Below are 55728 nucleotides of genomic sequence, written 5' to 3'. Positions count from 1 at the left end.
AGCGGCGAGATGGCGAAAAAGAAGGCGGCGAGAAGCGCCGAGGCAAGCTTATGCGACACGCGGATTCCCCAAAATAAATGAAATGCGCCGGCGGAATCGTGACCGCGCGAAGCACTGCGTCATGCCGGATCAGCGCTATTCGCTCTGATCATGTGTCGGAAGTTTGCCGATCAGGCGACCATCTCTTGGCATTTGCTGCAACGCAGATGTGATGGAACCCGGCGGTGGTCGGTGTCGCAAAAGCATGCGAGACTACCGTGGGAATTCGGGGGACATCACATGACAGATTTCGATCGGCGCCAGCTCGTGCTTGCAGGAGCTGCGATCGTGCTCGGCACACGGGCTGCGATCGCGCAGAACGGACCCGCCTTCGCCTATCGCGGCATCACGGTCGACACCAGCGCCGCGCAGAGCCAGCCGAACCTCAAGGAAGTTGTCGCGTCGCTGAAGCATCAGATCGATATCGTCGTCCAATGCGGCGCGAAGCCCGAGATCATGACCTTCTTCAAAAGCCAGCCGGTCTCGGTCAAGCCCGGACAGGGCGACGGCGGCGGACACTTCTCGTCCAAGGTCGAGGGCGTCACGGTTGACTCGGCCGTCGTTGCGCCGGAGAAGCCGGTGCTGCTGCACGAGCTGCTCCACGCCTATCATTTTCGCGTCCTGCCGGGCGCGTTGCAAAATCCGGATCTCGTGCGCTTCTACGGCATCGCCAGGCAGAACGAGCTCTATCCGCCCGATTCCTATGTGCTGAAGAACGTGCAGGAGTTCTTTGCGGTGACGGGAAGCCTCTATCTCTGGGGCAATGTCGACCGTCCCCCCAACAGCCGCGCCACGCTGCAGGAGAAGCAGCCGGTCTATTATCAATGGCTCGGTGATCTCTTCGGCGTGCGGAAGAAAGCTTAGTCGACGCGACCGATGCAAAACGCACAGCGCCGGGCAGGTAGGGGCTCTGCCTCACTGACTGCAGCCCACTAAACCTTGACCCGGCGTGCCGTTCGCGGTTTCCGCCGCTATGCGATAGTCCGAACGAGCTCCATCGCACTTAACGCGGCTGGATTTGCGGAGGTGGCGTCATAGACCTCCCCTTGCTCTTGAGATGGACGTTACGCGTCGCTTGTTTGCGACCATCAGCATGCTCCTCCCGTGACATAAAACTGTCAAGCGCGGATCATTGGCCTGAGGATCACATTTGCGGGGCGGTTCCGCGACCACTGACCACATCAGAGCGCGGAATAAATCCCTCTCGGCTGAGGTGAAGAAGGCGGCCAATGCCGGCAAATGCTTCGACACCGCGATGAAGGAAGTGAAGCTGCCAAAACACGAGAAGTGGGCGAATTACGAAGCGAGCCTGCCCGCCAATGTCGAACGCTTTTGCTACTGATGGGCCGGAGGTACTGAAGGTCACCGGCGCGATGGTGACGTCATGCTCCTGTTTTGCCCGACGGGTCAAATAGAATTCGCAAATTCAGAATATTATTTGCGCCAGCAGTCAAGCTATCTTCGGCTACTGTGCATGGGGTTGTTTTCGAGAAATCGTAGGGTGGGCAAAGGCGCTCTTGCGCCGTGCCCACCATCTCTCCCAGATGAAGATTGGTGGGCATGCTTACGCTTTGCCCACCCTACGAGGGCGGAGGTCGATCGCAGATCGCTGCGCCTTACCGCTTGCCCTTCCCCTCCCGCTCCAGCGCCTTGCGCACGTTGTCGAACTCCGCGAGCGAGGCCTTGTCGGCACGGGGAAAGCGCAGGTCAAGTTTTTCGAGCTCCGCCACGATCACGGAGCCGATCACCACGCGGGCGAACCATTTGTGGTCCGCGGGCACGACATACCATGGCGCATGCGACGTTGCCGTGTGGCGCACGATGTCCTGATAGACCGCCTGGTAGCGCGACCATAAGGCGCGCTCCTTGATATCGTCCATCGAGAACTTCCACTGCTTGGCCGGCTCCTCCAGCCGGCCGAGGAAGCGCTCGCGCTGCTCCTCCTTGGACACGTTGAGGAAGAATTTCAGCACCAATGTGCCGTTGCGGCAGAGATAGCGCTCGAAGGCGGAGATGTCCTCGAACCGCTCCTTCCAGATGTTCTTGGTGACGAGCCGCGGCGGCAGCTTCTCTTTGGCGAGGATCTCCGGGTGCACGCGCGTCACCAGGCATTCCTCGTAATGCGAGCGATTGAAGATGCCGATATGGCCGCGCTCCGGCAGCGCGACGACGTGGCGCCAGAGGAAATCGTGATCGAGCTCCTTGCTGCTCGGCGCCTTGAAGGCCGACACCTCACAGCCCTGCGGATTGATGCCCTCGAAGATCGCCTTGATCGCGCTGTCCTTGCCGCCGGCATCCATAGCCTGGAACACGATCAGCACCGACCAGCGATCCTGGGCGTAGAGCTTCTCCTGGAACGCGATCAGCCGTTTCTTGTTGGCGTCGAGAATCTCCTGCGCCGCCTCCTTGTCCAAATCGCCCTTCTCGTTGGTCTTGTAGTCTTTCAGGTGAAACTTGCCGGACCCGTCGTGCCGGAATGGCGTGATGTAGCGGTCAAGTTCCTGGGCGAGCGGTTTGGACGGCTTTTTGCTCATGAGCGCGGGGCACCTTGCGTTGCGACTTCAATCGGTCGAGCAGGCTACCAAGGATGCCTTTCGGAAGGAATATGATGAAAAGCACCAGCAGCACGCCGTAGACAAGGTTGTCCCAGCCGACCGCCCTGGTGCCGAAGCCGATGCGCAGGGTTTCCGCGAGCAGGATGGTGATGACGGCGCCGACAGTCGGACCGAGCGAGACGAACAGGCCGCCGACGATGGCCGCGAACACCATCTGCAGCGACACCGCGATGCCGGAGACAGTGTCGGGTGTGATGAACATCTGGTACTGGCAATAGATGGCGCCCGCCAGCGCCGTCATCACAGCGCTGATCAAGGTGATCTTCAGTTTTTCCGCGGTGACGTCGACGCCGGCGGCAGCAGCCGCGTCCTCGTCCTCCGAGATCGCCTCGAGCGCGTAGCGGCTCATGCTGCGATCGATCAAATGCCAGACGACGATGCCGCCGAGCCAGACCGTGAGCGCGACCAGATACCAGCTGGTCTTGTCGTCGAATTGCAGCGCCAGCAGCTTGCTGCCAGAGGCACGGTTTGGCGTGTAGCCGAGCGAGCCGCCGGTGTAGTCGCGCGTGGCCGTGATGACCTGGAGCACGATGCCGGAGAGCGCGAGCGTCACCAGCACGAAATAATGCCCGGTGATGCGGAAGCGGAAGCAGGGATAGCCAACGATCAGCGCCAGCGCACCGGCCGCGACCATGCCGACGGGAATGCCGATCCATGGCGAGAGGCCGAGATGATTCCACAACAGCGCGGTGACATAGGCACCGATCCCCATGAAGCCGCCATGGCCGAGCGAGACCAGGCCGAACCGCCCCATCATCGACCACGACGTGTAGGCGAACGACCAGATCAGGATCAGCACCAGAATGTGCAGATGATAGGGATCGCGATAGACGAAGGGCAGCGCGACCAGCGCGGCCAGTCCTATCCCCCACGCGACAAGCCGGCCCTGCCCCATCATCGGCGCCTCGCGAGCAGGCCCGCGGGCCGGATGAACATCATGACGATGAAGAAGGCGAAGGCGAGCACGTATCCCCATTCGAGATCGGAGAACAGGCCGCCGAGCGAGATGATCTCGGCGAACACGAACGCCGCGATGAAGCCGCCGATGAAGTTGCCGAGCCCGCCGAGCACGCAGATCAGGAAGGTGATCGGCCCGAAAGAGAGGCCGACGAAGGGGTGCACGTCATATTGCAGCACCAAGAGGCAGGCGGCGAGCCCCGCCAACCCGCCGCCGATCGCGGAGGTAATGAGATAGATGCGTTTGGTGTCGACGCCCATCAGCGCCATGATCTGGCGGTCCTGCGAGATGGCGCGGATCGCGGTTCCGGTGAAGGTGCGCGTCATGAACAGATAGACCGCGACCATGCCGACCAGCGCCGCCAGGAACGATAGAAGTCGCGCGTAACTGAAGTTCATGTCGCCGAAGGCAAGCACCGGCAGGCGGATGCCGAGGTTGCGGAAGTCGATGCCGAAGGCGACGGTGGCAAAGCTCTGCAGCACGAACAGCACGCCGCCGGTTGCGAGCAGCTGGTTGATCGGCGGCGCGGTCAAGAGCGGCGCGATCACGAGATAATGCAGCAACGCGCCGAGGACCGCGACCAGCAGGATGGTCAGCGGTGCTGCGATGAAATAGCTGATGCCGTAATACTGGACCATGAAATACATCGCATACATGCCGATCATCACGAGCTCGGCGTAGCAGATCCAGGTCACGTCGATGACGCCGAAGATCAGGTTGAGCCCGAGCGCCAGCAGCGCCAGCACGCCGCCGAGCAGGATGCCGTTGATCACGGCCTCCAGCAGATAAATGTCGAAAATGTCCAGGAATGCCTGCATATGCCCTGCCCGCCCTCACACCCCGAGATACGCCTCCTTGACCGTGGTGCTTAACAGCATCTCGGCCGAGGTGCCTGAGGCGCGGATCGTGCCGGCCTCGATCAGATAGGCCCGGTCGACCACGCGCAACACCTGCTGCACGTTCTGCTCGACGATCAGCACCGTCAGCCCGTTGGCGCGGATCCGTTTGACCAGCTCGAACACCTGCTGCACCACGACCGGCGCCAGCCCTGCCGAAGGCTCGTCGAGCAGCAGGAGTTTTGGATTGGACATCAGCGCGCGGCCGATCGCGCACATCTGCTGCTCGCCGCCGGACATGGTGCCGGCCATCTGGTGGCGGCGTTCCTTCAGGCGCGGAAACAGGTCGAACACGACCTCCAGCCGCTCGGCGTAGTGGGCGCGCGCCTCCTTCATGAAGGCACCCATCTTCAGATTGTCGTCGACCGAGAGTTGCGGAAACAGCCGCCGATTTTCCGGGACATGCGCAATCCCGAGGCTGACAATCTTGTGCGAGGGCGTCGCCACGACATCGACACTTTCCATTTCGATCGCGCCACGCGAGGGACGGATCAGGCCGGAGATGACGCGCATCAGCGTGGTCTTGCCCGCGCCGTTCGGGCCGATGACGCCCACAGCCTCGCCGGCCCTGACGTCGAGATTAACGTCGAACAGTGCCTGGAAGGTGCCATATCCGGCGTTGACGCCGCGAAGCTCCAGCATCATTGGCCTCCCGCGCGGCGGCGCGCTTCGGCGGCCGCGGCCTGCGTGGTCTCGGCATCGGTGCCGAGATAGACCTCGATGACGCGCGGATCGCCCGCAACCGCGCTCGGCAGCCCTTCCGAAATTTTTTCGCCGTGATCGAGCACCATGACTCGGTCGACGACGCGCATCAGCACGCCCATGATGTGCTCGACCCAGATGATGGTGATGCCGAGCTCGTCGCGGATGTTGCGCAGCATGTCGGCCGCCTGGTCCATCTCGGCCTCGTCGAGGCCGCCGAGGCTCTCGTCAGCCAGCAGCAGCTTCGGCGCGGTCGCGAGCGCTTTCGCGAGTTCGAGTTTCTTCAATCCGGCCGCGCCGAGGCCGTCGACGCTGGCGTGGCGATCGGTCGGCAAGCCCACCATCGCAAGCGAGCGCTCGGCCGCCTCCTCGGCCTTGATGCGACTGTGGCGGCCCTGGCCGTAGAAGCCGGCGAGCGCGACGTTTTCGAAAATAGACAGGCGGCGAAACGGCCTCGGGATCTGGAAGGTGCGGCCGATGCCGCGGTTGATGATCCGGTGCGGCGCCAGCCCCGCGATCTCCGAGCCGTCGAACAGGATCGATCCGGAGCTCGGCGCCAGCGTGCCCGAGAGCATGTTGAAGATCGTGCTCTTGCCCGAGCCGTTGGGGCCGATCAGGCCGAGAATCTCGCCCTGATCGACTCTGAACGATACGTTGTTGACGGCGCTGAAGCCGCCAAACCGCTTCACCAGTCCGCTGACCTCCAGCACCGCCTCCGCTCCGCTGCTACTGATTGCTGTAGGTGGTGCCCTTCGGCAGCGGCAGCACGGCTTCGCGCTGCGCCTGGCTCTTGGGCCACACCACCGAGGACTTGTCATCGATGTACTGGATCACGACCGGGAACGAGCGCTCGTTCTGACCCGCCATCGGCGTGCCCTCGCCATAGAACTTGACCCCGAAGCCGAGCATGGTGCCGCCCTCGGGGATGTCGGTATCGAGCGCTGCCTTGCGCAGCGCCTCGGGATCGACCCCGCCATACTTTTTGATCGCACGCGGCAGGACATCATCCATGAACACGTAGGTGTTGGACGCGCCGATGCCGACATGAGCGGAGCGGATGGCAACGCCCGGCCTGATCTTGTCGAACTCCTCGCCGACCATCTTGATGACGGGCGCAAGCTTCGGGTTCATGGTCTTTGGGTTGGCAAGCCAGATCGAGATCGGATCGGTGTTGAAGATGTAGCTCGCGTCGGCGCCCATCCCTTCCTTCAGCTTCTCGTAGACGCCGTAGCCGGCGCCATGGCCGACCAGGGCTGCAAACTTCAAGCCATGCTCGCGCGCCTGCCGCAGCAACAGCGTGATATCAGGGTTGTAGCCGGTGTGAAAAATGACATCGGGCTTGGCGCGCTTCAGCTTGGTCACCAGCGCGGAGAGGTCCGGCGCGGTCGCCGAATAACCCTCCTTCAGCACGATGTTGAAGCCGGCCTTCTTCGCCCCGGCCTCGTTGCCCTTGGAGACGTCGACGCCATAGGAGCCGTCCTCGTGGATGATGGCGACGCGGAGGTCCTTCGGTTCCTTGCCCAGCTTCGCCTGGGCATTCTGCGCAATGAAATCCATCGTCATCGCACCGAACTGATCGCCGCTGGCCTGCGGGCGGAACACGTATTTGTAGTTCTTGTCGGCGAACACCGCGGACGAGATGCAGGTCGTCATCCACATGAACTTCCTGAGCTGCTCGACACGGGCGGCAACCGGCACGCATTGCGCCGAGGAGAAGAAGCCGAGCACCATGTCGACCTTCTCCTGCTCGAGCAGGCGGACCGATTCGTTGATGGCGATGTCGGGCTTGCTCTGCGCGTCGGCATAGACCGCCTCGACCTTGTAGCCCTCGACGCCGGTCTTGCTGAAATGGTCGAGGATGATCTTGGTGCCGAGATATTCGAGCTCGGAGCCGCCGCCCGCAAGCGGGCCGGTCAGGTCGAAAATCACGCCGATCTTGATTTTCCTGTCTTGAGCTTTGTCCTGAGCTTTGTCTTGGGCTTGGACCGAAACGATCAAGCCCATCGCTGCAATCGCGATCAAAAGCCCACGTACCAAACGGGCAGCCATGCGCAGGCGCATCTAAACCTCCCTGGACGATTGTGCATTGCAATTTTTGGTTTTGCTTTTTCGTCCATCACATGGGCTGGACCGTGCGATGTCAAGCCTCGCGCGTCAGCGCGAGGCGAACTGCTGCGCGATGAAGGCCGTGACATATCGCGGCATCGTCGGCATGAGATCATCCATTCCGCGCACGAGATGGATGGCGGAAAGCTCGGGCTCGTCCTGCTCGGCCAGATTGGCTTCAATCCGCGCGCGAGCCGCCTCACCCGGCATATCCAGGTTGAGGATCTGTATCATTGCAAGTGCGCTGCCGGTGATGACACAGTGCCAGTCCGCATCCGCGGAATAATCGCCAGGCAACAGGCCGGTCTCCTCCTCGAGCTCGCGGACGACGCTGCCGGGAATGTCGAGCGTGCCGTCCCTGACATCGTCGAGGTCGGGCGTACCCGACGCGAAGTAAATGCGTCCGGCATTGGCCGTGTGATGTGCCATCTCGCCCATCACGAAGGCGCCGTCGGAGGTGCGCAGCGCCCCCATACCGAATCCGTTGAATACGGCCGGATCGGGAAAACCCCAGTCGCGCCAGGCCAGGAAGCTCGCGAAATCCGTCTCGAAATAGGTCGCGGCGAGATGACCGTCGGTGAAGACGGCATCGCGCCCGAGCAGGACCCGGCCGTTCCAGATTCTCGGCCGCGCACGCTGTTGCTCGGCGAAATGCGCCTCGATCTCGGCGCGCCGCTCCTCGGCGAACGGCCAGACGAGGGGGCGCACGGCAAGGTCAAGCGCCGTAACGCGATGAATGGTCGGTGACGTCATGACACCTGTTACCAAGCCTTCGCGTCAGTTATTTGGCGCTCCCCGTCGTCTTCTTGGCCTGGTCGACAAACTTGTTGGTAAACGTCTTGCTGACGTCGATCTTGGCATTGGCCACCTCGGGCGAACCGACGCTGAACACCGCGAGCACGGCGTCGGCGCCCTTCGGATCCATCTTGCCGGTCTCGGAGAACATCGGGATCGTGTTCTTCAGCGCGGCCAGATAGAGGTCCTTGTTCTTGCCGACCATCTCGTCCGGCATCTTGGCCATGATCTCTTCGGGCGAATGCGAATGAATCCAGGCGATCGTGGCCAGCATTGCGTTGGTCAGCGCCTGCGTTTCCTTCTCATGTCCATTGATCCAGGCCACAGTCGAGTACAGCGCGCCGCCCGGATATTCGCCGCCGAAGGTCTCGAGCGTGTCTTTTTGGGTGCGGGTGTCGCTGAGGATGCGCAGATCCTTGTGGCTGCCCTGGAGCACGGTCACGGAGGGATCGAGCATGACCGCGGCGTCAATCTGGCCCTGCTCCATCGCCGCCACCGCCGTGGCGCCGAGGCCGACACCGATCACGGCGGTGTTGGCGGGATCAACCCCGTTCTTCTTCAGAAGATATTTCAGGAAGAAGTCGGTGGAGGAGCCGGGCGCGCTGACGCCGACCTTCTTGCCGGCGAGGTCCTTGACCGACCTGATGTCCGCCGCGTGCGAGGGCGCGACCACCAGCACGAGGCCGGGATAGCGGTCATAGACCACAAAGGCCTGAAGCTCCTGCTTCTTGGCCGCCAGGTTGACGCAATGGTCGAAGTAGCCAGAAACCACGTCGGCGCTGCCGCCAAGCACGGCCTTGAGCGCGTCCGAGCCGCCCTTGAGGTCGACCAGCTCGACATTGAGGCCAGCCTTCTCGTATTCGCCGAGCTGCTTGGCCAGCACCGTCGGCAGATAGCACAGGCAGGCGCCGCCGCCGACCGCGATGGTCACCTTGCTTTGCGCTGCGGCAAGACCGGTGGTCAGCGTCAGCGCGAGCAGCGCGCCGGCGAGCCTGGCAATCGTGTTCTTCATTGGTTTCCTCCGTTCGGCCGGCGGCACCATAGAGCAGGGGGACAGGCTTGAGAAGGCGACTTACGCATACGTCTATCCTCTCCCGTCTGCTGCGGTCGGCCGCCAAACCAATAGCCTTCGCTCCACCAGAGTCACGCCAGAATCGATCAGGATGACGAAGGCCGACAGCACGAACATGCCGGCGAACACGCCGGCGACGTCGAATATGCCTTCGGCCTGCTGGATCAGATAGCCGAGGCCTGCCGCCGATCCCAGATATTCGCCGACGACGGCGCCGACCACAGCGAAACCCACAGACGTGTGCAGTGAGGAAAACATCCACGACAGCGCCGACGGCCAATAGACGTGCCGCATCAACTGCCCCTCGCTCATGCCGAGCATGCGGCCATTGTCGAGCACGGTGCGGCTGACCTCCTTGACGCCTTGGTAGACGTTGAAGAACACGATGAAGAACACCAGCGTCACGCCGAGCGCGACCTTGGACCAGATGCCGAGCCCGAGCCACAGCGCGAAGATCGGCGCCAGCACGACGCGCGGCAGTGCGTTGGCCATCTTCACGTAGGGGTCGAACACCGCGGCAACCAGCGGCTGCCGCGCAAACCAGAAGCCGACCAGCACACCGGCAACCGAGCCGATCACGAAGGCGAGGATGGATTCCCAGAGCGTGATTGCGAGATGCTTCCAGATCACGCCGCTCGCGAACCACTTCACGATCTGGCTGAACACATCGACGGGATTGGAGAAGAAGAATGGCGGCAGCAGGATCTTGCCGAACACCGGCACGGTCGAAAGCAACTGCCACAGCGCGATGCAGACAACAGCGACCAGGACTTGCAGCGCAAGCAGCGTGACGCGCGACATCAGACCGCCTCCGCCGCGTGGGTGGATTGCGCGTAGCCCTTCATCACCTCGTCCTTGAGTACGCTCCAGATCTCGCGATGCAGCGCGTGGAACTCCTTGTCCATCCGCACCTCGAAGATGTCGCGCGGACGGGCGAGCTGCACGCGCCAGTCGCCGATGATGCGCGAGGATGGCCCCGCCGACATGATCACGACGCGATCGGCGAGCGCGATGGCTTCCTCGAGATCGTGGGTGACGAACAGCACGGCCTTGCGGTCGGCATTCCAGAGATCGAGCAGCAGATTGCCCATGACCTGGCGCGTCTGCGCATCGAGCGGCCCGAACGGCTCGTCCATCAGCAGGATCTTTGGGTCGCGGATCAGAACCTGCGCCAGCGCCACACGCTTGCGCTGGCCGCCGGAGAGCATGTGCGGATAACGGCCCGCAAAGGCGCCGAGGCCGACAGAGGTCAGCCATTTCTGCGCCTGCGGGAGCACCTCGCTCCGCGGCGTACCCTTGATCTCGAGCCCGATCGCGACATTGTCGAGCGCGGTCTTCCAGGGGAACAGTGCATCGGCCTGGAACAGATAGCCGGCGTCCCGGTTCAGCCCCGCGAGCGGTCGATCAAAAATCTTGACACTGCCGGCGGCCGGCTTGAGCAGCCCGGCGGCGACATTGAGCAGCGTGGATTTTCCGCAGCCGGTCGGGCCGACAATGGCGACGAATTCGCCCTGCGCGACCGCGAGATGGGCCTTCTCCACCGCCGTATAGACTCGCCCGTCTCCCAGCCGGAACGCAACCTTGGCATCTTCCAGCGCCACTGCCGTGGGCGTTGTCATGTGTTCCCTCCGAACTACGACCGATGCCTTAGCCGCTCGCGCGGCCAAGTTCAATCAACCGGCCAAGCGTGCTACGCATGGGCCTCGACCACCCACCCTCCCCTGGAGGGCAAGCGAGCTGAGTGCACGTCTGATGCCTTCCAGGCCGATGATTGCTTATGCGCACGTCACCAAGAGCTTCGGCCCCCTCAGGGCGGTCGACGATTTGTCGCTCGACATCGCAGAGGGCGAGTTTCTGGCCATCGTCGGCGGCTCGGGCTCGGGCAAGACGACCCTGCTGCGTCTCGCCAACCGGCTGATCGAGGCCGACGGCGGTACCATCACGGTCGAAGGCGAGGACGTGCGAAACGTCGATCCGGTCGCGCTGCGGCGCCGGATCGGCTACGTCTTCCAGAGCGGCGGGCTGTTTCCGCACTTGAGCGTCGCCGACAATATCGGGATCACGCCAAAGCTGCTCGGTGCGCCCCCAGCCGAGATCATGGCTCGCATCGACGAGCTCATCGAGCTCGTGCAGCTCGACCGCGCCTCCCATCGTGACAGGCTGCCGGAGGCACTCTCGGGCGGGCAGCGCCAGCGCGTCGGCGTGGCGCGGGCGCTCGCAGCCAAGCCCCGCATCGTGTTGATGGACGAGCCGTTCGGCGCGCTCGACGCCCTCACACGCGATGCGCTCGGTGAGGATTTTCGCGAGCTGCACCGCAAGCTCGGCCTGACCACCGTGATGATCACGCACGACATGACGGAGGCGATTTTGCTCGCCGACCGCATCGCGGTCATGCGCGGCGGCAAGCTGCTCGCGCAGGGTACCCCGGCGGAACTCTCGAAGAGCAGCGATGCCTATGTGCTGGAGCTGCTGCGCACGCCGCGACGCCAGGTCGAGCGGCTGAACGCGCTGCTACCGCAGAGCGGTGCCGCATGATAACCGATCCGCGCTGGGGCGAGGCGCTGTCGCATTTGCCCGACTACCTCGGCAATCATGTGCGGGTGAGCCTCGCCGCGCTCGCGCTTGGCCTCGCCGTTAGCCTGCCGCTGGCGATCCTCACGCGAAATCGCCCGGCGCCACGCGCCGTCCTGCTCGCGCTCGCCAGCATCGTACAGACCGTGCCGGGGCTGGCGCTGCTCGCGCTGTTCTATCCGCTGCTGCTGCTCGGCGCGTCCGTGACGCTGAAATGGTTCGGCGTCTCCTTCTCCGCGTTCGGATTCCTGCCGGCGATGCTGGCGCTGGCGCTCTATTCGATGCTGCCGGTACTGCGCAACGGCATCACCGGGCTCAACGGCATCGACCCCGCGTTGATCGAAGCCGCCAAGGGCGTCGGCATGACGGAGCGGCAGTCGCTCGTGATGGTCGAGCTTCCGCTGGCACTGCCGGTGATGATGGCGGGCATCCGCACCGCCGCCGTGTGGGTGATCGGCACCGCGACGCTGTCGACTCCGATCGGACAGACCAGCCTCGGCAATTACATTTTTGCGGGGTTACAGACACAGAATTGGGTGTTCGTGCTGTTCGGCTGCGTTGCCTCGGCCCTGCTCGCGCTGGCCGTCGATCAGCTGCTTGGCCTGATCGAGAGCGGCCTGCGCAATCGCAGCCGCCTGGGCGCCGGGCTCGGCGCGATCGGGATCGCGGCACTGGTCGCGGCGACATTGGTGCCGACGATGGGACGCTCGTCGTCCGGTTATGTGGTCGGTGCAAAAACCTTCGCCGAGCAATACGTGCTCTCGGCCCTGCTGAGGGACCGCCTCCAGGCAGCCGGTCTCTCCGCCACGGCGCGGTCCGGTCTCGGCTCGAGCGTGATCTTCGGGGCGCTGAAGGCCGGCGACATCGATCTCTATGTCGACTATTCCGGCACGCTCTGGGCCAACCAGTTGCACCGCACCGACATCAAGCCGCGTGCAGAGTTGGTGGCAGATTTGAAGACGGCGCTCGCGAAGGACAACATCACGCTGCTCGGCGAGCTCGGCTTCGAGAATGCCTATGCGCTGGTGATGCCGAAGAAGCGTGCCGACGCGCTTGGCATCCGCACCATCGCCGATCTCGCCGCGCACACTTCGACCATGTCGATTGCTGGCGACTACGAATTCTTCTCGCGGCCGGAATGGGCGGCGCTGCAGAAAGCCTATGGCCTTCAGTTCAGCGCGCAGCGCCAGATGCAGCCGGATTTCATGTATGCGGCGGTGGCGAGCGGCGAGGTCGACGTGATCGCCGGCTACACCAGCGACGGGCTGATCGCGAAATACGATCTCGTTGCGCTCGACGATCCCAAGCACGCGATCCCGCCTTACGATGCCATCCTGCTGCTGGCGCCGAAGCGTGCCGGTGACGAGCGGCTCAAAGCGGCGCTGAGCCCGCTCCTCGGCAAGATCGACATCGCCACCATGCGTGAAGCCAATCTGCGCGCCAGCGGCAATGACGCGAATTCATCACCGGATGCGGTGGCAAAGTGGCTGTGGGGGAAGGTGGGTGGGCAATAAGGCCAACTACAGCCCCCTGATCGTCCCCGCATTGATCAGCAGCCGGTTCAGCCGCCGCGCCTCGGCGCCGTCCTTGCAGCCGTAGAAGATGCCCTTGCAGCGGAGCATTATCGCCCTCTGCTCCGCGAAGGACGGATCGAGCGGAATGCCCGCGGCCTCCTGGATCACCAGCGGTAGATAGGGACCGTCGACCGTGTCCATCACCGCGTCGCTCTTTACCGGCTCGAAATTGACGGCGTCGATCGCATAGTAAGTCGCATAGAGCCGTGGATCGTAAGCGTCGAGCTTCTTGCCGATCGCGCCTTCGTCGAGCCCGGGCTCGAGCAGATTGGGCGCGAATTCGGGCTGGTGATCGCCATAACGCACAATCAGGAAGGGCTCGCCCGGAAAGTTCTTCTTCAAGCCCGCAATGAAGGACTTGTATTGCTCGGCGCTCATCGCCTGCCGGCGCAGATATTCGTCAATGGACGGTGCGTTGCCCGGCGCGCGCCAGTTCGGCACCAGATCGGGGCGGAAGCGCGTCTCCCAGGGGAAATGATTGGCGCCGAGATAGATGAAGCTGAACAGCGGCTTGTTCGGCGTCCGCTCGCCCATCAGCCGCAGCGCCTTGTCGTAGAAGAAGCTGTCGGGTTCGACGTCCTTTGCGCCGAGATCCCTGGAGTCGAGGAAGCGCTCGACGCCGGTCGTCACCTGAAAGCTGCGCGCGCCCATGAAGCCGCCATAGGCGGGATACAGCGATAGGGTGTCGTAGCCGCAGCGGCGCAGCGCCAGCGGCAGGCCGCGCTCGACCCGGCCCGAGGCAATTCGCGTCACGAAATAGGCGAAACGGCCGAACGAGCGCGAGGAGAGACCCGCAAGCACGTTGTATTCGGTGAACCAGCTCGGCCCGCCATTGCTCTCGGCCAGGAATGTGCGCTCCTTGCCGTCCCAGGACTTGAAGTGGCTGCCGTAACCCGGCGGCACCTTGATGCCCTGTGCGGCGCGGATGTCGAAGCTCGATTCATCATGGATCATGATGATGTTCGGCCGCCGGCCGGCCGGATGGCAGGCGTCGACCAGCGGCATGTTGAGCCGCTCGTCGGTCGAGGCGGCCGACTCCATGAAACCGTGCTGCGCGAAGTCGGAGACCGCGGTGACGCCGGAGCGGAAGAACTTCGAGAGATAGCCGTCGTCGTAATAGCCGCGCCAGGCTTCGTCCGGATGATAGACGGAATAGCCGACCAGCCCCGCGAGACAGGCAAGCATCGCGGCAAGTGCCGGCAGGCGGCGGATACGGAACGGATCGAGCCACCACAGCGCATACATCAGCGGCAGCGTGGCCAGGCCGGTCCCGATCACCGACCAGCGCAGGTTCGGGAAGATCGTGAACAGGAACGCGACCGTGTCGCGGTCGATCATCATCAGGTCGATGAAGTTGGCCGTCATCTGCACCACGTCGTGCTTGAGCCGCGACAGCAGCACCAGCACCACGACCATGGTCAGCGACAGCGCGCCCGACAGTGCCGGCCGGCGCAACAGCGTGATCCAGAAGAAGTTGAGGATACCCCAGGCGAACAAGAAGCACAGGCGCGAGCCGAAATCGGTCTCGGTCTCGTACATCAGCGCAAGCGCTGCGAAATGAGGCGCGGCAACTGCAAGCAGACGCCAGATGCCGAGCGCGGCGACGCTCACCAGGACGGCGGTGGTGGCGGAAGGACCTGGATTGGGCGCGGACGCCATCGACGACACGCAACAGCTGGTCCGGCGGGTGGTGCGAAGCCGTCTGACCGGCCTACGGCATTCGGCGCAGCCGGAAAGCCTGCGTCGCGTCACAAAACTGTAATTGAACGGTCGCGGACAAGCAACGCGATCGGCGGTGCGACCTTCGCTTAATGTTAGCGGACGGCGAACCGCCGCACCTGGATGACGCTAGGGTTTCGCGATCCCCGCGATGAACAGATCGATCACTCCCTCCGCCATCCGCTCGATCTCGCCCTCCGCCACGTCCCAGCGGGGGAAATGGCCGTCGAGATTCATCCGGGCGAAACCGTAGACCAGAGCGCGGCCGGCGATCTGGACGCGCTTGAGATCCGCCGACCGCAGCAGGCCCTGCGCGGCCGCCTCGGCCAGCATCCGCTCGGTCAGCGCGACCAGTTCGGAATTGTCGTGCGTCAGCTCGGCCGAGCTGCCATGGGCGAAATAACGCCCGGTGGAGATGATCTCGAAATGCGCAGGGTTGCGCATCGCCCATCGCACGTAGGCAAGGCCGAAGGCGCGGAAGCGCGCCAGCGGGTCGGCGGGCGGAACATCTGCCAGCGCAGCCTCGATCTCAACGCGAAAGCGCCGCTGCGCCTCCTCGGCCACCGCAGCCATCAAGGCGTCGCGGTTGGAAAAGTGCCGGAATGGCGCCCCGGGCGACACCGCGGCCCGGCGCGCAGCCTCGCGCACGGACACCTCGGCGCCCTCGGCCGCCAGTTGCAGCGCAGCATCGATCAGCACGCGGCGGAGGTCTCCGTGATGGTAGGGCCGGGCTTCGGATGTCTGGCGACGGCCGCGAGGCTTGGAGGTCTGAGGCTTGGGCGTCCGACGGGTGGGCATGACGCCTTCTAGCATCACCCGAACGTGAATGTAAGCAGCGATTACACCGTTGACGAGTGCGCTGCCGCCAAATGTAATCGATGATTACATATTGGAGGAGACGACCATGTCCCAACGTCAAAGCTGGTTCGAAGGCTGGCGGCTGCTCGCCGCCCTCACGCTGAGCCTGATCGCCTTAAGCCTCTGGATCGCCTCGACGCGACATTTCGAGGTCGAGGGCGTGCGCATGGTGATCCGTTTCACGGCGCGCAGCTCGCTGCTGCTGTTCTGCCTGGCCTTCGGCGCCGCCGCGCTGGCGCGGCTCTGGCCGAACGCCTAGACGCGCTGGCAGCGGCGCAACCGCCGCTATCTGGGCTTGAGCTTTGCCGCCTCCCACGCCATCCATGCCGTTGCGATCGTCGCGTTCGCCAAGATGGACCCCGCCAGTTTTGTCGAGGCGACCTCGCCGGCCTCCTATATCTTCGGCGGCATCGGCTATGCCATCATCATCGCGATGAGCGCGACCTCGTTCGACCGCACGGCCGCGCTGATGGGCCTCATGCCTGGCGCGCACTGCACCTTGTTGGCGGCTGTTACCTCTGGTTCCAGTTCATGGTGTCGTTCGGCAAGCGCGTGCCGGCCATGCCGCTCTATGCCGCCTTCCTTATTCCGCTCCTGATCGTGATGGCGCTGCGGCTGATCGCGATGGCCGCCCGTCCACACCAGCGGACGGCCGAAGCGAGCTGAACTTCCATCAGCCCTGCGGCAGCAGCCCAAGCCGCTTGGCGATGATGCGGTCGACCGTGCGCTTGGGCAGCGCAGTGGTCATGAAGTGTCGAAGCCAGTCCGGCGTGATCTGGTAGCGCACCTTGGGCTTCGCAGCGGTGAACGCCTCGAACACGACCTCGGCGATCCGCTCGGCCGGTAGCCCGGTCTCACCGAGCTTCATCATGAACGCCATGACCTTGTTGAGCGCCGGGAGATAGGGCGAGTTCTGATAGACCGACAGGTCGAACTGCTCGGCCTTGCTCCAGATCGGCGTCTTCACCGCGCCGGGAGCGACGATGATGACGTCGATGCCGAACAGCATCAGCTCACGGCGCAGGCTCTCCGACAGGCCCTCGATCGCATGCTTGGAGGTGCAATAGGGTGCCGACAGCGGATTGCCGTTCTTGCCCGCGACCGAGCTGATCATCACGATCCGCCCTTTCGGCCCTTTCAGCGACGGATCCGCGCCGAGCAGCGGCCCGAATGCCTGCGTCGAGATTACTGGGCCGATGACGTTGACGTCCATCTGGCGGCGGAAATCATCCGCCGACAATTCGAGCACGGGGCCGGCAACGGCAATGCCGGCATTATTGACGAGGCCCGCCAGCGTCTCGCCGCCCAGCGCCTCGCGCACCTGGCGCGCGGCGGCCAGCACGGCGGCCTCATCGGTAACGTCAAACAGCAGCGGCGTGAAGTTCGTGCCGAACTCGCCCGTCAGCCGGTCGGCATCGGCCTGCTTGCGGACGCTGCCAAAGACGCGATAGCCGCGCCCGATCAGGAATTTCGCAATGGCCCAGCCAATGCCGGTTGATGCGCCGGTGATGACGACAGATCGCATGGTCCTTCCCCCTTTGTGCCCAACGATCAATGTAGAGGGAGGCCGCGCCAGCGCAATGCCATCGGCTTCTCAAGCCGCGCACCGTCGAGCTCTTTCAAGGCCGTACCGCGCTGCAAGCAGGCGCGGCAGGTGTCGATTCTTAAGATGAAGCAGCGCGCGAAGGTCGCAAATTGCGATTGATTGTGCCCTGAGAGCACGGATGAAGAGCCGAATCCTAGACTCTGAGGACACAGCGCTTTTGGCGATTGCGAGTTCTGAAAAAATTCTGAAAAACGGCGCGACCTCAAGAATGTGGTTTAAGCGTCAGTTCTTCGTGCTGAGAGTGCACTTCAACTCGCGAAGAATTTGAATGAAACAGCAATGCTTCGCACGAGATGAAAAGAGCGAGACCGCTGTTGCGATCTCGCTCCAATCTAGTCGTGAAGATTTAAGATTTGGTTTGGCGAGCGAAGCTTTGCTTCACTCGTCATTCCGGGGCGCGACCAAGTCGCGAACCCGGAATCCAGAGATCGTCGGTCGAGATTCCGGATTGCGCTTCGCGCTCCCGGAATGACGGCGTAGCCGTCAGTTCTTCGACTTGTCGACCAGTGCGCCCTTCTTGATCCAGGGCATCATGTCGCGCAGCTTGGCGCCGACTTCCTCGATTGGATGCTGGGCGAGCTTGGCGCGGGTTGCCTTGAACGAGGTCTGGTTGACCTTGTTCTCGAGCATCCAGTCGCGGGCGAACTTGCCGCCCTGGATGTCGGCGAGGACGCGCTTCATCTCGGCCTTGGTCTCGGCGGTGACGATGCGCGGGCCGGTGACGTACTCGCCGTACTCCGCCGTGTTGGAGATCGAGTAGTTCATGTTGGCGATGCCGCCTTCATAGATCAGGTCGACGATCAGCTTCACTTCGTGCAGGCACTCGAAATAGGCCATCTCCGGCGCGTAACCGGCTTCGACCAGGGTCTCGTAGCCGCCCTTGATCAGCTCGACCAGGCCGCCGCAGAGCACGACCTGCTCGCCGAACAGGTCGGTCTCGCACTCTTCCTTGAAGGTGGTCTCGATGATGCCGGCGCGGCCGCCGCCAACAGCGGAGGCGTAGGACAGGCCGAGGTCATGGGCGTTGCCCGAGACGTCCTTGGCGATCGCGATCAGGCAGGGCACGCCGCCGCCGCGCTGATACTCGGAGCGCACGGTGTGGCCGGGGCCCTTCGGCGCGATCATCAGCACGTCGAGGTCGGCGCGCGGGTCGAGCAGGTTGAAGTGGACGTTGAGGCCGTGTGCGAACACCAGCGCAGCGCCCTTCTTCATGTTGTCGTGCAGGTGCTCACGATAGATGTCGCCCTGGAGCTCGTCCGGGGTCAGCATCATGACGAGGTCGGCCCATTTGGCGGCTTCGGCGACTTCCATCACCTTGAAGCCCGCGGCTTCCGCCTTCTTGACCGAGCCCGAGTCCTTGCGCAGCGCAATCGCCACCTCCTTGACGCCGGAGTCCTTCAGGTTGAGCGCATGGGCGTGGCCCTGGCTGCCATAGCCGACGATGGCGACCTTCTTGCCCTTGATCAGGTTCAGGTCGGCGTCGCGATCGTAATAAACACGCATAGTCGTTTCCTCGTTCAGGGCCAGAATCGGCCGATAGTCAGTGTCCGAAGGGTGAAATTTGCGGATTTCGGGGGCTGTCTAGAGCATTTCGGCCCCTTAGGGAAACCCGTTTCTGCATGGAAATCCGCGGCATCATGCATCCATGAAAACGGGGTAGAGGGAGGCGAGCAGCAGCAGCGCCATCAGGATATTGAAGGCGCGGACCAGCCGCTCCGACGTCAGCACCGGTCGTAGTGCAGAGCCGAAAAAAGCCCAGACCACGGTCGAGACCGTGCCAACCAGGAGGCTGATCAGGGTCTGGATTGCGATGTTAATCGGGAACTGGGCAATGGCCGCATAGGCGGTGATGGTGCCGATCACGATCACCCAGCCCTTGGCGTTGATCCACTGGAACATGGCGGCGCCCCAGAACGTCATCGGGCCGCGGCCATCGCCCTCGCCCGGCTTGGCCGGGCCGGAGAACGCGATCACGGCGGCGAGGTAAATCAGGTAGGCGGCACCGGCATATTTCAGGATGGTCTGGAGGATCGGGTAGGCCAGGAACACGGTACCGAGCCCGAGGCCGACGGCGCCGACCATGAAGGCGAAGCCGATGACGATGCCGGCGATGTGGGGGATGGTGCGCCGGAAGCCGTAGGTCAGGCCCGAGGCCAGCAGCATGATGTTGTTCGGCCCGGGGGTGAAGTACATCACTACCATGAAGGCGAGGAAGGCATAGAAAAGCGAGTGGGCCATATTCACCTCACGCTGTCTTCGCAAGCGGCTGTGGCCGCTTGACCAGCACCATCACCGCAATGCCGCCGATCACGGTCAGCATGCCGGCGAGGCGCAACGGCCCGAACCGTTCGCCGAACACGATGCTTGACGCGGCCGAGCCGACGAACGGCACCAGCAGCGCGAACGGCACCACTTGCGCAGCAGGATAATCACGCAGCAGCCGTCCCCACAGCCAATAGGCGATGCTGGTGGAGATCGCGCCAATCGCCAGCAGGCAGATGAGACCGGTCAGCGACATGTGGATCAGCGACTGGAAGGTCGGCGCCGGTCCGTTGACGACGAGCGCAAGCGCGAACAGCGGCACTGCGGCGGTGAGGCAGAGCCAGGCAAACAGATCGAACATCGGCGCGCCGCGAGCACCGCGCAGCAGGAGATTGCCGACGGCAAAGCAGATCGGAGCAATCATCAGCACCGCGAAGGCGCCGACGCTGAAATCGTAGCCGACGGTGCCGCAGATCATCAGCAGCCCGATGGCTGCGATGACGATGCCGAGCGTCTGCGCCCGCGTCGGACGCTCGCCGAAGGCGATCGCCGCAAAGCCGATCGTGAACAGCGCCTGGCTCTGCACGACGACGGAGGTCAGCCCCACCGGCACGCCATGGGCGATGCCATACGCCTGCGACAGGAATTGCCCGAGAAACAGCGTAAAACTGGTCGCGATCAGGAGCGACCAGGCGACCTTCGGCTTGGGAATGAACAGGCACGGCACCGCAGCGATGGAAAAGCGCATCGCCGTCATCAGCTCCGGCGAAAACTCGTCGAGCGCGATCCGGCTTGCCACAAAGGCAAGCCCCCAGATGATCGCCACGATGAGGGCGATGAGGATGTCGGCCGGCTTCATTGTTGTTTCCGGTTCTGCCCTGTCGTGCAGCCCTGCTTGTTTCTAGCCCTGTTCGCCGGCTTTCGGTTTACGCAAGAGATAAGTGCCGTGCATCGGTGCGTGATAGTCGGCCGAGACCAGCGTAAAGCCGACATCGGTCAGCATCCGTTCCATCACCCAGCCGAAAGTTGAGTATTCGTCACGCATATGCGTCACCACGCTCTCGTGCGAGAAATCGTGGTTCTTGATGTGATAGTCGGCCCAATGCTCAACGTCGCGCTCGACGGCGTCCGGCATCGACGCGTAGACGATGTCACGCAGGTAAAAGGTCGCGCCCGGCTTGAGCGCGCGAAAAATCCGCGACATCGCCACCGCTTTCCAGAAATCCGGCAGATGATGCAGCGTGAACTCGCTGACGATCAAATCATAGGATTCGGGCCGGTAGGCGAAAGAAAGCAGGCCGGCGGACTGCGTGCGCACGGGCGCCTTGCGGTCGCGGGCATAGATCTCGGCGAGCGCCAGCATCGCCGGCGAGATGTCGATGGCGTCGACCTCGGCACCCAACAGTGCGGCTTCGGTGGCGAGAACACCGTTGCCGCAGCCGATGTCGGCGATGCGCCAGCCGCGCTGGACTCCCAGCATTTTCAGTGCGGCGCGCGCACGCAGATCGGCGTCATCGTGGGCGTCGTAGATCGACGCCACCGCGGGCCCGATGCCCATCCGGTTCCGCTCGTTATAGTACCAGTCGCGCGCCAGCATGGTTCACATCCCTTCAGGCCCGCGACCGATCGCGGCAACACCGGTGCGCGACACCTCGACAAGGCCGAGCGGGCGCATCAGGTCGATAAACTCGTTGATCTTGTCGGTATTGCCTGTGATCTCGAACACGAAGCTCTCGGTGGTGGCATCGATCACGCGGGCGCGGAAGGCATCCGCCAGCCGCAGCGCCTCGACGCGGTGCTCGCCCTGCCCGCGCACCTTCACCATCGCCAATTCGCGCTCGATCGAGCGGCGTGTCTCGGTCATGTCGACAACCTGGTAGACCGGGATCATGCGATCGAGTTGGTGCTTGATCTGCTGGATCACCATCGGCGTACCCGTGGTGACGATGGTGATGCGCGAGAGGTGCTTCTGCGCTTCAGTCTCGGAAACCGTGAGGCTCTCGATGTTGTAGCCACGGCCCGAGAACAGGCCGATGACGCGGGCGAGCACGCCGGGCTCGTTCTGCACGAGCACCGCAAGCGTATGCGTCTCGTTGGGATCGTGACGGTCCTCGATGAAGTAGGCGGATGCGGGCTGGTTCATTGTCGTCCCCTCAAATGTTTCTCGCGCTCACACCAGCGCCTTGCCACCGGCGAACGCTTTTGCGGTCGCCTCGTCGTTGGCCTGCTCCGGCAGCAACATCTCGTTATGCGCCTTGCCGGAGGGGATCATCGGGAAGCAGTTTTCCAGCGCCGCGACGCGGCAGTCGAACAGCACCGGACGCTTGACCGAGATCATCTCCTTGATGGCGCCGTCGAGATCGCCGGGCTTGTGCACCTGGATGCCGACGCCGCCATAGGCTTCCGCGAGCTTGACGAAGTCCGGCAACGCCTCGGAATAGGAATGCGACAGCCGGTTGCCGTGGAGCAGCTGCTGCCACTGCCGCACCATGCCCATGTACTGGTTGTTCAGGATGAAGATCTTGATCGGCAGTTCGTACTGAACCGCCGTCGACATCTCCTGCATCGTCATCTGCACCGAGGCATCGCCCGCGATGTCGATGACGAGGCTATCCGGGTGAGCAACCTGCACGCCGACCGCGGCCGGCAAGCCGTAGCCCATGGTGCCGAGGCCGCCCGACGTCATCCAGCGATGCGGCTCCTCGAAGCCGAAGAACTGCGCCGCCCACATCTGGTGCTGGCCGACCTCTGTCGTGATGTAGGTATCCTTGCCGCGTGTCGCCTCGAACAGGCTCTGGATCGCGTGCTGCGGCAGGATGACGTCGTTGCTCTTCTTGTAATAGAGCGAATTGCGGGCGCGCCACTGCGCGATCTGCTGCCACCAATTCTTGATGTCGGGCTTCTTCGCCTCGGCCTTGAACACCTGCAGGATGTCGCCGAGGATATTGGCGCAATCGCCGATGATCGGCACATCGACGCGGATGTTCTTGTTGATCGAGGACGGATCGATGTCGATGTGGATCTTCTTCGAGTTCGGCGAGAACGCATCGACACGACCGGTGATGCGGTCGTCGAAGCGCGCGCCGACGCACAGCATGACGTCGCAATCATGCATGGTCATGTTGGCTTCGTAGGTGCCGTGCATGCCGAGCATGCCCAGCCAGTTCTTGCCGGACGCCGGATACGCACCCAGGCCCATCAGCGTCGAGGTGATCGGGAATCCCGTGACCTCGACGAGCTCACGCAGCAGCTTGGTGGCTTCAGGACCGGAATTGATAACGCCGCCGCCGCTATAGATCACGGGGCGCTTGGCATTGGCGAGCAGTACCACGGCCTTGCGGATCTGCGTCGCATCGCCCTTGACGCGCGGCGCGTAGGAGCGGTGCACGTCGGACTTGCGCGGCGGATGATAGGTGCCCGTCGCGAACTGCACGTCCTTGGGAACGTCGACCAGCACCGGGCCCGGACGGCCCGTGGTCGCAACGTAGAAGGCTTCGTGCAGCACTTTTGCGAGTTCGTTGACGTCGCGCACCAGCCAATTGTGCTTGGTGCAGGGGCGTGTGATGCCGACGGTGTCGCATTCCTGGAATGCATCATTGCCGATCAGATGCGTCGGCACCTGGCCGGAGATGCAGACCAGCGGGATCGAGTCCATCAACGCGTCGGTCAGCGGCGTCACCATGTTGGTGGCGCCGGGACCGGAGGTCACCAGCGCAACGCCCGGCTTGCCGGTCGAGCGCGCATAGCCCTCGGCGGCATGGCCCGCGCCCTGCTCGTGGCGGACCAGGATGTGCTGGACCTCGCTCTGCTGGAAGATCTCGTCGTAGATCGGAAGCACCGCGCCGCCGGGATAGCCGAAAATGTCGGTCACGCCGTGATCGATGAGCGCGCGGACGATCATCGCGGCGCCGGTCATCTGGTTCGGATCGTGGCTCTTGTCGCTCATTGGCTTGCTCCGGATGCGCTGTTGTCAGCGGCTTCGTTCGTGTCGGGTTCGGGAAATAAAAAAGGCCCCGAAGAGGGACCCTGCACACCGCCTGTCATGTGGATGGCAGCTAGCCACCCCCGGCGGTGTGCCTGGGTACGACGGCGATAAGGAGTTTGGTAATAATGTTACGCATGTCGGGCGCTCGGCTTCCCAAAGGTTGCGCGAAACATAACGACCAAAGCCCTGATGTCAAGGCAAAGCGGCCGTTCCCGCGCGATTTTGGCAGTGTAGCGATGTTCCCGGGGTTCGGCGAGAGGTAAAATCGGGAACCGAAGGACAAAAGCGCGTCAGCGGGCGGCCCGGGCCGCGTTGGCGGCGCCCGCGAGCCATCCACTGGCCTCCACCGGCCTCACCCACTCGAATTCGGGAAGCTGGTGCCGGAACCAGGTGAATTGCCGCTTGGCGTAGTGGCGGGTGTCGGCCCGGCCGATCGTGGCGGCCTCCTCCAGACTGAGCTCACCGCGCAGATGCCGGATCAGGGCCGGCACGCCGTGGGCCTTCATGGCCGGCAGCAGCGGGTCGAGGTTGCGGGCAGCAAGCTGCTCGACCTCAGTCAGGGCACCGGCGTCCAGCATGGCGTCGAAGCGGGCGTCGATACGGCCATAGAGCTCGTCGCGCTCGGGCGCGAGAAACACCGCGCGAAAACTGTCCTTTGGCAACAGCGGCGGCTGGCCCTCATGGTGCCAGTCGAGCAGCGAACGGCCGGTCGCCTCGATCACTTCGAGCGCGCGCGCAATCCTGGTGCGGTCGCGCAGATTCAATCGCTCGGCCGCGCGCGGATCACGGCGCGCGAGTTCCGCATGCAGCGCCTCGACGCCGTTCCGCTCCAGCCGCGCGCGGACGTTTTCGCGTATTTCGGCTGGGATGGGTGGCACGACGGAGAGACCTGCCGTGAGCGCTTTGAAATATAGCCCGGTGCCGCCGACGAAGATCGGCAGGCGGCCCTCGACCTGCGCTTCTTCCAGCATCTTCGCGGCATCAGCCACCCAGTCGCCGGCCGAAAAATTCACGGCGGCATCGATATGGCCATAAAGGCGATGCGGAACGCGCGCCTCCTCACCCTGCGTTGGGCGCGCGGTGATGACGCGGAGGTCGCGATAGACCTGCATGGAATCGGCATTGATCACGATTCCGCCCGCGCTCAGCGCAAGCTCCAGCGCCAGCGCCGACTTGCCGCTGGCGGTCGGGCCTGCGATAAGCACGGCCTTGCTCGAATGCCTCTCGCTCACGAAAACCTCAAATGTCCCTCGTCGCCACGCTGATCTGCAACCCAAACAATCCCGCGCTCGACTCCACCATCGTCGACGGCGCCCGCGCCGTGCTGCCCAACGCAGCACCGGCCCACTGGCTGTTCGACGGGGTGGCGGTCGACATTCCCTTCGGCGCCGACAGTAACCTCGAAGGCGACCGTCACGCCATCGAGGAGCGGTTGCGCGAGATCCGCGGTGACCTGCCCATCGACATCGTCGTGCAGCCTGCCGGCGTCCGGCGCAAGAAGCTTTTTCTCGCCGACATGGATTCCACCATGATCGGCCAGGAGTGCATCGACGAGCTCGCCGATCTCGTCGGCATGAAGGCCCACGTCGCCGCTATCACCGAACGCGCGATGCGTGGCGAGATCGAGTTCGAGCCGGCGCTGCGCGAGCGCGTCGCGCTGCTGAAGGACCTCCCCGCCGGCGTCGTCGACGAGGTGCTGGCCAAGCGCATCACGCTGACCCCGGGGGGCCGCGAATTGGTCGCGACCATGCGCGCCCACGGCGCCTATACCTGCCTCGTCTCCGGCGGCTTCACCCTGTTCACGAGCGCAGTCGCCGCCAAGCTCGGCTTCCAGGAGAATCGCGCCAACGAGCTCGTCGTGCGCGACGGTAAGTTCACCGGCGAGGTGAAGGAGCCGATCCTGGGCCGCGCGGCCAAACTGGCGACGCTGGTGGATTTGATGGAGTCGTTCGATCTCGACGACATCGATTCGGCTGTCGTCGGCGACGGCGCCAATGATCTGGCGATGATCCAGGCGGCAGGACTGGGCGTGGCGTATCACGCCAAGCCGGCCGTCGCGGCCGCCGCAGCGGCGCGGATCGACCACGGCGATCTCACCGCGCTGCTGTATGCGCAGGGCTATCGGCGCGACGAGTTCGTGGAGGGGTAGCCTCCTCTCCGCTGTCATCACCCGCGAAAGCGGGTGATCCAGTATTCCAGAGGCGGCAGTGCTTTAACCGAGAAGCCTCGGCGTACTGGATGCCCCGGTCAAGCCGGGGCATGACAGTGAGTGTGGGACTGCGCTGCCCCCTACTGCACGCTCAGCGCCACAAAGCGCAGTTCGCCGTCGCCGTTCGAGACCAGCAGCAATACGGACTTCTTGCCGTCCTTCTTGAGCTGGTCGACCCGCTTCTGGATGTCGGCGCCGCTCGCGACCGCTTCCTGCGCGACTTCGACGATGACGTCACCGGCGGAGAGCCGCTTCTCGGCAGCATCCGAACTGGCATCGACATTGGTGACGACCACACCCTTGACGGTGTCCTTGATCTTGTAGCGCGTGCGCAGATCCTTGTTCAGCACGGCGAGATCGAGGCCGAGCGCCTTCTGCGTCACCAGCTTCTCCGGCGGCGGCTCGTCGGTTTTCACCACAGCCTGGACCTTGTCGGGATCCTGCAGGCGGCCGAGCGTGACCTTCTTGGTCTGCTCCTCGCCCTTGCGGATGATGATGACGTCGACCTCCTTGCCGACCGCGGTGTCAGCGACGACGCGGGACAGGTCCTTCGGGTCCTTGACGTCCTTGCCGTCGAATTTGACGACGACGTCGCCGGGCTCGATGCCCGCCGGCTTGGCCGGGCCCTTGTCATCGACGCCTGCAACCAGCGCACCGCGCGCCGGCTTGATGTTGAGGCTCTCGGCGATCTCGTCGGTGACGCTCTGGATGCGCACCCCGAGCCAGCCGCGGCGCAATTCACCGAACTGGCGAAGCTGGTCGACGACGCCCGCGACCGTCTTCGACGGCACGGCAAAGCCGATGCCGATCGAGCCGCCGGAGGGCGAGATGATCAGGGTGTTGACGCCGACGACATCGCCATCGAGGTTGAACAGCGGACCGCCGGAATTGCCCCGATTGATGGCGGCGTCGGTCTGGATGTAGCTGTCATAGGGCCCCGAGGAGATGTCGCGGTTCTTGGCCGAGACGATGCCCGCGGTCACCGTGCCGCCGAGGCTGAAGGGGTTGCCGATCGCGACGACCCAGTCGCCGAGGCGCAGCTTGTCGGAGTCGCCGAACTTCACCGAGACGAGCGGCTTCGACGGCTTGAACTTCAAGACGGCAAGGTCGGTCTTCTTGTCGACACCGACGAGGTCGGCCTTGATCTTGGTGCCGTCGTTGAGGATGACATTGATCTCGTCAGCATCGGCGATGACGTGGTTGTTGGTCACGACGACGCCGGAAGTGTCGACGATGAAGCCGCTTCCGAGCGAGTTGGTCTTGCGCGGCTGGATGTTCTCGCCGCCCTTGCTGCCACCGCCAGGGCCTTTGCGGTTCTTGAAGAAGTCGTCGAAGAATTCCTCGAAGGGCGAGCCGGGCGGCAGTTGCGGCATGGTGTTGCTGCCCCCGCCACCACCCTTGGCCTCGACCGTCTGCGAGGTCGAGATGTTGACGACCGCGTCGATCACCTTCTCGGCGACGTCGGCGATACCCTCTGGTCCGCGCGCCTGCGCCGGCGAGCCGAACGCACTGAAAGCGCCGATCGCGAGCGCGACCAGCCCAAATCGGACGCCAAGTCGCGCACTATGGCGCAAGCGGGTCGGGGCAATGGTGGCAGCGGTCATTGTGATCTCCAGAGAATAGGATTCGGCCTCAAGACTGCGCTCGAACGGGGGGATGGCGCAAGCGCGGAGCTTAACGGGCCTCAAGACCCGAACAATACGGCGAAAACCCGCCTCTCGCCTTCACTTTGGCGTTGGCGCGACGACTAGATCGGACGTCGCATCACCCAGATCAGGATCAGGCCGGCCACGGCCGAGCCGATCCCGACCACCCGCAGGATATTGTCCGGCGTGGCGATAGCGCTCTTCATAGCCTTGCGCATCCAGTTCGGACTGGCCGCGAACATCAAGCCTTCCAGCACGAACAGGATGCCTAAGCCGATGAGGAAGTCGGCGAACGCAATGGACCTCATCGGATTGGAACCTCCCGTGGCGCTGTTCTTGTCTGGACGAAGGGCGGCCAAACCTGCCGCCCTTGTCTAGCTTACGGTTTCGCCGGCGTCTCGGTCGCCGTCTTGCCCGACGGGTTACCAAAATACCGGAAGAAATCCGAGTCCGGCCGCAGCAGGAAGCGGGTGTCGTTGGGCTTCAGCCCGTTCTCATAGGCCGTCATCGACCGGTAGAAGGCGAAGAAGTCAGCATCCTTGCCATAGGCTTCGGCGAACAGGCGGTTGCGTTCGGCATCGCCCACGCCGCGCGTCTGCTCGGCGGTCGAATTCGCCTCGGCAATGATCACGGTTGCCTCGCGATCGGCCTTGGAGCGGATCTCCTGCGCCTTCTGACCGCCCTGTGCACGGAACTCGGCCGCTTCACGCTGACGCTCGGTCTGCATGCGCTGGTAGACCGCCTGGCTGTTCTGCTCCGGCAGATCGGCGCGGCGGATCCGGACGTCGACGACCTCGATGCCGTAACCGTCGGCCTCGTGGTCGAGCTGCTCGCGGATGCGCCCCATCAGCTTCTCGCGCTCATCACGCACCACAGTGATGAAGTTGACCTCACCGAGCACGCGGCGCAGCGCCGCGTTCAAGAGTGAGGTGAGCTGGAGGTTCGCCGCCTGGATCGAGCCGACGCTCTGGTAGAAGCGCAGCGCGTCCTTGATGCGGTAGCGCGCAAAGGCGTCGACCACGAGCCGCTTCTGGTCGGAGGCAATGACCTCCTGCGACGGGTTCTCGAGGTCGAGGATCCGCTTGTCGATGTTGATCACGGAATTCCAGGGCGCCTTGAAGTGCAGCCCCGGGTCGGTGACGACGTCCACGGGCTTACCGAATTGCAGCACGATGGTCTGCTCGGTCTGCTGCACCGTGAACAGCGACATGTAGGCGACGATCGCGACCAGAAGCGCCGCGAGCAGCGCGACGATGCCTGTAACCGGAGACCTCATCTTGCGCCTCCGCTCGACTGCTGGCCCGTCGTGGGCTTCTTGGCCGACAATTCGTTGAGGGGCAGGTAGGGCACGACGCCCTGGCCCGAAGGGCCTCCGTCATAAATCAGCTTGTCCGAGCCGCCGAGCACGCGCTCCATCGTCTCCAGATAGATCCGTTCACGCGTCACGTCGGGCGCCTTCTTGTATTCCTCGTACACCTTCAGGAAGCGCGAGCTCTGGCCTTTGGCCTCGGCGACCGCCTGCTCCTTGTAGCCTTCAGCGGCCTGCAGGATCCGCGCCGCGTTGCCGCGCGCTTCCGGCACGATCTTGTTGGCATAGGTCTGCGCTTCATTCTGCAACTGCTCCAGATTGGCGCGCGCCGCCTGCACGTCGCGGAACGCATCGATCACCTGCGCTGGCGGATCGACCTTCTGCATCTGCACCTGGGTGATCTGGATGCCGGCGCCGTAGCCGTCGAGCGTCTTCTGCATCAGATCCTGCACGGTGGTCTCGGTCTGCGTCCGCGCGCCGGTCAGGATCGGCTGGATGTTGGAGCGGCCGATCACCTCGCGCATCGCGCTTTCAGCGACCGCCTTCACGGTGCCCTCGGGGTTCTGGATGTTGAACAGGAAGTTGCCGACGCCGTTGGGCTTGATGCGCCACAGCACGGTGAAGTCGACATCGACGATGTTCTCGTCGCCGGTCAGCATCAGGCTCTCTTCCGGCACGTCACGGATCGAGCGGCCGCGGCGGGCCGGATCGTCGATCAGCGTCATGCCGATGGAAATGGTGGACACGCGCAGCGCCTTCGGCAGCAGCACCGTCTCGATCGGATAGGGCAGATGATAGTTCAGGCCCGGGTCAACGGTGCGCACATGCTTGCCAAAGCGCAGCACGACGCCCTGCTCTTCGGACTGCACGCGGAAGAAGCCCGACAGCAGCCAGAGCGCGACGACGATGAGCAGGATCAGCGTGATGCCGATGCCGGAGAAATAGCCACCCGGCATGATCTGCTGGAGCCGGTCCTGGCCGCGCCGCAGAAGGTCCTCCAGATCCGGCGGCCTCGGCCCGACCGGTTGCGGGCCTGAGCCCCACGGTCCTTTCGGACCCGAGCCCCACGGGCCACCGCCCTGATTCTTCCACGGCATTCGACGCTCTCCTCGGCAGACCGGGACTGAAACTAGCCGGCCCGCATTGTCCGGTCCGGCTTTATAGGGGACCGAAAGGACCCTTACAACGCAAGCTGACCGACCCACGAGCTATGCTCGGGGGCGGAAAAGTCAATGTAAACATTGGCGAATGGAGTTAATGAGACGGCCGCCGACGATATGTCACATAGGAGAAGTCGGCGCTGTCCTCGGGTCCGGCCGGATGGCGGACGCGCTCCGTCTCATACCACTGCGCCTTGTCGATGTCGAAATGCGTGTCGCCGTCCGGCCGCGCATGCACTTCAGTTATCTCGAGGCGGTCGGCGCGATCGAGCCATTGCCGGTAGATTTCGGCGCCGCCGATCACCGCGATTTCAGCGGCTGGACGCCGCAGGGCATCACCAAGCGCAACCGCGCCCGCATCTGCCGCCGATGTCGTGACGACAGCGCCGGCGGCGCGATAGGCTGCATCGCGCGTGATGACGATGTTGGTGCGGTTCGGAAGCGGCCGGCGCAGGGATTCGAAGGTCTTGCGGCCCATGATCACGGGCTTGCCGATGGTGAGCGCCTTGAAGCGCGCCATGTCGGATTTCAATCGCCACGGGATCGCCTTGCCGGCGCCGATGACGCCGTTCTCCGCAATCGCGACGACAAAGACGATCTCCATCAGGTTCCGCTCCCCGCAAGTCGCGTCAAGGCAGGACCACTGACGCGGCACAGCGTCCAGTCGTCCAGCATCACGGCGCCGAGCGATTTGTAGAATGCGATCGACGGCGCGTTCCAGTCGAGCACCGCCCATTGCAGCCGCGACCAGCCGTTGTCGACGCATTCCCTGGCCAGATAGACCAGCAGCGCCTTGCCGAGGCCCTTGCCCCGATGCGACGGCCGCACATACAAGTCTTCGAGATAGATGCCGTAGCGGCCGCTGAAGGTCGAGAAATTCGCGAACCAGACCGCGAAGCCGACGGGCTCGTCGTTCCATTCGGCCAGTGCGCAATAGAGCCGCGGATTGTCGCTAAAGAGCGCTTCCGCGATCATCTGCTCCGTCGCCTCGACCTCATGTGAGAGCTTTTCGTACTCTGCAAGCTCGCGGATGAAGGAGAGAACGAGCCCGGCTTCGCCCGGACGCGCGCGGCGGATGGTCAGCGACATCGGAGCTATACCGCGACTTCCGCCTTGATATGCGGATGCGGATCGTAGCCGACGAGCTCGAAATCCTCGTAACGGAAGGAGAAGATATCCTTCACCTCAGGATTGATCCGCATCACCGGCAGCGCACGCGGCGCGCGCGTGAGCTGAAGCCGCGCCTGTTCCAGATGGTTGGAATAGAGATGGGTGTCGCCGAGCGAGTGCACGAAGTCGCCGGGCTTCAGTCCCGTGACCTGCGCGACCATCAGGGTGAGCAGCGCGTAGGATGCGATGTTGAAGGGCACACCGAGGAACACGTCGGCCGAACGCTGATAGAGCTGGCACGACAGTTTTCCGTTGGCGACATAGAACTGGAACAGGCAGTGACACGGCGGCAGCGCCATCTTGTCGACCTCGGCCGGATTCCAGGCCGAGACGATCAACCGGCGCGAGTCCGGATTGCGCTTGATCATGTCGACGACGTCAGCGATCTGGTCGATACTGCGACCGTCCGGCGCTGGCCAGGAGCGCCATTGATGGCCATAGACCGGGCCGAGATCGCCATTGGCGTCGGCCCACTCGTCCCAGATGGTGACGCCGTTGTCGCGCAGATATTTAATGTTGGTGTCGCCCTTCAGGAACCACAGCAGCTCGTGCACGATCGCCTTCAGCGGCAGGCGCTTCGTGGTCAGCATCGGAAAGCCGGCGGACAGATTGAAGCGCATCTGATGGCCGAATACCGATAGCGTACCGGTACCGGTCCGATCCGTCTTCTCGGCGCCGTCTGAAAGAATCCGCTCGAGCAGGTCCTGATACTGGTGCATGTGCCAATGAGCCTTGGGGAAGGCGGCGAACTTAACGGCCGCCCCCTCGCTGCGACAGCGGCGATTCGCTGTTCTCGCCCGATTATACCCCGAAAAGTGAGAGTTTCCGGCGCAAACGACAAGGGGGCGGAACTCAGGTCCCGCCCCTCTCCTACCGGCTTGATCCTGCAGGGTTAACTTGCTGGCTTGAGCACCGGCGTCCACTTCGCAATCTCGCTTTTCACGAGCATGGCGAGCGCCTCCGGCGTCCGCTCCGCGAGCCCCGGGATAACGCTGCCGAGCTCGAGCAGACGCTTCTTCACGGTCTCGTCGTCGAGCGCCTTGACCGCCGCGGCGTTCAGGCTCGCCAGGATCACGGGCGAGGTTCCCTTCGGGGCGAACATCGCGTTCCAGGCCTGGGCCTGGAAGGCCGGCAGGCCCGCTTCCGCCGTCGTCGGCACGTTCGGCAGCGACGGATTGCGCTCCGGTGTTGCGATCGCATAGGCCTTGATGGTGCCGGCATTGATCTGCGGCACGGCGTTGACGATCTGGTCACACATGTAGTCGACCTGGCCCGCCACCAGAGCGTTCATCGCAGGGCCCGTGCCATTGAAGGGCACGCCGACCGGCTTGACGTCGAGGATGGAGTGCAGCAGCTCGCAGGACACGTGCGAGACCGAACCGACACCTGCATGCGCGGCGTTCACCTTCTCGGCGTTGGCCTTCACGTAAGCGACGAACTCCTTGAGGTCCTTCGGCGGGAAATCCTTGCGCGCCAGGATCAGGATCGGCGTGCCCGCGAGCAGCGCGATCGGCTCGAAGTCTTTCTCGGGATGATAGGCGAGCTTCGGATAGAGCGGCACGGAGGCCGCGTGCGTGCCCATATGCCCGGTGATCAGCGTATAGCCGTCGTTGGCCGCACGCGCGGCGCGCGCGGTCGCGGTGGTGCCGCCGGCGCCGACCACGTTCTCGATGATGATGCTCTGACCAAGCGTCTGCGCCATGTGCGAGGTGACGATGCGCGCGACGACGTCAGTCGGGCCGCCGGCCGCGAACGGCACGATCATGGTGATGCTTCGCGTCGGATAGGTCTGCGCTTCGCCTGGTGCGACAAAGCCGCACAGCGATGCGAGCACGGCTGCACATGCGCCCGTGAGCGCGCGAATGGAAGTCATCTCGATCTTCTCCGACATAAACAAAATGCCGGCCACAAGGCCGGCATTTTCATTTCACGAAGCAGTCACGCAAGTCGATTGGACTTCCGAATGCGGCGCGCCGACGCAGGACGCGACGACGCAGGCGCGACGCGATCAGTTCTCGGATTCGGTGAACACCTCGTCGCGCTTGGCCCGCAAGAAAGGCAGCACCGTAAGTATCAGAAGGAAGGCCGCGATCGCCAGCAGCACCGCCGACAGCGGACGCGTCAGGAACACGGTCCAGTCACCACGCGAGATCAGCAATGCGCGGCGCAGGTTCTCTTCCATCAGCGGTCCGAGCACCATGCCGAGCAGCAGCGGCGCCGGCTCGAAATCGTGCTTGATCAGCCAGTAGCCGACCAGACCGAACACGCCTGCGAGAATGACGTCGACCGGCGCGTTGTTTACCGAGTAGATGCCGATCGCGCAGAAGATCACGATCGAGGGGAACATCAGCCGGTACGGCACGCGCAGCAGGCGGACCCAGATGCCGACCAGCGGCAGGTTGATGATGATCAGCATCAGATTGCCGATCCACATCGAGGCGATCATGCCCCAGACCAGATCAGGCTGCTTCTGCATCACCTGCGGGCCCGGAACGATGCCGTGGATGGTCATCGCCCCCACCATCAGCGCCATCACCGCGTTCGGCGGGATGCCGAGGGTGAGCAGCGGGATGAAAGAGGTCTGCGCGGCTGCGTTGTTGGCGCTTTCCGGCGCCGCCACGCCCTCGATCGCACCGCGGCCGAACCGCGACGGGTTCCTGGCGAGCTTCTTCTCGAGCGTGTAGGCCGCGAACGACGCGATCACCGCGCCGCCGCCCGGAAGAATGCCGAGGATCGAGCCGAGCACGGTGCCGCGCAGGATCGCGGGCGTCGAGTCGATCAGGTCCTTCTTCGTCGGCATCAGGCCGGTGATCTTCTGCTGCACGAGATCGCGGTTCATCTCGGCGCCGGCGTCGAGATTGCGGATGATCTCGGCAAAGCCGAACACGCCCATCGCCACCGTCGCAAAGCCGAGACCGTCGGCGAGCTCCGGAATGTTGAAGGCCATGCGCGAGGCACCGGTCTCGATGTCGGAGCCGACCATCGACAGAAGCAGGCCGAACACGATCATCGCGATCGCCTTCAGCACCGAGCCTTTGGCGAGCACCACGGCGAAGATCAGGCCGAGCACCATCAGCGAGAAGTACTCCGCCGGACCGAACGCGAGCGCGAGCTTGGTCAGGGGCGCGCCGAGCACGGCGATGAGCACGGTCGCGACGCAGCCGGCGAAGAACGAGCCGATGGCGGCGATCGCCAGCGCCGGGCCGGCGCGGCCCTGCTTGGCCATCTGGTGACCGTCGATGGCGGTGACGACCGACGTCGCCTCACCTGGAATGTTGACCAGGATCGAGGTGGTCGAGCCGCCATACTGGGCGCCGTAATAGATGCCGGCGAGCATGATCAGCGCACCGACCGGCGGCAGGCCGAAGGTGATCGGCAGCAGCATCGCGACGGTTGCGATGGTGCCGATGCCCGGCAGCACGCCGACCAGCGTACCGACAAGCGCGCCGATCAAGCACATCAAAAGATTGATCGGAGAGAACGCGACGGCAAAACCGTGAGCGAGGTTGGCAAAGAGATCCATCACACCCTCACTGAGCCAGGAAACGCGGGAACATCGGCATCGGCAGCCCGAGCACGTAGGGGAATAGAAGCGCGCAGCCGAGTGTCAGGCAGGCGCCGACAATGACGGTTTCGATCCAGCGCGTCTCATGGGTGCCCATTGCCGCAATCAGGAAGCTCACGAAGGCCGAAACCACGACCCCAAGCGGACGGATCGCGAGGGCGAAGAAGACGATCGAGGCCATGACGAACAGCGGCCCGCGCCATGAATAATGCGCCATCGCCGGTCCACTGGACAGCAGACCCGTCAGTGCGATGCCTGCGCCAAGCGCGACGAGGAGCCCGCCGAACATCCGCGGCGCCGTGCCTGCGCCAAAGGAGAAGCCCCGCATCCCCTGCAAATCGCTTGAGGCCCACAACGCGAACAGGGCGAGCGCCATCAGGACGATCCCGCCGACATAGTCCTGTGCCGACCGGATCGTCATGAAGATCGTGAGGATCGCCACCGCAAACAGCGGGTAGGAATAGATCAGCGCCAGCAGCACGTCGGATGACGCCTTCTTGGTGTCACCGCCGATCGATCCGATCAGCGCAACGGGAGCGCCCGCGACGAGCGCGGTGGCGTGGCTGATCAGGACCGTGGCCGGACCGCGCCCGGCACCCCAGCCGAAGATCGTCCCGATGGACCAGATGAATTCGAAGATCTGCGGCGCAAGCGCCAGCAGACAGAAGCCAAGCGCCACCGATGTGTTTCTGGTGGCTGTCGCCGCCGAGTGGCCCATTGTGTCGGCCATGCATGTCTCCTCCGCGACCCGTAAGTCACGAGCACTGTTGGTCTAATCGGCTGGAAAATCGATCCCCCGCCCCGGATCACTGCCTAGCGATTTTCATCACACAATGCCAGCAAAACCCAACAGGCCGCCGGCGAGCAAAAGCCATAGTGGATTGATGCGCGTGATGGATGCGACCACCGCAACCGCCGCGGTCAGGAGCAGTGCAACAAAAGTACGATCGGTGGACTGGGCGAGGATCAGGGCGCTGGCTGCCATCAATCCAATCGACAGAGGAACCAGTGCAGTCTGAATCAGGGCGGGCCAGTGCGATTGGCTTGGCCGGCTGAGAAGCCTGCTGACATAATAGGCAAGCAACGCCGTCGGCAGGCACATCGCCAGCGTCGCCGCCAGCGCACCGGGAACGCCAGCGACAGCATAGCCGATTAACGTGACGATAAGCACGTTGGGACCTGGCGAAAGCTGCGCGATCGCATAGGCGTCCGCGAACTGCTTGTCGGTCATCCAGTGATGCACATCGACCGCGACGCGATGCATCTCGGGCACCGCGGCCGCGGCGCCGCCGACCGCGAACAGCGACATTAGACCAAAGGTGGAGATCAGCGCCCAGATCGGGTTCTCGCTGCTCATGCCGCTACCTTCCGTCGCATCAGATATGTGACGCCGATGCTGAGCGGGATCGCGACCAGCAGCACCGCCTGCAACGGCCAGCGAAGTACGCCGATGGCTGTGAACACGCCGAGCATCAGGATGAGTACGACGACGTCCATCCGCTTGAGCAGCGGCGTCATCATGCGAAACACCACCGCGATCAGCAGGCCGACCGCGGCGCAGGAGATGCCCGCAAGGATGCGGCGGAGCACCTCGACATCACCGAAATGCGCGTAGATGATTGCGAGCACGGTCATGATCAGCGTCGGTGGCAGCAACAGCCCGGTGAAGGCGGCAACACCGCCGGCGATGCCGCGCAACCGCGACCCGAACACCATCGACAGATTGACGATGTTCGGCCCGGGCAGGAAATGGCAGAGCGCAAAGGTCTCGTTGAACTCGTCCGCGCTCATCCAGCGGTGCTGATCGACGATGGCGTGCCGCGCAAACACCAGGACCCCGCCGAAACCGGCCAGCGACATCCGGGCAAACGCCAGGAACAGTGCGGCGAGACGGGGCGGAGGCGCGTGGTTGGCGGGATGATCCGGCTCTTGGGCGGCCGGTGCTGAATCCGTGGACATGTCAGGAGCTTAGAACGCGGGCCGCCGTGCGGCCAAGATCATACGAATGGCCACCCAGAGCCTATCCAAAGGGAACTCGTCATGGCCGCTCGAAACACCTGTCATTTGAAACCTTTGCCCCCTATATTAGGGCTGCCGGTTCGCCGGCTATGGAAATAAACGGTCGTCGCAATAAACCATTCGGACCCGGGGGCGGTACCCGGCGCCTCCACCAAAGCCCACCGATTTCAGGGCTTCAGCCCGCCGAATAGCGGGCTTTGGCGGGGGCGAAATAGGATCGACGAGGGCGTAAAGGGCGAACTTTTTCCCGGTATTGTTCCGCCGTTATCGGGCTATGCAATAGTTGCCAACGACAACTTTGCTCCGGTTGCTCAGGCTGCGTAACGCAGTTTGAAAGACCATTCTGAAGTCCTAACGGGTTAAGCTCCGTTAGGCGGGGTTCGGAGGCACCTGGCAACAGAAGCCTCCACTTACCTCTGATTTCCTTCCCGGCGGGGACTCCTGCTGACCCGTAAGGCGCGGTACTATTGCGGCTTGGCGAGTCGGGCCGGCAGGGCCCGTCTCCTGGAATGCAACAGGACCACCATGGCGACCGATCATATCCGATACGATGTGCTGGCCCGCGACGCGCTGCGCGGCGTGCTGCGCAAGGTGCTGACCGATGCCGCGTCCCATGGACTACCGGGCGAGCATCATTTCTTCATCACCTTCGTCTCGAAGGCCGACGGCGTGAAAATCTCGTCGCGGCTGCTGGCGCAATATCCGGAAGAGATGACGATTATCCTCCAGCACCAGTTCTGGGACCTGACCGTGCTCGAGGACCGTTTCGAAGTGGGCCTGTCCTTCGGCGGCATCCCGGAGCGGTTGATCGTGCCGTTCAGCGCCATCAAGAGCTTCCTCGACCCGTCCGTGAAATTCGGCCTCCAGTTCGACACCTCCGACGTTGCCGAGGTCGGGACCGAGAATTTGCCGGCCGCTCCCGCCCCGTCCGCCGTCGCGGTGCCCGCACCTGCCGCTGAGACGGCCGAGACCGCGGAAGAACCGACCCCGCCGAACCAGGGCGGCGCCGAAGTCGTGCGGCTCGATCGTTTCCGCAAGAAATGATCTGGGTTGGGCCCGAGAGCGTCGCGCCCGGCCAAACTCCCTATATAGAAGAGCACATGAAGAGGCCGCGCGGCGTTTCGTGCGGCAGAATGGATGTGCTCATGGCCAAAGCTGCCCGCGCGAAGACCGCCCCTCGCTCCACGACCCGCATCGAGACCGACAGTTTCGGTCCCATCGAGGTCCCCGCCGATCGCTATTGGGGGGCGCAGACCGAACGCTCGCGCCAGAATTTCCGCATCGGCATCGATCGCATGCCGATCTCGCTCGTGCATGCGCTCGGCATCGTCAAGCTTGCGGCCGCTCAGACCAACCTCGAGCTCGGCCTGCTCGACAAGCGCCGTGCCAACGCGATCATGCGCGCCGCGCACGAGGTGATCGAGGGCAAGCTCGACGACCATTTCCCGCTGGTCGTGTGGCAGACCGGCTCGGGCACGCAGAGCAACATGAACCTCAACGAGGTCATCGCCAACCGCGCCAACGAGCTGCTCGGCGGTGAGCTCGGCACCAAGAAGCCGGTGCATCCCAACGACCACGTCAACATGAGCCAGTCGTCGAACGACTCCTTCCCGACCGCGATGCACATCGCGGCCGCAAGCCGCGTCACCGCAGATCTCGTCCCCGCACTCGCTGAGCTGCACCGCGCACTGCGCAAGAAGGAGAAGGAGTTTGCGAAGATCGTGAAGATCGGCCGCACCCACACCCAGGATGCGACGCCACTGACGCTTGGCCAGGAATTTTCCGGCTATGCCGCGCAGGTCGAGAGCGGCATCGCGCGGCTCAAGGTCGCGGTGAAGGATCTCTATCCGCTGGCGCAGGGCGGCACTGCCGTCGGCACCGGACTCAATTCCAAGCCGCGCTTCGCAAAGGTGTTTGCCAAGCACGTCGCCAGAATCACGAAACTGCCCTTCACCAGCGCCGCCAACAAATTCGAGGCGCTGGCCTCCAACGACGCCTATGTGCTGGCGCACGGCGCCATCAATTCCGTCGCGACGGGCCTGTTCAAGATCGCCAACGACATCCGCCTGCTCGGATCGGGTCCGCGCTCGGGCCTCGGCGAATTGATCCTGCCGGAGAACGAGCCGGGCTCATCGATCATGCCGGGCAAGGTCAATCCGACGCAATGCGAGGCCATGACCATGGTGTGCTGCCAGGTGTTCGGCAATCACACTGCGATCACGGTCGCCGGCAGCCAGGGCCATTTCGAACTCAACGTCTACAAGCCCGTTCTCGCCTACAACATGCTGCATTCGATCCGCCTGATGGCGGATGCCGCGCGCTCTTTTACCGAGCATTGCGTCAGCGGCATCCGCGCCGACCAGAAGCACATCAAGGAGCTGATGGAGCGTTCGCTGATGCTGGTGACGGCGCTCGCGCCGAAGATCGGCTACGACAACGCCGCCAAGGTAGCCAAGACCGCGCATGCCAACGGCACCACGCTGAAGGAGGAGGCGCTGCGACTTGGCTTCGTCTCGGCCGACGAATTCGACCGCCTGGTGCAGCCGGGGAAGATGACGAGGCCCGGATGAATTCCGAATTCCGATAGTCATCCGTAATGATACGGAGCCTCAAAGCTCATAATTATAAGGCTTAAAGGACAGGATTTGATTACCGTCAATGTGGCGGGAGGGGCGCGTGCTACGCAAGGCCTCTCTGCCCTTGACGGGGCGAAATTCATCGTTTGATGGCCCGAGAGGCCGATTGACGAGGACGAGCGAATGACGATCAAGTCTTGTAGGGCGCAACGCGGCACCCTGTTTCTGGAAGTTTCATCCTGCCCGAGGAGGATCGGATGATGGAGACGCGGCATGGGGAACGTCATCAACCTGAATCGTTTCAGGAAGCGCACCGAGCGGGAAGCCTCGGCGAAGCAGGCGGACGCCAACCGAACGAAGTTCGGCCGCACGAAGGCGGAACGATCGGCGGAGGAGAAGCTGGCGGACCAGGCCAAGGCGCATCTGGACCAGCATCGGATCGATCGCGAGGAGCAGCCATGAAGTCGCCCGTCGTGAAGCGTTCGATCGTGGTCGCCGGCCACAAGACCAGCGTCAGCCTGGAAGAGGCGTTCTGGAACGGCATGAAGGAGATCTCGGGCCTGCGCAACATGACGTTGTCCGAGCTCGTCGGCGAGATCGACGGCGCCCGCCAGCAGGGCAATCTGTCCTCGGCGATCCGCCTGTTCGTGCTCGACTACTTCAAGAGCCGCGCCATGGCCGCCATCCAGCCGGAAAAGGTCCCGGCCCAGTAGCCGCCGAGGCGCACTGCCCACGCCTTCGTGATCTGCACTTTAAAATCGCTCTAAGGTGCAGTTTCAGCGAGCGTGCGCGCTTGACCTCCCTGCCCTGCGTTGAAAATACAGGGCATGACCAACACCCATGACACGCGCCGCGAGATGCCGCTGGGCCTGGCCCAGTGCGGCTATACCGGCGTCATTCAGCACCTGTCCGCCAAGGACGCGGGCTCGGCTCTCTCCGACATCGAGCTCGAGAGCCGGCTGATCGAACTCGGCTTCGTCGAGGGCGCCCGGGTCGAGATCCTGCACGAAGGGCTGGTCGGGCGCGACCCGATCGCCGTGCGTGTCGACAACATCACCATCGCGGTGCGTCGCCGCGAGGCCATGGCCATCATCGTCGCCTGAGAATCGCGGCCGGACATCTGATTCCATGGAATTACCCCTTCTGCATCTCGCCCTGGTCGGCACGCCAAACAGCGGCAAGACCTCGCTGTTCAATGCCCTGACCGGCAGCCGGCAGAAGGTCGCGAACTATCCGGGCGTCACCGTCGAGCGCAAGGAAGGTTTTTTCGTCACCCCGCAGGGACGCCAGGTCTCGGTCGTCGACCTGCCCGGCACCTATTCGCTGCGCGGCCGTAGCCCGGACGAGGAGATCACCCGCGACTTCGTGCTTGGCAAGGCTTCGGGCGAGACCGTGCCCGACCTCGTGCTGTGTGTGGCCGACTCCACCAATCTGCGCCTGACCATCCGCCTGCTGCTGGAGCTCAAGCGCACCGGACGGCCGATGATCCTCGTGCTGAACATGTTCGACATCGCGAGCCGCCGCGGCATCTCGGTCGACGTCGAACGGCTCGCCAAGGAGCTCGGCGTGCCCGTGGTCACCTCGATCGCGGTGCGCAAGGGCGGCACGGCTGACCTCCTGGCGCTGACCGACGAGATCTCGGCCAAGCTCGCCGCAGAGCCTGCGGAGAACACCTGGCGCGCGCTTAGCGTCTCCGAACTGCGCGCGACCCAGCGCGAGGCCGACCGCATCATCTCGGACTGCGTCAGCCTGCCAAGCCGGCCCGACACCTGGACCGCGCGCGTCGACGCGATCGTGCTGCATCCCGTCGGCGGCCTCATCGTGCTCGCGCTCATCCTGTTCGTGATGTTCCAGGCGGTGTTCGCCTGGGCGCAGCCGCTGATGGAGCTGCTGCAATCGGGCTTCGACGCGCTCGGCGACTTGGTCCACGCCACCCTGCCCGATGGTCTGGTGCAGAGCTTCCTTCAGAACGGCGTGATCTCGGGCGTCGGCAGCGTCATCGTGTTCCTGCCGCAGATCATCATCATCTTCCTGTTCATCCTGCTCCTGGAAGATTTCGGTTACATGGCGCGCGCGGCGTTTCTGATGGACCGCATCATGGGCGGTGCCGGCCTGCACGGCCGCGCCTTCATTCCTCTGTTGTCGAGCTTTGCCTGCGCCATCCCCGGCATCATGGCGACGCGCGTCATCGACAACAAGCGCGACCGCCTGACCACGATCCTGATCGCGCCGCTGATGACCTGCTCGGCGCGCATTCCGGTCTACACGCTGATCATCTCGGCCTTCATTCCGGCCAAGGATGTCTGGGGCTTCATCAACCTCCAAGGCCTCGTGATGTTCGGGCTTTACGCCACCGGCATCGTCAGCGCGCTTGCCGTCTCGTTCCTGATCAAGTTCTTCATGCTGCGCGACTATGCCCCGGCGCCGTTCATGCTGGAGCTGCCGGACTACAAGATGCCCAGGCTGAAATCGATCGCGATCGGCATCTTCACCCGCGCCAAGATGTTCCTGCAACGCGCCGGCACCACGATCTTCTCGATGATGGTGCTGATCTGGTTTCTGGCCTCGTTCCCGCAGCCGCCCGCGGGCGCGACCGAGCCCGCGATCGACTTCAGCCTCGCCGCGATCATCGGCAAGGCGCTGGAGCCGTTGCTCGCCCCCGTCGGCTTCAACTGGCAGATCGCGGTCGCGCTGATCCCGGGCATGGCGGCGCGCGAGGTCGCGGTCGCAGCCCTCGGCACCGTCTATGCGATCGAAGGCGGCAAGGAGGCGGCCGAGCAGATCGGCCAGGTGCTGGCGACGAAATGGTCGCTCGCCACCGCGCTGTCGATGCTCGCCTGGTACATCTTCGCCCCGCAATGCGCCTCCACGCTCGCCGTGATCCGGCGCGAGACCGGAAGCTGGGGCTGGATGGCGGCGACCTTCGCCTACATGCTGGTGCTGGCCTATGCCGCGAGCCTCCTGACCTACAACGTCGCGGTCGCGTTAGGCGCCGGCTAGCCTCTCCCGAAACCAAAACCGCGAAAACAACCCCATTCACAGTAGGCGGGGGTTGGCGAGATCGTGACCCGCGGATGCCGCGAAGCGGTTGATGCATCGGGCAAAACTCTCGCAGCCGGGATGGAGCGCAGCGAAGTCCGCGGATGCAGCCGAAAAACGATTTTCCCGGATTACGCTTCGAGCTTCGGCAGTCGCTGCTCCCCGGTGGCGGGCCAAAGATTCGGAAAATCGGTTGACCCGTCGGGCAAAACAGGAGCACCATGGCATCATGGAGCGATCAGCAGGGTTCGGCTTCGTCGCCGTCCGAGCGATCTACTCGGAAGTTCGAAGGCATTGATTTCGGTCAATGGTGGGGCTCATCGGCATGTCACGTTTTCTCGTCGTCCAGCAAAGGAAGAGAGCAGATGACCAGACACGCCAAGCTGATTGGACTGTTCGTCACCGCCGCGGTGTTCACGGCAGCACCCCTGTCGTTCCGCTATTCGCCGGCGGATGTGCTCACCGTGTCCGTTGACACCGCCGACGCCCGCGTCGGGCGCCCGCTGACGCCCGGGAGCGTTGCAGGCGTCAACCGCAGGGTCCATCGGCGCGCTTACTACGGTGCAGCAGCGGCGGGAGCTGCAGCCTATGGTGCCTATGGCTATCGCCGGGCTTGTGGATACGCCCCCTATCCACCCTGCTATTGAGGCGCGCGAGGCTCGTCGGATCGACGAGCCTCGTTGTTTATGCCCCTCGCCAGGTCGCGCTCGTCAACTCCCTGCACCAGTCCGCGGGGCGCGCGCAGGCCATTGAGCTGGATCAATGCCGGACGGATCTGCGGCGGCAGCGTCGAGGTCTAACCGCCAGGGACTGACCAATGAATGCGCTGCTCAAGGAAATCCGGCACAGTCCGCTTCTGTGGATGCTTATCTTCGTGCCGGTGGTGATCGCGCTCGCCCACATCATGCCGGACGCGCATACGCTGCTGTTCGTGCTGGCCGTGATTGCCATCGTGCCGCTCGCGAGCCTGCTCAGCCACGCAACGGAGGCCGTGGCCGAGAAGACCGGTGATGCAATCGGCGGGTTATTGAATGCCACGCTTGGCAATCTCACAGAGCTCATCATCGCCGTCACGGCGTTGCAGGCCGGTCAATACATGCTGGTCAAAGCCTCGATCGCGGGTGCGATCGTGACCAACTCGCTCTTCATGCTGGGCGCATCGCTGTTTCTGGGCGGATTGAGGCATCGCGTGCAGGAGTTCAACCGGGCGGGCGGCAGGCTCCATTCCGCACTCCTGCTGATGGCCACGATTGCCCTGTTGTCCCCGTCCGCCATGGCCGACCTCAACTTTCCCGGACACGAGGCGACGGTGCGGCGCTTGAGCGTCGCGTTGGCGGTCCTGCTGATTGCGGCTTACGGCCTCAGCCTGCTGTTCTCGCTGAAGACGCACAAAGATCTGTTTGCGAGCAGCGAGCATGGCGAGGCAGGCGGCCCGATGCTGCCGGTTGCGGTCGCCGTTCCGACCCTGGGGGTCGTCACCGTGCTGGTTGCGCTCGTGAGCGAGATCTTCGTCGAGTCGGTGCAGAAGGCCGCCGAAACGCTCGGCATGACCCCGGCATTCGTCGGATTCATCGTCGTTGCCCTGGTCGGCGCTGCGGCCGAGATGGCCGTGGCGTTTTCCGCAGCACGCCGCAACCGGCTCGATATGAGCGTGAGCATCGCGCTCGGAAGCGCAAGCCAGATCGCTTTGTTCGTCGCACCCGTTCTCGTGCTGCTGAGCTACCTCGTCGGGCCACAGCCCATGGACCTTCAATTCTGGCCGGGAGCGGTGACCATGGTCATGATTGCGGCCGTGGTGACGAGCTTCATCACCAATGGCGAACGATCGGCCTGGTTCATCGGTGCGCTCCTGCTCTGCATCTACGCGATCTTCGCGATGACGCTCTACATGGTCCCGCCCGGCTCGTACGGCCCGATCTAGCGCTGACCTTGATGCAGCGCGGCGCCCAGAGGGCCCGGAGCCCGCGAGCGCCGTTTTCTTCGCGACGGAACTCGGGGCTGCGGCGCTCAGCAGGGCAAAATCAGAACACCGGCTCGACACCGAGTCAAAGCGATCCAGCCGTTGCTGATGCCGCAAGATATCGTGTCGTGAAAGCAATCGACGAGAGGCCTCGAAACCGGCTATCGGTCTCCATGGACCAGTTCAGCACCGCGAGATTGACTGCCGAGCGACTTCGCGCAGATCACCTCGCCGACCTCATCGCGCTGCATCTCGATCCCGACGTCTCGCGCTATCTTGGCGGTGTACGCTCGGCCGAGGTGACCAAGACCTATCTCGCGACCAACATGGCCCACTGGGATCAGCACGGCTTTGGGCTGTGGGCGCTGCGAACGAAGGATGGCGCGTTCGCCGGGCGGGCGGGCATCCGGCATATCCTCGTGGACGGCGTGGACGAGATCGAGATTGCCTACACGTTCAAGCGCGAATTCTGGGGCCAGGGGCTTGCGAGCGAGATCGCGGTTGCGCTGACCGATATTGGATTGTCGCGCCTCGAGCTGTTCTCGCTGATCGGCCTGGTCTTCGTCGCACATGGCGCATCGCGCCGCGTGCTGGAGAAGGCGAACTATCTGCTCGAGAAGCATACGACGCATCACGGCGAAGACGTCGTGATCTACCGGATCAGGCGGTGATGCATGAAATGCCGGCAGCTCATAACCCCATGAGCGCGGCCACCAGCCGTTCGGGTTGAAACGGCTTTTCGAGAAGCACGCTGTTGGGCACGCCCTGTGATTTCCACAATGCCGCGCCGGCGCTGCCCGTAATGTACACGACCGGAAGGGTCGGATCCTTTTCCCGCATTCTCCGGGCGAGATCCCAGCCGTTCAGCTTGCCGCCGAGATAGACATCGGTCACCAACGCCTTGTGATGTTTTCCGCGCGCGACGAACACCGTGATCGCCTCCTCGCCGGATGCAAGGATGTCGGACGTGAAGCCAGCTTCCGCCAGCGCCATCTCGAGCACACCCTGGAGCGGATATTCGTCTTCCACGATCAGGATCGAAGGCTGTTCCGACATGTTTGCCTTTGGTTGACCGGCGATCCGACTGGATCGCGTGTTCCAGTTCCCGCAGAGTGCAGCACGCGTTTTTGGCTTTCTCACGATAGTGCGCATGAAACCTGAACACCTGTTCAAGAAAGTTTCTCGCCGGTTCCTGCAACAGGCCATAGCGGCAGCAGTTGAATCCGCGACGATGCAGAAGGAGGAGGAACAGATGAAGAAGCTGATTTACGCTCTTGCGGCGTTCGCGACGCTTGCAATCGGTGCCCCCACCATCGCCAATGCGGCTGGTTTCGGCGTCTATGTCGGCGGCGACCGCGATGATTATTATGGCCCGCGGGCTCGCATCTACGAGCATGATCGCGGTTGGCATCGTGGCTGGTACCACCACGATCGCGATTACGACCGCGGCGTCGTGATCCGTCGTCACTACTGGGACGAGGATTAATTCTCGCCAGCATGGAGGCCTCGCTTCGGCGAGGCCTTTTTGTATCTGATGCGGAACACCCTTCAGTTCCGCCGGCAGCGCGCCGGACGACATCGCCGATGCGGTCGCGTTTCTGGCGAGCGCGAAAGCGAGGTACATCACCGGCTCGACCTTGACAGTCGACGGCGGCGCCAACGCCTAGACGACAAAGACGTGACGGCTGGGCCGTGATTCGGCCCGGCCGGTCGTCCGCCGCGATTCTCGCCCGCGCAACTCGCTTCGCAAAAATCGCGCGAGCCCGGAGAAAATCCCCACTTGAATTTGAATGGCTTTCCCAGCATCGACTGTCTATGGTCGATGCATGTCGCGCCTCCTGTGTCTATTTATTGCTGCCATTCTATCGCTGCTGCCGGTCGCTGCGCCGGCGGCGGCGGCCTCTAGAAAGCCCAAGCAAGCCTGGCATGGCTACGGCTTCCTGCCGGGCTATCGCCAGCCGCTGAGCAACAGTCAGCCGCTCTACGCACAGAAGAATGGGCTGCGGCGTTACGCGCGCGAAAACCAGCGCCCTTGGTATATCGATCGCGTGCCGGTCTATTACCGCTACATCGACGGCGAATGGCACTATTTCGGCCGGCCCGGCTTCGGTGGCTCCCGCTACAATGGCGGCAGTTTCGGTCCGTGCTGGACGCGGACGCCGATCGGCGCGATCTGGAATTGCGGCTGAGCGACCGGCCGCGCTTCAATCAGGATGAGCACGCAACCGCGCTGCCGACGGCGGCGCGTTCACCCAAACCCCTACCGGAAATACCCCAGCACGAGATCGACATCGGAGCTACCCGGCACCGTGCCGTTCAGTTCGGCATCGATGACGCGGCGGCAGGCTTCGATCGCGGCGTGGTCGCCGAGATCATTGGCGGCTTCCAGCACGAGCCATGCGGCGTCGACCGTGGCCTTCTCCGGAGCCGCTCCGCCGGTCTCGGCGGCGAGGTTCTTGGTGAGGCTCTTGTTCTTGCGAACTGCGGTGCCGAATTGAGGCAACATTTTCAAATACTCCCTCGATGTCCCGCTCAGTGAACCTGGAGCTCGGCCTGACGACCCGTCGCGGGATCGGTGCCGGCGCTGTTCTTGCGCGACTGGTAGAATTTCAGAATGCTGCGTGACGTCTCGATCTTGAGCCGGCCGAAGTCACGCTCGTTGTCGTGGAGCTCGCGCGCCGTGATCAGATGATCCTTGGCGCCGAGGAACAACAGCGACATCGTTGTGTCCCAGGAGAAGTCGAGCGCCTTGCACAGCACCAGGATCATCTCGCGGTTGCGGTCCATCAGCGCGCGCTCGATCACGTCGACCGGCAGCGACGACAGCAGCGACAGGCCGATCTGCACCTCATCGAAGCGATGCTGGCGCGCATAGTTCGAGATCGAGACCTGGTTCAGGTTGCCCTGCCGGTACTGCGTCGTCACCACGCGCTTGGCGACGAAATAGCTGCGCGAGGACGGGCCGAACTTGGACTGCAAATCGCCGGTGACTTCGGTCACCGAGCTCTGGATCTGCGACATCATCTCGGGGCGCTCGGTCTCGAGCCGGCGGCGGACGTCTTCCGACGCCTTGGAGATGAGCTGCTGGAAGATGTGGCGCGGCACGTCCTTGCGCAGGCCAAGTTGTTCAGCAAGAATCGAGTCTCCCTCGGCGCGGCGGACCATGTGCAGCAGACCCGAGCCGGAGAAGCGCGCGCCCTCGTTCCTGGCGACCGAGGTGACAACCTCCTGGTTACCACGCTTGACGAGCACGTCGGTCACGGCCTCGCCGATCGCCCCGCGCTGGGAGATCGCGAGCAGGTGCGCCTGGCCCTTGGTCATGGCGCTCTCGACCAGGACCTTCTCGTCGATCCGGGTCGAGTCGCGCAGCACGGGGCCCGCGACCTCGATCTCGTCGTCCAAAGCGAGCTTCTCGATGACGTTGAGCGGAGCATGATCGCAGCCCGCCATCAATTCGGAGAGCTGCGCCCGCGCGGCGACCTCGATCTCGTCGGCAAGCCGGCCGATGACCTCGCCGAACATGCTGATCTCGTCGTCGACATAGCGACCGGTGATCAAAAGATCGGTCGCATGCCACAACGCCTTCGTCCGGCTTTCGTCGGTGCCGCGCGCGATTGCGTCGTCCAGATCCTGTAGAAGCGTTGTCGCCCCGTTCATCTCGATACCCCAGTTCTTGGTGAGCCATCCTGCCTGTGCGGGCAGGACGCCGGATTCCTCTGGGAACCACGCTAGAGATCAAACGCGAGAATCCAGTAAAATCGGCAGTTCAGTTTTGCTGAGGAAAAATCATTCAAATGCAAGCGAATGCGGTTACTGTTACGCAACGTGGAAGGTGCGCTCCCTCTCCCGCTCGCGGGAGAGGGTCGGGGAGAGGGTGTCTCCGCAGCGGGACAGCCCCCAGAGGAGAAAGCCCTCACCCGGCGCTTTGCCATAGCCGAGGCTCCGCCTCGGCGTCGCTTGAGAACGGCCGCCGAAGGCGGCCTATACCTCTCCCGCAAGCGGGAGAGGTAAGAGGAGCCCGCGGCCCAACCTCCCAAATCAACTTCGTCCCTACGGATTCGACGGCGTCAGGACCAGCGGCGGCTTCGGCCGGGGCCTTGCCGGCGGCGGGCCCGGAGCGGGCCGCACGTCGATCGGCGGCGGCAGGGGCGCGGCCTGCTGGCTCGCAAGGGGCGGGCTCGGCACGGCGGGCGCGGCAAGCGGCGCCCTCGGCGTCGGTGCGGCCTTGGGCTCAACTCTCACCTTCGGCGGCGGGCGGCGCGGATCGCGGCCGGGCATCGGCACATCGGTCAGCGCCGGCTCGGGCGCGGGCTCAGGCGAGACGAGCGTCGGCAGCGCGGCGGTCGCCGGCGGCGGTTCGCCGCGCTCGATGGCATCCAGCCGGCGCGTCTCGCGATCGATCGTGCGCACCGCAAGCCACGACGACAGCGGCGTGAGATCAACGGTGCGGCGGAGCTTGTCGGGCGGACCTGCCGCAAACAGCTGGATCTCCGGCGGCGCGCCGGAGAGGCCGGTCATGATCGGCGTCAGGCTGGCGCGGATGTCGGCCTGGTCGGCGGGAATATCGTAACCGCCGGAGACGATGGCGCGCGCATTCTTCGCCTCGAGCGGTGTTGCGCCGACGCGCAGGCGGCCATCGCGGATCGTGAACGCGATCTGTGCCGAGGCGACCGCGATGGGAGCAGCCGACAATGCGGGCTCGACGAGCTGACGTAATCGGTTGTCGTCGCTCACCTGCCCGCCGTCGCTGGCACGGATGGCGATCTCGAAGGCGCGCGGATTGAGGCCGCTGATTTCAGCCGAGTCCAGCGTCACCGTGCCGTTGCCGGCGAGTGCGCCGGTCAGCGCCGAAACGCTGCGGCCCTGGCTCGTCAGCGTCATCTGCACCGAGGCGCGCCCCTTGGGCAGGGCGAGATCGCGGTAACGCAGCGACGCCGCATCGACATTAGTGAGATCGAGATGCGCGTTCAACGCCAGACCGTTGGCGCCATTGCGCGCATCGAGGCTTGCGGTCATCTCGCCGCCACCAAGGCCGCCCTTGAGCGTATCGAGCGCGAGCGACTGGCCATCGCTCCTGATCATGCCGCTGAAGGGACGCAACTCGATTCCGCCCGGCAGATTGCCGCGCAATGCCTGGAACGCGATGCGGCCGCGCCAGCCGCTGACGAGGCCTGCGCTCAGCGGCTCGCCGGCATCACGCCCGGCGGCGCCAACGGCAAGCGCGAGCGCAGGCACCAGATCGAGCGAGTCCAAGCCGACCTCGCCGTCCACGCTCTTCTCCTGATCGAGCGTCATGGCGAGATGGCCGCGTAGATGCGAGCCCGAAGCGGTGCTGTCGAGATCGTCGAAGGTCAAGCGATTGCCGGATAGCGTGAGGCGGGAGGACAGGCTCACACTCCGCGCCGATTTGTCGGCCGGGCTGGTTCCGAACAGCGGGGCCAGATTGGCGTTGCGCACGCGCAGATTCACGCTGGCCTTCGGCTCCGGCGCCGACAATTCGACGCTGCCTTGCGCATCCGCATCCAGCCCGCCGCCGCTGGCTTTGGCGTTCAGTTGCAGCGGCCTGCGCCATGCGCCGCTCAGTCTGCCTTCGATCTGCGAGGCGCCCTCGCCTGCGGCGACCATGCGATCGAGGCCGAGCAGCGCCGTCAGCGAAGCGGCCTGCGGCGATGACAGTTTCGACTCCAGCGTGAAGTCGCTGTTGCGCAATTTTTCGATGTCGATGCCGTTGACCGCCGCCACCGGCGCCTGCGCGGCGAGCGTCGCGGTGGCCTTGAGCTGCGGCGCATCGAGGTCGAGCACGGCGCGCGCGTCGCTGCGATCGGCGTGTTCGGTGTTCTTGTCGAGGCTGAGGTCGAGCTTCAGGCGCGTCGCGCCCGGCAACGGCGCGATCGCGTCGAAACGCGCGCGCAGCGCAGGCGCAATCGGCTCCAGCAGCGCCGTGAGATCCTTCAGCGAATTGGCCGAGGATTTCAGCGCGAGCTTGCCGGTGGCCTTGGTGCGATCAAAACTGCCGCTCGCCTCCGTGGTCACGCCGCTGGCCTGGCCGAACCGCAACTGCTCCAGCGACAGCGAGGTCGGGCCGTAACCAAGTTTTACCGCGAACGGCCGCAGCTCCTGTCCCGCCGAGATTGCGCGCCCGACGTCGAGCGACAGCTTCGCTTCCTCCGGCCATTCGCCCTGCGGTCCAGCGAGCGCGCGAACGAAGCTCGCGGCGGCATCGAGATCGAGACGGTCGGCCTTGATGTCGGCATCGATCTGCGAGCCTTTGCTTGCGCCGGTCTGCACGAAGGCAATGCGGCCCTCGACCGCGCCGCCTTCGATGTCGGCTTTCAATTTGTCGATGCCGAGATGGTTGGCGGCGATCGTCACGTCGCCGGCAAGGCGCAGCGGCCGCGTGCTTCGGTGGTTGACCTCGTTGCGGCCCAGGAGCCAGGCCACCAGCGTATCGGGATCGGAGGATTCAACGCTGAGGCGGCCGCTAAAGGTGTCGGCGCCGGGCGTCGCGCCGTTGAGCGAAAGCTGCGTCATGCCGGGCGCGCGCAGCTCGAGCCGCTGGAAGGTCCAGGATCGGCCGTCGGTCTGAAGCTCGGTCGTGATGTTCTGGAGCGGACGGCCGCCCAGCATGATCTGGTCGGAATTGAACTCGATCTGCGCCGGGATCGGCGCCTGCGGGATGGCGGCGAGACCTGCACGCAGCGCCGGCAGGATGCGCAGCGGCTCGGAATCGTCCCGGCCGGCGAACTTGTCGGCATCGACCTGCCGCGCGGACAGCACCGCGCGCAGCAGCGGCGAGGCACCAAACCTGAGGTCGCCGACGCCGCCGACCTTCAGCGCGGTGCCTTCGGGACCAAAGCTCGCGTCGATCTGGTCGAAGTTGGCGCCGGCCGGATCGGCCTTGAGTTTGGCGGTGAGCTTCCAGGGCGTCGGCCCCGCCTCACCGGGCTTCTTCGTTGCCGGCACCCCCAGCGTCAGCGCGCCGTCGAATTTCGGCAGGCGGTTGTCGAAGGCGAGCACGCCTTCGAGATCGGCCAGAACGGCACGCTGTCCGGGATCGATGTTGAGGTGCAGACGCGTGGCGCTGCCATCGGGGCTCGGACCGGAGGAAATGCGGAACGGATAGCGCGTGCCTGCGGCCGTGAAATTGCCGTCGCCCCGCACCGAGCCTGCGAGCGAGCGCACGTCGCCGGAGAACACGATATCATTGAGCTCCAGCGTCGAACGGCTGGCGGCGTCGTGAAGCGCGATGCGGCCGGTGAGGTTCAGCCGCTCGATGGCGAGCGACGCCAGGTTGAAGGTGCCGCTCGCGGTGGACGGCAAATCGACCTTGCCCCTGGCGTCGAGGCCGAGATCCGCGGCCATGCCGCCGACCGACAGCTCGGTGGCGCGCCATTCGCCGCGCATCAGGGAGCTCAGGCTGAACTCGACGTCGAGCTTGTCGGCACGCAGCCGGCCGAGATCGTTGTTGCCGCCGAAGGTGACCGAGCGCAGCCGCAGCGTCGGCGCCGGCAGCAGCCGTGCATCGAGCTCGCCCGCCACGCGCACGGGCACACCGATGATCCGGCTCGCCTCCGCCTCGAACTGGGGCCGGAACTGGTTCCAGTCGATGAAGTAAGGCCCGATCAGCGCGGCTAGCAGCGCTAAAATAAAGGCAATCGCCAATCCGAGCAGCGTCGTCTGCACGGGTCTCCCCTCGGCCAAGCCGGCACCCGGGTCAAACCCAAGCCTACAACCAAGCTTCAGGCGCGCCGGAACTTCCCCTTATATAAGCGGAAGTGTGGCGAAGTCACAGCGACTGTTGCGCACGGAGGTTAACGCTGCTGCGAGACCCTCATGGTGAGGAGGCGCGCAAGCGCCGTCTCGAACCATAGAGGCCCCCGCCCGTGGCCATCCTTCGAGACGCCCGCCTTGGGCGGGCTCCTCAGGATGAGGACCGCCGACCGCTATCACCAGCTCGCCGGCAGATGCTTCAGGCCACGCAGCACGAAGGTCGGGCGCCAAGCCGGGTTTTCGACGGCATCGATGCGCAGATCGGGCAACCGCCGCAGCAGCGTCGCGATGGCGATCTCGGCCTCGATGCGCGCCAATTGGGCGCCCAGGCAGAAATGGATGCCGCCTCCGAACGACAGCGGCCGGACATTGGGCCGGCTGATGTCCAGCCGATCAGGATGATCGGGATAGACCGCCGGATCGTGATTGGCCGAGCCGAGCAGGCAGAGCACGGACTCGCCCTTGGGGATTCGCTTGCCGCCGAGATCGTCGATCTCCTCCAGCGTGACGCGGCCGGTCATCTGCACCGACGAATCGTAGCGCAAGAACTCCTCGATCGCGTTGGTGATCAGGTCGGGCCGTGCCTTCAGCAGGGCGAGCTGATCCGGATTGCGGTGGAGCGCCAACAGGCCGTTGCCGATCAGGTTGACGGTGGTCTCGTGGCCGGCGCCGAACAGCAGGATGATATTGGCCGTCAGCTCCTCATTGGTGAGCTTGTTGCCGTCTTCCTCGGCCTGCACCAGCTGGGTGATGAGGTCGTCTCCGGGATTGCGACGTCGCAGCTCGAACAGCGGCTGGAAGTACATCTGCGCCATCGCGTTGGCGGCATTGCCCCTCGCGATCTCCTCGGGCGTCATCGGCACCGGATCGAGCAGCCGCCCGCCATCGCGCGAGCTCTTGTAGAAGACCTCGCGATGATCCTCGGGGATGCCGAGCATGTCGCAGATGATGGTCACAGGCAGGCGGAAGGCAAAGTCCTCGATCAGGTCCATGTGGCCGCGGTCCTTCACGGCATCAATGGTCTGGTCGACGATCTCCTGGATGCGCGGCCGCATGTCTTCGACGCGGCGTGCGGTGAAGGCCTTCACGACGAGGCCGCGCAGGCGGGTGTGATCGGGCGGATCGGCCTGCAGCATCCAGTTGCCCATGCTGCGAAACACCGGCTCCTTCATGATGTCGGGGCCATAGCGGCGCGTCGTGCGCTCGACGAAATCCTTGCCGAAGCGCTTGTCGCGCATCACGAGGCTGACATCGGCGTGACGGCTGGCGACGAACTGGCCGAACGGGGTCACGTGGATCGGATCGATCGTGCGCAGCCGGTCGTAATGCGGATAGGGATTGCGGATGAAGTCCGGCGCCAGCGGATTGAACAGCGGATCGCCTGCGCCTTGCACTTGCTCGTTCATGGTGGACCTCACATCGGTTGCCGCATGACACGATACGCGAGGCAGCCCCGGAGCCTGGCGCAACCATCCCTGTAAATTATCAACTCGATACATTGTTGTATCGAGTTGCATTCTGCCCTAAACTGGCCGGATGTCAAGGGTGAGAACCAGGCCGACCAGGGACGACACGCGCGACAAGCTGTTCGAGGCGGCCGCGCGCGTGTTCGAGCAGGACGGAATCGGTGGCGCCAGCATCGAGGCGATCGCGGCGGAAGCCGGCTTCACGCGCGGTGCGTTCTATTCGAACTTTGGGAGCAAGGACGAATTGATCTTCGCCATGCTCGAGGATCACGTCGAGCAATCGATCCGGCGCAACATGGAGATTCTCGCGCAGCACAAGAACCTCGACGATTTCATCGCCGCGCTGAAGACAATGGATCGCAGCCGACAGGATCCGCTCGGCCGCTCGCCGCTGCTGCATATCGAGATGATCCTGTTCGTCGCGCGCGCCGAGAAGCGCCGGCCCGAGCTCGCCAAACGTCTGCGCGCGCGGCGCAAGCTGATCGCCGACATCGTCGAGGCGACATTGAAAAGCAACGCCAGGGGCGAGACGCTGAATCCGCCCTGGATGGCCTCCGTCGTGCTCGCGCTGGAAGACGGCTTTCGCCTGCACCGGCTGATCGACCCGGAGACGACACCGGCCGACAGTTTTTGGCGCGCGATCACGGATTTGCGGCGCAGGACGGGATTGGCGTCGGAAAGCTGCTCATAAATAAAAAGGGAGGCCGCCTTGCGAGCGACCTCTCTCTTATGCGTTGGCGACGGATCGCTTGCTGCGATCAGCCTTTTTGAACGGCGGCCGCGGCCTTGCGGATCACGTCGATCACGATGTCGGGCTGGGACAGCATCGGCACGTGGCTGCTCGCCACCTCGGTGACAACAGCGCCCATCCGCTTCGAGACCCAGCGTTGCAGGTCGGGATGTACGGTGTGGTCTTGCGTGGCCAAAATGTACCAGCTCGGCTTCGACCTCCACGCGACCTTGTCCGCGCTGAGCTTCTGCTGCTCGAACAGATTGGCGACGGGCGCATAATGGGTGGCCCAGACCAGCTTCTGGTCTGCCGCGGAGAGGTCGCCCGCGAAGAACTCGGTGCCGTTCGGTAGCATCCAGGCACGCCCGTCGGCGACCTCGACGCGCGAGAAAATATCCGACGGATATTTGTTGAGCTGGTCCTGCACGGTCTCGCCGGCATCCGGAGCGACCGCTGCGATATAGACCAGGCCTACCACGCGCTCATCGGTGCCTGCGCCGGTGATGATGGCCCCACCATAGGAATGACCGACGAGGAGGACCGGACTGCCGACACGATTGAGCGTGCGCTTCACCGTCGCCAGGTCTTCTTCGTAGGAGTCCAGGCCATATTGAACGGCGATTACCTCGTGCCCGTCGGCCTGCAATGCCGGAATCACCTTGCTGAAGCATGAGCCGTCGGCCCAGATGCCGTGACAGAAAACGATCGTTGGTTTGGCTTTCGCGGGCATTTGCGCTCCTTTGCAATTGGAGAGCGCAGTATGGGCGGGGAGGCAACTATGTCTTCCACGATAGCACGATCGGGACGCATCGAAATCAGAGTCGTTTCACAAGTCAATCTGACCTGAAGCACGTCGACCCAGGGACGCAGCGAAGCCGCTGCGTCTCCTTGGTTGCGAACCTGTCGTCAGCGCGACCGCGTACGGTCGATGTCATCGGGAATCGGGTGGGCCGGGAGCGGTGCCATCGACAATATTCATGGCGGACAACAACCAAAGCACACAATAGGAGAATGCTCGTGTCGATTGAAGAAGACAACAAAGTCATTGTTGGCCGGTGGTTCACGAATTTCTGGGGCAAGACCTGCGACCTCGGAATTGTCGATGAGCTCGCTGCGCCGGACATGCTTCTGCAGTATTCACTCCACGAACCGCGCCGTGGCCGTCAAGACATCAAGGCGTTCATGACGGACTTCCGGAAAGCGTTCCCCGATCTCAACTTCTGGGGCGCTGCGGACCTGATCGCGGAAGGCGACTACGTCGTCGGCCGATGGGAGGGCGGAGGAACGCATACCGGGCAGGCGTTCAGTGATTTCCTGGCGGGATCTCTGCCGGCCAACACCGGGCGCAAGA

General features: G+C 64.0%; 57 protein-coding genes, 1 other RNA gene and 2 pseudogenes (2 of these 60 running past the window's edge). 21 read left to right on the top strand and 39 right to left on the bottom strand.

Annotated features, from left to right (window positions below):
• A protein-coding gene (locus tag YUA_RS0104510; RefSeq protein ID WP_027529602.1) for a mechanosensitive ion channel domain-containing protein crosses the window boundary here: on the bottom strand, window positions 1-59 show its 5' end (the start). It extends 2281 nt beyond the left edge of the window; 59 of the gene's 2340 nt are visible here — the first part of the coding sequence; it begins with the start codon at window positions 57-59; its stop codon lies off the left edge, out of view.
• Window positions 60-279: 220 nt separating this feature from the next.
• Between YUA_RS0104510 and YUA_RS0104505 the strand changes: the two genes are divergently transcribed.
• Together YUA_RS0104505 and YUA_RS47780 are read left to right on the top strand one after the other, a co-directional pair.
• On the top strand, window positions 280-903 hold the full coding sequence (locus YUA_RS0104505) for a hypothetical protein (protein WP_027529601.1): 624 nt from the start codon (window positions 280-282) through the stop codon (window positions 901-903).
• 286 nt (window positions 904-1189) lie between these two features.
• Window positions 1190-1381 carry a hypothetical protein gene (locus YUA_RS47780; protein WP_084292090.1) on the top strand — a complete coding sequence of 64 codons (192 nt, stop codon included), beginning with the start codon at window positions 1190-1192 and terminating at the stop codon, window positions 1379-1381.
• 274 nt (window positions 1382-1655) lie between these two features.
• Here YUA_RS47780 and YUA_RS0104495 read toward each other — a convergent pair whose 3' ends face one another.
• From YUA_RS0104495 to YUA_RS0104450, 10 genes are all read right to left on the bottom strand, one after another.
• Window positions 1656-2573: a polyphosphate kinase 2 family protein gene (locus YUA_RS0104495; protein ID WP_027529600.1), complete on the bottom strand. Its 918-nt coding sequence runs from the start codon at window positions 2571-2573 to the stop codon at window positions 1656-1658.
• Window positions 2533-3552 (bottom strand): branched-chain amino acid ABC transporter permease, encoded by a 1020-nt coding sequence (locus YUA_RS0104490; RefSeq protein ID WP_027529599.1) that lies wholly within the window; start codon window positions 3550-3552, stop codon window positions 2533-2535. The genes YUA_RS0104495 and YUA_RS0104490 overlap by 41 nt, the downstream gene beginning before the upstream one ends.
• Window positions 3549-4430 (bottom strand): branched-chain amino acid ABC transporter permease, encoded by an 882-nt coding sequence (locus tag YUA_RS0104485; protein WP_027529598.1) that lies wholly within the window; start codon window positions 4428-4430, stop codon window positions 3549-3551. The genes YUA_RS0104490 and YUA_RS0104485 overlap by 4 nt, the downstream gene beginning before the upstream one ends.
• Window positions 4431-4445: 15 nt before the next feature.
• Complete coding sequence (locus tag YUA_RS0104480) at window positions 4446-5150, bottom strand: ABC transporter ATP-binding protein (RefSeq protein ID WP_027529597.1); 705 nt, start codon at window positions 5148-5150, stop codon at window positions 4446-4448.
• Window positions 5150-5920, bottom strand: a complete 771-nt coding sequence (locus YUA_RS0104475) for an ABC transporter ATP-binding protein (RefSeq protein ID WP_027529596.1) — start codon at window positions 5918-5920, stop codon at window positions 5150-5152. Before YUA_RS0104475 ends, YUA_RS0104480 begins: the two co-directional genes overlap by 1 nt.
• Before the next feature lie 16 nt (window positions 5921-5936).
• The gene (locus YUA_RS0104470; protein WP_027529595.1) at window positions 5937-7271 is read right to left on the bottom strand and encodes an ABC transporter substrate-binding protein; all 1335 of its coding nucleotides are present in this window, start codon (window positions 7269-7271) and stop codon (window positions 5937-5939) included.
• 93 nt (window positions 7272-7364) lie between these two features.
• Window positions 7365-8069, bottom strand: a complete 705-nt coding sequence (locus tag YUA_RS0104465) for a hypothetical protein (RefSeq protein WP_027529594.1) — start codon at window positions 8067-8069, stop codon at window positions 7365-7367.
• A gap of 28 nt (window positions 8070-8097) precedes the next feature.
• Window positions 8098-9123, bottom strand: coding sequence for an ABC transporter substrate-binding protein (locus YUA_RS0104460; RefSeq protein WP_027529593.1), 1026 nt, complete (start codon window positions 9121-9123; stop codon window positions 8098-8100).
• A gap of 72 nt (window positions 9124-9195) precedes the next feature.
• Entirely contained in the window at window positions 9196-9984 is a 789-nt protein-coding gene (locus YUA_RS0104455; RefSeq protein ID WP_027529592.1) for an ABC transporter permease, read from the bottom strand.
• A complete protein-coding gene (locus YUA_RS0104450) occupies window positions 9984-10802 on the bottom strand; it encodes an ABC transporter ATP-binding protein (RefSeq protein WP_027529591.1) in 819 nt (272 codons plus the stop codon). The genes YUA_RS0104455 and YUA_RS0104450 overlap by 1 nt, the downstream gene beginning before the upstream one ends.
• A gap of 133 nt (window positions 10803-10935) precedes the next feature.
• Here YUA_RS0104450 and YUA_RS0104445 point away from each other — a divergent pair, with 133 nt between their 5' ends.
• Together YUA_RS0104445 and YUA_RS0104440 are read left to right on the top strand one after the other, a co-directional pair.
• Window positions 10936-11718 (top strand): ABC transporter ATP-binding protein, encoded by a 783-nt coding sequence (locus YUA_RS0104445; protein WP_027529590.1) that lies wholly within the window; start codon window positions 10936-10938, stop codon window positions 11716-11718.
• A complete protein-coding gene (locus tag YUA_RS0104440; RefSeq protein WP_027529589.1) occupies window positions 11715-13268 on the top strand; it encodes a glycine betaine ABC transporter substrate-binding protein in 1554 nt (517 codons plus the stop codon). Before YUA_RS0104445 ends, YUA_RS0104440 begins: the two co-directional genes overlap by 4 nt.
• 6 nt (window positions 13269-13274) lie before the next feature.
• Here YUA_RS0104440 and YUA_RS0104435 read toward each other — a convergent pair whose 3' ends face one another.
• Both YUA_RS0104435 and YUA_RS0104430 read right to left on the bottom strand, forming a co-directional pair.
• Window positions 13275-14987 carry a sulfatase-like hydrolase/transferase gene (locus YUA_RS0104435; protein ID WP_027529588.1) on the bottom strand — a complete coding sequence of 571 codons (1713 nt, stop codon included), beginning with the start codon at window positions 14985-14987 and terminating at the stop codon, window positions 13275-13277.
• A gap of 189 nt (window positions 14988-15176) precedes the next feature.
• Window positions 15177-15746 (bottom strand): TetR/AcrR family transcriptional regulator, encoded by a 570-nt coding sequence (locus tag YUA_RS0104430; protein WP_245285100.1) that lies wholly within the window; start codon window positions 15744-15746, stop codon window positions 15177-15179.
• Window positions 15747-15951: 205 nt separating this feature from the next.
• On the opposite strand from YUA_RS0104430, the pseudogene YUA_RS43445 reads away from it, so the two are divergent.
• Window positions 15952-16571 (top strand): annotated as a pseudogene (locus YUA_RS43445) (hypothetical protein).
• Window positions 16572-16578: 7 nt separating this feature from the next.
• Here the strand turns inward: YUA_RS43445 and YUA_RS0104415 are convergent.
• The 8 genes from YUA_RS0104415 to miaA form a co-directional block, all read right to left on the bottom strand.
• On the bottom strand, window positions 16579-17430 hold the full coding sequence (locus YUA_RS0104415; protein WP_027529585.1) for an SDR family oxidoreductase: 852 nt from the start codon (window positions 17428-17430) through the stop codon (window positions 16579-16581).
• Window positions 17431-17994: 564 nt separating this feature from the next.
• The gene (gene ilvC, locus YUA_RS0104405; protein WP_027529584.1) at window positions 17995-19014 is read right to left on the bottom strand and encodes a ketol-acid reductoisomerase; all 1020 of its coding nucleotides are present in this window, start codon (window positions 19012-19014) and stop codon (window positions 17995-17997) included.
• Window positions 19015-19146: 132 nt separating this feature from the next.
• A complete protein-coding gene (locus YUA_RS0104400) occupies window positions 19147-19749 on the bottom strand; it encodes a LysE family translocator (protein WP_027529583.1) in 603 nt (200 codons plus the stop codon).
• Window positions 19750-19756: 7 nt separating this feature from the next.
• Window positions 19757-20632, bottom strand: coding sequence for an EamA family transporter (locus YUA_RS0104395; RefSeq protein WP_027529582.1), 876 nt, complete (start codon window positions 20630-20632; stop codon window positions 19757-19759).
• Window positions 20633-20674: 42 nt separating this feature from the next.
• Window positions 20675-21370 carry a class I SAM-dependent methyltransferase gene (locus YUA_RS0104390; protein WP_027529581.1) on the bottom strand — a complete coding sequence of 232 codons (696 nt, stop codon included), beginning with the start codon at window positions 21368-21370 and terminating at the stop codon, window positions 20675-20677.
• A 3-nt stretch (window positions 21371-21373) separates the two neighbouring features.
• Window positions 21374-21916 (bottom strand): acetolactate synthase small subunit, encoded by a 543-nt coding sequence (ilvN, locus tag YUA_RS0104385; RefSeq protein ID WP_027529580.1) that lies wholly within the window; start codon window positions 21914-21916, stop codon window positions 21374-21376.
• 27 nt (window positions 21917-21943) lie between these two features.
• Window positions 21944-23719 (bottom strand): acetolactate synthase 3 large subunit, encoded by a 1776-nt coding sequence (locus tag YUA_RS0104380; protein ID WP_027529579.1) that lies wholly within the window; start codon window positions 23717-23719, stop codon window positions 21944-21946.
• Between the two features lie 329 nt (window positions 23720-24048).
• On the bottom strand, window positions 24049-24990 hold the full coding sequence (miaA, locus tag YUA_RS0104375; RefSeq protein WP_027529578.1) for a tRNA (adenosine(37)-N6)-dimethylallyltransferase MiaA: 942 nt from the start codon (window positions 24988-24990) through the stop codon (window positions 24049-24051).
• A gap of 11 nt (window positions 24991-25001) precedes the next feature.
• Between miaA and serB the strand changes: the two genes are divergently transcribed.
• The gene (serB, locus tag YUA_RS0104370) at window positions 25002-25907 is read left to right on the top strand and encodes a phosphoserine phosphatase SerB (RefSeq protein WP_027529577.1); all 906 of its coding nucleotides are present in this window, start codon (window positions 25002-25004) and stop codon (window positions 25905-25907) included.
• 140 nt (window positions 25908-26047) lie between these two features.
• Here the strand turns inward: serB and YUA_RS0104365 are convergent, their stop codons facing one another.
• From YUA_RS0104365 to YUA_RS0104310, 12 genes are all read right to left on the bottom strand, one after another.
• Entirely contained in the window at window positions 26048-27571 is a 1524-nt protein-coding gene (locus YUA_RS0104365; RefSeq protein ID WP_027529576.1) for a Do family serine endopeptidase, read from the bottom strand.
• A 143-nt stretch (window positions 27572-27714) separates the two neighbouring features.
• A complete protein-coding gene (locus tag YUA_RS0104360) occupies window positions 27715-27921 on the bottom strand; it encodes a DUF2065 domain-containing protein (RefSeq protein WP_027529575.1) in 207 nt (68 codons plus the stop codon).
• A 71-nt stretch (window positions 27922-27992) separates the two neighbouring features.
• On the bottom strand, window positions 27993-28889 hold the full coding sequence (hflC, locus tag YUA_RS0104355; protein WP_027529574.1) for a protease modulator HflC: 897 nt from the start codon (window positions 28887-28889) through the stop codon (window positions 27993-27995).
• Window positions 28886-30019: an FtsH protease activity modulator HflK gene (hflK, locus tag YUA_RS0104350; RefSeq protein ID WP_027529573.1), complete on the bottom strand. Its 1134-nt coding sequence runs from the start codon at window positions 30017-30019 to the stop codon at window positions 28886-28888. The genes hflC and hflK overlap by 4 nt, the downstream gene beginning before the upstream one ends.
• A 157-nt stretch (window positions 30020-30176) precedes the next feature.
• Complete coding sequence (locus YUA_RS0104345) at window positions 30177-30686, bottom strand: dihydrofolate reductase (RefSeq protein WP_027529572.1); 510 nt, start codon at window positions 30684-30686, stop codon at window positions 30177-30179.
• Window positions 30686-31171, bottom strand: a complete 486-nt coding sequence (locus YUA_RS0104340) for a GNAT family N-acetyltransferase (RefSeq protein ID WP_027529571.1) — start codon at window positions 31169-31171, stop codon at window positions 30686-30688. Before YUA_RS0104340 ends, YUA_RS0104345 begins: the two co-directional genes overlap by 1 nt.
• Before the next feature lie 5 nt (window positions 31172-31176).
• Window positions 31177-31971, bottom strand: a complete 795-nt coding sequence (locus YUA_RS0104335) for a thymidylate synthase (protein ID WP_027529570.1) — start codon at window positions 31969-31971, stop codon at window positions 31177-31179.
• A gap of 173 nt (window positions 31972-32144) precedes the next feature.
• Complete coding sequence (locus YUA_RS0104330; RefSeq protein WP_027529569.1) at window positions 32145-33125, bottom strand: tripartite tricarboxylate transporter substrate binding protein BugD; 981 nt, start codon at window positions 33123-33125, stop codon at window positions 32145-32147.
• A gap of 135 nt (window positions 33126-33260) precedes the next feature.
• On the bottom strand, window positions 33261-34775 hold the full coding sequence (locus YUA_RS0104325) for a tripartite tricarboxylate transporter permease (protein ID WP_027529568.1): 1515 nt from the start codon (window positions 34773-34775) through the stop codon (window positions 33261-33263).
• A gap of 7 nt (window positions 34776-34782) precedes the next feature.
• Window positions 34783-35547 carry a tripartite tricarboxylate transporter TctB family protein gene (locus tag YUA_RS0104320; protein ID WP_027529567.1) on the bottom strand — a complete coding sequence of 255 codons (765 nt, stop codon included), beginning with the start codon at window positions 35545-35547 and terminating at the stop codon, window positions 34783-34785.
• A gap of 96 nt (window positions 35548-35643) precedes the next feature.
• Window positions 35644-36174, bottom strand: a complete 531-nt coding sequence (locus YUA_RS0104315; RefSeq protein ID WP_027529566.1) for a chromate transporter — start codon at window positions 36172-36174, stop codon at window positions 35644-35646.
• Complete coding sequence (locus YUA_RS0104310; protein WP_027529565.1) at window positions 36171-36776, bottom strand: chromate transporter; 606 nt, start codon at window positions 36774-36776, stop codon at window positions 36171-36173. The genes YUA_RS0104315 and YUA_RS0104310 overlap by 4 nt, the downstream gene beginning before the upstream one ends.
• Before the next feature lie 95 nt (window positions 36777-36871).
• Here YUA_RS0104310 and ssrA point away from each other — a divergent pair.
• From ssrA to YUA_RS0104265, 10 genes are all read left to right on the top strand, one after another.
• Window positions 36872-37247: a transfer-messenger RNA gene (ssrA, locus tag YUA_RS47410) on the top strand.
• A gap of 114 nt (window positions 37248-37361) precedes the next feature.
• A complete protein-coding gene (locus YUA_RS0104305) occupies window positions 37362-37880 on the top strand; it encodes an SspB family protein (RefSeq protein WP_027529564.1) in 519 nt (172 codons plus the stop codon).
• 89 nt (window positions 37881-37969) lie between these two features.
• Window positions 37970-39406, top strand: a complete 1437-nt coding sequence (fumC, locus tag YUA_RS0104300) for a class II fumarate hydratase (RefSeq protein WP_027529563.1) — start codon at window positions 37970-37972, stop codon at window positions 39404-39406.
• A gap of 279 nt (window positions 39407-39685) precedes the next feature.
• Window positions 39686-39874 (top strand): DUF4169 family protein, encoded by a 189-nt coding sequence (locus YUA_RS0104295; protein ID WP_027529562.1) that lies wholly within the window; start codon window positions 39686-39688, stop codon window positions 39872-39874.
• Window positions 39871-40125: a ribbon-helix-helix domain-containing protein gene (locus YUA_RS0104290; protein ID WP_027529561.1), complete on the top strand. Its 255-nt coding sequence runs from the start codon at window positions 39871-39873 to the stop codon at window positions 40123-40125. Before YUA_RS0104295 ends, YUA_RS0104290 begins: the two co-directional genes overlap by 4 nt.
• Window positions 40126-40239: 114 nt before the next feature.
• Window positions 40240-40515, top strand: coding sequence for a FeoA family protein (locus tag YUA_RS0104285; protein ID WP_027529560.1), 276 nt, complete (start codon window positions 40240-40242; stop codon window positions 40513-40515).
• 25 nt (window positions 40516-40540) lie between these two features.
• A complete protein-coding gene (locus YUA_RS0104280; RefSeq protein ID WP_027529559.1) occupies window positions 40541-42412 on the top strand; it encodes a ferrous iron transporter B in 1872 nt (623 codons plus the stop codon).
• Window positions 42413-42816: 404 nt separating this feature from the next.
• Window positions 42817-43098 carry a hypothetical protein gene (locus tag YUA_RS0104275; RefSeq protein ID WP_027529558.1) on the top strand — a complete coding sequence of 94 codons (282 nt, stop codon included), beginning with the start codon at window positions 42817-42819 and terminating at the stop codon, window positions 43096-43098.
• Window positions 43099-43268: 170 nt separating this feature from the next.
• A complete protein-coding gene (gene cax, locus YUA_RS0104270; protein ID WP_027529557.1) occupies window positions 43269-44372 on the top strand; it encodes a calcium/proton exchanger in 1104 nt (367 codons plus the stop codon).
• 212 nt (window positions 44373-44584) lie between these two features.
• Window positions 44585-45082 carry a GNAT family N-acetyltransferase gene (locus tag YUA_RS0104265; RefSeq protein ID WP_027529556.1) on the top strand — a complete coding sequence of 166 codons (498 nt, stop codon included), beginning with the start codon at window positions 44585-44587 and terminating at the stop codon, window positions 45080-45082.
• A gap of 19 nt (window positions 45083-45101) precedes the next feature.
• Here the strand turns inward: YUA_RS0104265 and YUA_RS0104260 are convergent, their stop codons facing one another.
• Window positions 45102-45563, bottom strand: coding sequence for a response regulator (locus YUA_RS0104260; protein ID WP_371259867.1), 462 nt, complete (start codon window positions 45561-45563; stop codon window positions 45102-45104).
• Here YUA_RS0104260 and YUA_RS0104255 point away from each other — a divergent pair.
• The 3 genes and pseudogenes from YUA_RS0104255 (at window position 45562) to YUA_RS0104250 (ending at window position 46600) form a co-directional block, all read left to right on the top strand.
• The gene (locus tag YUA_RS0104255) at window positions 45562-45897 is read left to right on the top strand and encodes a hypothetical protein (protein ID WP_371259866.1); all 336 of its coding nucleotides are present in this window, start codon (window positions 45562-45564) and stop codon (window positions 45895-45897) included. The genes YUA_RS0104260 and YUA_RS0104255 overlap by 2 nt on opposite strands.
• An 82-nt stretch (window positions 45898-45979) precedes the next feature.
• Window positions 45980-46078 (top strand): annotated as a pseudogene (locus YUA_RS47775) (SDR family oxidoreductase); the annotation flags it as partial.
• 159 nt (window positions 46079-46237) lie between these two features.
• Window positions 46238-46600, top strand: a complete 363-nt coding sequence (locus tag YUA_RS0104250) for a hypothetical protein (RefSeq protein WP_027529553.1) — start codon at window positions 46238-46240, stop codon at window positions 46598-46600.
• A 71-nt stretch (window positions 46601-46671) separates the two neighbouring features.
• On the opposite strand, the gene YUA_RS0104245 is transcribed toward YUA_RS0104250, so the two are convergent.
• The 4 genes from YUA_RS0104245 to YUA_RS0104230 form a co-directional block, all read right to left on the bottom strand.
• Window positions 46672-46917 carry a hypothetical protein gene (locus YUA_RS0104245; protein ID WP_027529552.1) on the bottom strand — a complete coding sequence of 82 codons (246 nt, stop codon included), beginning with the start codon at window positions 46915-46917 and terminating at the stop codon, window positions 46672-46674.
• 26 nt (window positions 46918-46943) lie between these two features.
• Window positions 46944-48068 carry a DUF2336 domain-containing protein gene (locus YUA_RS0104240; protein ID WP_027529551.1) on the bottom strand — a complete coding sequence of 375 codons (1125 nt, stop codon included), beginning with the start codon at window positions 48066-48068 and terminating at the stop codon, window positions 46944-46946.
• 393 nt (window positions 48069-48461) lie between these two features.
• Window positions 48462-52094: an AsmA-like C-terminal region-containing protein gene (locus YUA_RS0104235; protein WP_027529550.1), complete on the bottom strand. Its 3633-nt coding sequence runs from the start codon at window positions 52092-52094 to the stop codon at window positions 48462-48464.
• Between the two features lie 263 nt (window positions 52095-52357).
• A complete protein-coding gene (locus YUA_RS0104230) occupies window positions 52358-53587 on the bottom strand; it encodes a cytochrome P450 (protein ID WP_027529549.1) in 1230 nt (409 codons plus the stop codon).
• A 130-nt stretch (window positions 53588-53717) separates the two neighbouring features.
• Between YUA_RS0104230 and YUA_RS0104225 the strand changes: the two genes are divergently transcribed.
• On the top strand, window positions 53718-54338 hold the full coding sequence (locus YUA_RS0104225; RefSeq protein ID WP_027529548.1) for a TetR/AcrR family transcriptional regulator: 621 nt from the start codon (window positions 53718-53720) through the stop codon (window positions 54336-54338).
• A gap of 67 nt (window positions 54339-54405) precedes the next feature.
• Here YUA_RS0104225 and YUA_RS0104220 read toward each other — a convergent pair whose 3' ends face one another.
• On the bottom strand, window positions 54406-55107 hold the full coding sequence (locus YUA_RS0104220; RefSeq protein WP_027529547.1) for an alpha/beta fold hydrolase: 702 nt from the start codon (window positions 55105-55107) through the stop codon (window positions 54406-54408).
• Between the two features lie 287 nt (window positions 55108-55394).
• On the opposite strand from YUA_RS0104220, the gene YUA_RS0104215 reads away from it, so the two are divergent.
• Window positions 55395-55728, top strand: partial view of an ester cyclase gene (locus tag YUA_RS0104215; protein ID WP_027529546.1) — the 5' portion only. It continues 116 nt past the right edge of the window; 334 of the gene's 450 nt are visible here — the first part of the coding sequence; its start codon is at window positions 55395-55397; its stop codon lies off the right edge, out of view.

Origin of the sequence: Bradyrhizobium sp. WSM3983 (assembly GCF_000473045.1) — a bacterium.
In the GTDB taxonomy this organism is placed as follows: Bacteria; Pseudomonadota; Alphaproteobacteria; order Rhizobiales; family Xanthobacteraceae; genus Bradyrhizobium.
Note: the sequence above shows the minus strand (reverse complement) of the source record. Positions and strands in the feature narration are given on the sequence as shown.

Bases quoted from the DNA above. Each gene is read 5' to 3' on its own strand.
- YUA_RS0104440 (WP_027529589.1), top strand. From the start codon at position 11,715: ATGATAACCGATCCGCGCTGGGGCGAGGCGCTGTCGCATTTGCCCGAC.
- YUA_RS0104295 (WP_027529562.1), top strand. From the start codon at position 39,686: ATGGGGAACGTCATCAACCTGAATCGTTTCAGGAAGCGCACCGAGCGG.
- YUA_RS0104450 (WP_027529591.1), bottom strand. From the start codon at position 10,802: ATGACAACGCCCACGGCAGTGGCGCTGGAAGATGCCAAGGTTGCGTTC.
- YUA_RS0104240 (WP_027529551.1), bottom strand. From the start codon at position 48,068: ATGAACGGGGCGACAACGCTTCTACAGGATCTGGACGACGCAATCGCG.
- ilvC (WP_027529584.1), bottom strand. From the start codon at position 19,014: ATGCGTGTTTATTACGATCGCGACGCCGACCTGAACCTGATCAAGGGC.
- YUA_RS0104250 (WP_027529553.1), top strand. From the start codon at position 46,238: ATGTCGCGCCTCCTGTGTCTATTTATTGCTGCCATTCTATCGCTGCTG.
- YUA_RS0104225 (WP_027529548.1), top strand. From the start codon at position 53,718: ATGTCAAGGGTGAGAACCAGGCCGACCAGGGACGACACGCGCGACAAG.
- YUA_RS0104260 (WP_371259867.1), bottom strand. From the start codon at position 45,563: ATGCGCACTATCGTGAGAAAGCCAAAAACGCGTGCTGCACTCTGCGGG.
- serB (WP_027529577.1), top strand. From the start codon at position 25,002: ATGTCCCTCGTCGCCACGCTGATCTGCAACCCAAACAATCCCGCGCTC.
- YUA_RS0104255 (WP_371259866.1), top strand. From the start codon at position 45,562: ATGAAACCTGAACACCTGTTCAAGAAAGTTTCTCGCCGGTTCCTGCAA.
- fumC (WP_027529563.1), top strand. From the start codon at position 37,970: ATGGATGTGCTCATGGCCAAAGCTGCCCGCGCGAAGACCGCCCCTCGC.
- YUA_RS0104335 (WP_027529570.1), bottom strand. From the start codon at position 31,971: ATGCACCAGTATCAGGACCTGCTCGAGCGGATTCTTTCAGACGGCGCC.
- YUA_RS0104465 (WP_027529594.1), bottom strand. From the start codon at position 8,069: ATGACGTCACCGACCATTCATCGCGTTACGGCGCTTGACCTTGCCGTG.
- YUA_RS0104305 (WP_027529564.1), top strand. From the start codon at position 37,362: ATGGCGACCGATCATATCCGATACGATGTGCTGGCCCGCGACGCGCTG.
- hflK (WP_027529573.1), bottom strand. From the start codon at position 30,019: ATGCCGTGGAAGAATCAGGGCGGTGGCCCGTGGGGCTCGGGTCCGAAA.
- YUA_RS0104505 (WP_027529601.1), top strand. From the start codon at position 280: ATGACAGATTTCGATCGGCGCCAGCTCGTGCTTGCAGGAGCTGCGATC.
- ilvN (WP_027529580.1), bottom strand. From the start codon at position 21,916: ATGAACCAGCCCGCATCCGCCTACTTCATCGAGGACCGTCACGATCCC.
- YUA_RS0104345 (WP_027529572.1), bottom strand. From the start codon at position 30,686: ATGGAGATCGTCTTTGTCGTCGCGATTGCGGAGAACGGCGTCATCGGC.
- YUA_RS0104310 (WP_027529565.1), bottom strand. From the start codon at position 36,776: ATGTCCACGGATTCAGCACCGGCCGCCCAAGAGCCGGATCATCCCGCC.
- YUA_RS0104245 (WP_027529552.1), bottom strand. From the start codon at position 46,917: ATGTTGCCTCAATTCGGCACCGCAGTTCGCAAGAACAAGAGCCTCACC.
- YUA_RS0104315 (WP_027529566.1), bottom strand. From the start codon at position 36,174: ATGAGCAGCGAGAACCCGATCTGGGCGCTGATCTCCACCTTTGGTCTA.
- YUA_RS0104435 (WP_027529588.1), bottom strand. From the start codon at position 14,987: ATGGCGTCCGCGCCCAATCCAGGTCCTTCCGCCACCACCGCCGTCCTG.
- YUA_RS0104400 (WP_027529583.1), bottom strand. From the start codon at position 19,749: ATGGCCCACTCGCTTTTCTATGCCTTCCTCGCCTTCATGGTAGTGATG.
- YUA_RS0104290 (WP_027529561.1), top strand. From the start codon at position 39,871: ATGAAGTCGCCCGTCGTGAAGCGTTCGATCGTGGTCGCCGGCCACAAG.
- YUA_RS0104390 (WP_027529581.1), bottom strand. From the start codon at position 21,370: ATGCTGGCGCGCGACTGGTACTATAACGAGCGGAACCGGATGGGCATC.
- YUA_RS0104470 (WP_027529595.1), bottom strand. From the start codon at position 7,271: ATGCGCCTGCGCATGGCTGCCCGTTTGGTACGTGGGCTTTTGATCGCG.
- YUA_RS0104445 (WP_027529590.1), top strand. From the start codon at position 10,936: ATGCCTTCCAGGCCGATGATTGCTTATGCGCACGTCACCAAGAGCTTC.
- YUA_RS0104220 (WP_027529547.1), bottom strand. From the start codon at position 55,107: ATGCCCGCGAAAGCCAAACCAACGATCGTTTTCTGTCACGGCATCTGG.
- YUA_RS0104485 (WP_027529598.1), bottom strand. From the start codon at position 4,430: ATGCAGGCATTCCTGGACATTTTCGACATTTATCTGCTGGAGGCCGTG.
- YUA_RS0104265 (WP_027529556.1), top strand. From the start codon at position 44,585: ATGGACCAGTTCAGCACCGCGAGATTGACTGCCGAGCGACTTCGCGCA.
- YUA_RS0104340 (WP_027529571.1), bottom strand. From the start codon at position 31,171: ATGTCGCTGACCATCCGCCGCGCGCGTCCGGGCGAAGCCGGGCTCGTT.
- YUA_RS0104320 (WP_027529567.1), bottom strand. From the start codon at position 35,547: ATGGCCGACACAATGGGCCACTCGGCGGCGACAGCCACCAGAAACACA.
- YUA_RS0104415 (WP_027529585.1), bottom strand. From the start codon at position 17,430: ATGCGATCTGTCGTCATCACCGGCGCATCAACCGGCATTGGCTGGGCC.
- YUA_RS0104460 (WP_027529593.1), bottom strand. From the start codon at position 9,123: ATGAAGAACACGATTGCCAGGCTCGCCGGCGCGCTGCTCGCGCTGACG.
- cax (WP_027529557.1), top strand. From the start codon at position 43,269: ATGAATGCGCTGCTCAAGGAAATCCGGCACAGTCCGCTTCTGTGGATG.
- YUA_RS0104360 (WP_027529575.1), bottom strand. From the start codon at position 27,921: ATGAGGTCCATTGCGTTCGCCGACTTCCTCATCGGCTTAGGCATCCTG.
- YUA_RS0104455 (WP_027529592.1), bottom strand. From the start codon at position 9,984: ATGTCGCGCGTCACGCTGCTTGCGCTGCAAGTCCTGGTCGCTGTTGTC.
- YUA_RS0104285 (WP_027529560.1), top strand. From the start codon at position 40,240: ATGACCAACACCCATGACACGCGCCGCGAGATGCCGCTGGGCCTGGCC.
- YUA_RS0104495 (WP_027529600.1), bottom strand. From the start codon at position 2,573: ATGAGCAAAAAGCCGTCCAAACCGCTCGCCCAGGAACTTGACCGCTAC.
- YUA_RS0104395 (WP_027529582.1), bottom strand. From the start codon at position 20,632: ATGAAGCCGGCCGACATCCTCATCGCCCTCATCGTGGCGATCATCTGG.
- hflC (WP_027529574.1), bottom strand. From the start codon at position 28,889: ATGAGGTCTCCGGTTACAGGCATCGTCGCGCTGCTCGCGGCGCTTCTG.
- YUA_RS0104480 (WP_027529597.1), bottom strand. From the start codon at position 5,150: ATGCTGGAGCTTCGCGGCGTCAACGCCGGATATGGCACCTTCCAGGCA.
- YUA_RS0104280 (WP_027529559.1), top strand. From the start codon at position 40,541: ATGGAATTACCCCTTCTGCATCTCGCCCTGGTCGGCACGCCAAACAGC.
- YUA_RS0104380 (WP_027529579.1), bottom strand. From the start codon at position 23,719: ATGAGCGACAAGAGCCACGATCCGAACCAGATGACCGGCGCCGCGATG.
- YUA_RS0104230 (WP_027529549.1), bottom strand. From the start codon at position 53,587: ATGAACGAGCAAGTGCAAGGCGCAGGCGATCCGCTGTTCAATCCGCTG.
- YUA_RS0104330 (WP_027529569.1), bottom strand. From the start codon at position 33,125: ATGACTTCCATTCGCGCGCTCACGGGCGCATGTGCAGCCGTGCTCGCA.
- YUA_RS0104325 (WP_027529568.1), bottom strand. From the start codon at position 34,775: ATGGATCTCTTTGCCAACCTCGCTCACGGTTTTGCCGTCGCGTTCTCT.
- YUA_RS0104275 (WP_027529558.1), top strand. From the start codon at position 42,817: ATGACCAGACACGCCAAGCTGATTGGACTGTTCGTCACCGCCGCGGTG.
- YUA_RS0104365 (WP_027529576.1), bottom strand. From the start codon at position 27,571: ATGACCGCTGCCACCATTGCCCCGACCCGCTTGCGCCATAGTGCGCGA.
- YUA_RS0104490 (WP_027529599.1), bottom strand. From the start codon at position 3,552: ATGATGGGGCAGGGCCGGCTTGTCGCGTGGGGGATAGGACTGGCCGCG.